Source organism: Intrasporangium sp. (assembly GCF_030452765.1).
Classification (GTDB): domain Bacteria; phylum Actinomycetota; class Actinomycetes; order Actinomycetales; family Dermatophilaceae; genus Intrasporangium_A.
Genome location: NZ_JAKDLO010000016.1, coordinates 1 through 40,814, shown reverse-complemented (window position 1 = coordinate 40,814; position 40,814 = coordinate 1). Strand labels below are relative to the sequence as shown.

The 40,814-nt window shown below is 70.8% G+C and carries 39 protein-coding genes and 2 pseudogenes; 17 read left to right on the top strand and 24 right to left on the bottom strand.

What is annotated here, in order from left to right; translation table 11 throughout:
- Window positions 1-137 precede the first annotated feature (137 nt).
- From L0H79_RS03760 to L0H79_RS03750, 3 genes and pseudogenes are all read right to left on the bottom strand, one after another.
- Window positions 138-2,300, bottom strand: a complete 2,163-nt coding sequence (locus tag L0H79_RS03760) for a beta-glucosidase (protein WP_301483209.1) — start codon at window positions 2,298-2,300, stop codon at window positions 138-140.
- A gap of 495 nt (window positions 2,301-2,795) precedes the next feature.
- Window positions 2,796-3,272 (bottom strand): DedA family protein, encoded by a 477-nt coding sequence (locus tag L0H79_RS03755; protein ID WP_301483208.1) that lies wholly within the window; start codon window positions 3,270-3,272, stop codon window positions 2,796-2,798.
- A 34-nt stretch (window positions 3,273-3,306) separates the two neighbouring features.
- Window positions 3,307-3,869, bottom strand: a pseudogene (locus L0H79_RS03750) (cysteine hydrolase family protein).
- Between the two features lie 119 nt (window positions 3,870-3,988).
- Here L0H79_RS03750 and L0H79_RS03745 point away from each other — a divergent pair.
- Window positions 3,989-4,825: an RNA methyltransferase gene (locus tag L0H79_RS03745; RefSeq protein ID WP_301483207.1), complete on the top strand. Its 837-nt coding sequence runs from the start codon at window positions 3,989-3,991 to the stop codon at window positions 4,823-4,825.
- Between the two features lie 109 nt (window positions 4,826-4,934).
- A complete protein-coding gene (locus tag L0H79_RS03740; protein ID WP_301483206.1) occupies window positions 4,935-5,564 on the top strand; it encodes a VOC family protein in 630 nt (209 codons plus the stop codon).
- Window positions 5,565-5,576: 12 nt separating this feature from the next.
- Here the strand turns inward: L0H79_RS03740 and L0H79_RS03735 are convergent, their stop codons facing one another.
- From L0H79_RS03735 to L0H79_RS03715, 5 genes are all read right to left on the bottom strand, one after another.
- A complete protein-coding gene (locus tag L0H79_RS03735) occupies window positions 5,577-7,958 on the bottom strand; it encodes a cation-translocating P-type ATPase (protein ID WP_301483205.1) in 2,382 nt (793 codons plus the stop codon).
- Window positions 7,959-8,075: 117 nt separating this feature from the next.
- Window positions 8,076-8,501, bottom strand: coding sequence for a type II toxin-antitoxin system VapC family toxin (locus L0H79_RS03730; protein ID WP_301483204.1), 426 nt, complete (start codon window positions 8,499-8,501; stop codon window positions 8,076-8,078).
- The gene (locus L0H79_RS03725; protein WP_301483203.1) at window positions 8,482-8,757 is read right to left on the bottom strand and encodes a type II toxin-antitoxin system Phd/YefM family antitoxin; all 276 of its coding nucleotides are present in this window, start codon (window positions 8,755-8,757) and stop codon (window positions 8,482-8,484) included. Before L0H79_RS03725 ends, L0H79_RS03730 begins: the two co-directional genes overlap by 20 nt.
- Window positions 8,758-8,815: 58 nt before the next feature.
- Complete coding sequence (gene purB, locus L0H79_RS03720) at window positions 8,816-10,225, bottom strand: adenylosuccinate lyase (protein ID WP_301483202.1); 1,410 nt, start codon at window positions 10,223-10,225, stop codon at window positions 8,816-8,818.
- 177 nt (window positions 10,226-10,402) lie between these two features.
- Complete coding sequence (locus tag L0H79_RS03715) at window positions 10,403-10,900, bottom strand: low molecular weight protein-tyrosine-phosphatase (RefSeq protein ID WP_301483201.1); 498 nt, start codon at window positions 10,898-10,900, stop codon at window positions 10,403-10,405.
- Between the two features lie 105 nt (window positions 10,901-11,005).
- Between L0H79_RS03715 and L0H79_RS03710 the strand changes: the two genes are divergently transcribed.
- Window positions 11,006-11,392 carry a nuclear transport factor 2 family protein gene (locus tag L0H79_RS03710; protein ID WP_301483200.1) on the top strand — a complete coding sequence of 129 codons (387 nt, stop codon included), beginning with the start codon at window positions 11,006-11,008 and terminating at the stop codon, window positions 11,390-11,392.
- A gap of 40 nt (window positions 11,393-11,432) precedes the next feature.
- Complete coding sequence (locus L0H79_RS03705; protein WP_301483199.1) at window positions 11,433-12,779, top strand: MFS transporter; 1,347 nt, start codon at window positions 11,433-11,435, stop codon at window positions 12,777-12,779.
- A gap of 133 nt (window positions 12,780-12,912) precedes the next feature.
- Here the strand turns inward: L0H79_RS03705 and galE are convergent, their stop codons facing one another.
- The 5 genes from galE to L0H79_RS03680 form a co-directional block, all read right to left on the bottom strand.
- Window positions 12,913-13,926 carry a UDP-glucose 4-epimerase GalE gene (gene galE, locus L0H79_RS03700; RefSeq protein WP_301483198.1) on the bottom strand — a complete coding sequence of 338 codons (1,014 nt, stop codon included), beginning with the start codon at window positions 13,924-13,926 and terminating at the stop codon, window positions 12,913-12,915.
- 416 nt (window positions 13,927-14,342) lie between these two features.
- The gene (locus L0H79_RS03695) at window positions 14,343-15,227 is read right to left on the bottom strand and encodes a M56 family metallopeptidase (RefSeq protein WP_301483197.1); all 885 of its coding nucleotides are present in this window, start codon (window positions 15,225-15,227) and stop codon (window positions 14,343-14,345) included.
- Between the two features lie 6 nt (window positions 15,228-15,233).
- Window positions 15,234-15,677 (bottom strand): BlaI/MecI/CopY family transcriptional regulator, encoded by a 444-nt coding sequence (locus L0H79_RS03690; RefSeq protein ID WP_301483196.1) that lies wholly within the window; start codon window positions 15,675-15,677, stop codon window positions 15,234-15,236.
- Window positions 15,678-15,692: 15 nt separating this feature from the next.
- Window positions 15,693-15,905 carry a hypothetical protein gene (locus L0H79_RS03685; protein WP_301483211.1) on the bottom strand — a complete coding sequence of 71 codons (213 nt, stop codon included), beginning with the start codon at window positions 15,903-15,905 and terminating at the stop codon, window positions 15,693-15,695.
- Window positions 15,906-16,231: 326 nt separating this feature from the next.
- The gene (locus tag L0H79_RS03680; protein ID WP_301483195.1) at window positions 16,232-16,882 is read right to left on the bottom strand and encodes a cytochrome ubiquinol oxidase subunit I; all 651 of its coding nucleotides are present in this window, start codon (window positions 16,880-16,882) and stop codon (window positions 16,232-16,234) included.
- 80 nt (window positions 16,883-16,962) lie between these two features.
- Between L0H79_RS03680 and L0H79_RS03675 the strand changes: the two genes are divergently transcribed.
- From L0H79_RS03675 to L0H79_RS03660, 4 genes are read left to right on the top strand one after another with little or no spacing between them, the layout of a single operon-like run.
- Entirely contained in the window at window positions 16,963-17,391 is a 429-nt protein-coding gene (locus L0H79_RS03675; protein ID WP_301483194.1) for a GntR family transcriptional regulator, read from the top strand.
- A gap of 38 nt (window positions 17,392-17,429) precedes the next feature.
- Window positions 17,430-17,654 (top strand): type II toxin-antitoxin system Phd/YefM family antitoxin, encoded by a 225-nt coding sequence (locus tag L0H79_RS03670; protein ID WP_301483193.1) that lies wholly within the window; start codon window positions 17,430-17,432, stop codon window positions 17,652-17,654.
- Window positions 17,645-18,052 (top strand): type II toxin-antitoxin system VapC family toxin, encoded by a 408-nt coding sequence (locus L0H79_RS03665; protein ID WP_301483192.1) that lies wholly within the window; start codon window positions 17,645-17,647, stop codon window positions 18,050-18,052. Before L0H79_RS03670 ends, L0H79_RS03665 begins: the two co-directional genes overlap by 10 nt.
- Window positions 18,053-18,093: 41 nt before the next feature.
- The gene (locus tag L0H79_RS03660) at window positions 18,094-19,155 is read left to right on the top strand and encodes a quinone-dependent dihydroorotate dehydrogenase (protein ID WP_301483191.1); all 1,062 of its coding nucleotides are present in this window, start codon (window positions 18,094-18,096) and stop codon (window positions 19,153-19,155) included.
- Here L0H79_RS03660 and L0H79_RS03655 read toward each other — a convergent pair.
- From L0H79_RS03655 to L0H79_RS03625, 7 genes are all read right to left on the bottom strand, one after another.
- Window positions 19,127-19,483 carry a hypothetical protein gene (locus L0H79_RS03655; protein ID WP_301483190.1) on the bottom strand — a complete coding sequence of 119 codons (357 nt, stop codon included), beginning with the start codon at window positions 19,481-19,483 and terminating at the stop codon, window positions 19,127-19,129. The genes L0H79_RS03660 and L0H79_RS03655 overlap by 29 nt on opposite strands.
- Window positions 19,484-19,746: 263 nt before the next feature.
- Window positions 19,747-21,081, bottom strand: coding sequence for a phenylacetate--CoA ligase PaaK (gene paaK / locus L0H79_RS03650; protein WP_301483189.1), 1,335 nt, complete (start codon window positions 21,079-21,081; stop codon window positions 19,747-19,749).
- A 24-nt stretch (window positions 21,082-21,105) separates the two neighbouring features.
- Complete coding sequence (locus L0H79_RS03645) at window positions 21,106-21,990, bottom strand: amino acid ABC transporter ATP-binding protein (protein ID WP_301483188.1); 885 nt, start codon at window positions 21,988-21,990, stop codon at window positions 21,106-21,108.
- The gene (locus L0H79_RS03640; RefSeq protein ID WP_301483187.1) at window positions 21,990-22,973 is read right to left on the bottom strand and encodes an amino acid ABC transporter permease; all 984 of its coding nucleotides are present in this window, start codon (window positions 22,971-22,973) and stop codon (window positions 21,990-21,992) included. The genes L0H79_RS03645 and L0H79_RS03640 overlap by 1 nt, the downstream gene beginning before the upstream one ends.
- Before the next feature lie 13 nt (window positions 22,974-22,986).
- Entirely contained in the window at window positions 22,987-23,901 is a 915-nt protein-coding gene (locus L0H79_RS03635) for an ABC transporter substrate-binding protein (protein WP_301483186.1), read from the bottom strand.
- 204 nt (window positions 23,902-24,105) lie between these two features.
- Window positions 24,106-24,534 carry a hydroxyphenylacetyl-CoA thioesterase PaaI gene (gene paaI / locus L0H79_RS03630; RefSeq protein WP_301483185.1) on the bottom strand — a complete coding sequence of 143 codons (429 nt, stop codon included), beginning with the start codon at window positions 24,532-24,534 and terminating at the stop codon, window positions 24,106-24,108.
- Complete coding sequence (locus L0H79_RS03625; RefSeq protein ID WP_301483184.1) at window positions 24,527-25,723, bottom strand: 3-hydroxyacyl-CoA dehydrogenase NAD-binding domain-containing protein; 1,197 nt, start codon at window positions 25,721-25,723, stop codon at window positions 24,527-24,529. The genes paaI and L0H79_RS03625 overlap by 8 nt, the downstream gene beginning before the upstream one ends.
- Window positions 25,724-25,789: 66 nt before the next feature.
- Here L0H79_RS03625 and paaN point away from each other — a divergent pair, with 66 nt between their 5' ends.
- The 4 genes from paaN (at window position 25,790) to L0H79_RS03605 (ending at window position 29,838) form a co-directional block, all read left to right on the top strand.
- A complete protein-coding gene (paaN, locus tag L0H79_RS03620) occupies window positions 25,790-27,502 on the top strand; it encodes a phenylacetic acid degradation protein PaaN (RefSeq protein ID WP_301483183.1) in 1,713 nt (570 codons plus the stop codon).
- Entirely contained in the window at window positions 27,499-28,944 is a 1,446-nt protein-coding gene (locus L0H79_RS03615) for an MFS transporter (RefSeq protein ID WP_301483182.1), read from the top strand. Before paaN ends, L0H79_RS03615 begins: the two co-directional genes overlap by 4 nt.
- A 277-nt stretch (window positions 28,945-29,221) precedes the next feature.
- Entirely contained in the window at window positions 29,222-29,449 is a 228-nt protein-coding gene (locus L0H79_RS03610) for an antitoxin (protein ID WP_301483181.1), read from the top strand.
- Entirely contained in the window at window positions 29,446-29,838 is a 393-nt protein-coding gene (locus L0H79_RS03605; RefSeq protein WP_301483180.1) for a type II toxin-antitoxin system VapC family toxin, read from the top strand. Before L0H79_RS03610 ends, L0H79_RS03605 begins: the two co-directional genes overlap by 4 nt.
- Before the next feature lie 34 nt (window positions 29,839-29,872).
- Here L0H79_RS03605 and L0H79_RS03600 read toward each other — a convergent pair whose 3' ends face one another.
- From L0H79_RS03600 to L0H79_RS03585, 4 genes are all read right to left on the bottom strand, one after another.
- Entirely contained in the window at window positions 29,873-32,866 is a 2,994-nt protein-coding gene (locus L0H79_RS03600) for an SMC family ATPase (protein WP_301483179.1), read from the bottom strand.
- 1 nt (window position 32,867) lies between these two features.
- Window positions 32,868-34,064 (bottom strand): exonuclease SbcCD subunit D, encoded by a 1,197-nt coding sequence (locus L0H79_RS03595; protein WP_301483178.1) that lies wholly within the window; start codon window positions 34,062-34,064, stop codon window positions 32,868-32,870.
- A 237-nt stretch (window positions 34,065-34,301) separates the two neighbouring features.
- Window positions 34,302-34,685, bottom strand: coding sequence for a phage holin family protein (locus L0H79_RS03590; protein WP_301483177.1), 384 nt, complete (start codon window positions 34,683-34,685; stop codon window positions 34,302-34,304).
- Window positions 34,686-34,695: 10 nt separating this feature from the next.
- Window positions 34,696-35,763 (bottom strand): 6-phosphofructokinase, encoded by a 1,068-nt coding sequence (locus tag L0H79_RS03585; RefSeq protein WP_301483176.1) that lies wholly within the window; start codon window positions 35,761-35,763, stop codon window positions 34,696-34,698.
- Between the two features lie 261 nt (window positions 35,764-36,024).
- Here L0H79_RS03585 and hisC point away from each other — a divergent pair, with 261 nt between their 5' ends.
- The 5 genes and pseudogenes from hisC to L0H79_RS03560 all read left to right on the top strand — a co-directional run.
- Entirely contained in the window at window positions 36,025-37,119 is a 1,095-nt protein-coding gene (gene hisC / locus L0H79_RS03580) for a histidinol-phosphate transaminase (RefSeq protein WP_301483175.1), read from the top strand.
- Between the two features lie 498 nt (window positions 37,120-37,617).
- Window positions 37,618-37,776: pseudogene (locus L0H79_RS03575) on the top strand (AAA family ATPase); the annotation flags it as partial.
- A gap of 486 nt (window positions 37,777-38,262) precedes the next feature.
- On the top strand, window positions 38,263-39,351 hold the full coding sequence (gene pdhA / locus L0H79_RS03570) for a pyruvate dehydrogenase (acetyl-transferring) E1 component subunit alpha (RefSeq protein WP_301483210.1): 1,089 nt from the start codon (window positions 38,263-38,265) through the stop codon (window positions 39,349-39,351).
- 1 nt (window position 39,352) lies between these two features.
- The gene (locus tag L0H79_RS03565; RefSeq protein ID WP_301483174.1) at window positions 39,353-40,363 is read left to right on the top strand and encodes an alpha-ketoacid dehydrogenase subunit beta; all 1,011 of its coding nucleotides are present in this window, start codon (window positions 39,353-39,355) and stop codon (window positions 40,361-40,363) included.
- 42 nt (window positions 40,364-40,405) lie between these two features.
- Window positions 40,406-40,814, top strand: a 409-nt coding sequence (locus L0H79_RS03560) for a biotin/lipoyl-containing protein (protein WP_301483173.1), incomplete at its 3' end; no start/stop codon positions are given.

The following is a 40,814-nucleotide window of genomic DNA, read 5'->3' as shown; positions in this document are numbered from 1 at the left end:
CCGTCGCCTTGAGCGTCTCGGGCCACATCGTGTCGTTGAAGCACGTCGCGAAGAGGGCGACGCGCCGGCGCGTCGGGGTGCTCACCTTCGTAGCATCCCTGCGCGGGCCGCGGTCCGCAACCCCGGCCGTATGACGCTCAGCCCGCGGTGATCGTCGCCGTGTGCGGGGTGTCGTCGGCGGAGGTGCCGACGAAGACCGTGTAGTCGCCGGCCACGGTCTGGAAGCTGCTCGTGGCGTAGTCCCAGACCGAGAACGGGTGGTTGCTGGCGGCCGGGTCGATGGTGACCGTGACCTGGCTGGTGGTATCCGGCTCGAGGGCGACCTTCTGGAAGCCGACGAGCCGCTTGGGCGGCTGGTTGGCCGCGGGCACCCCGAGGTAGACCTGCACGACCTCGGCGCCGGCACGCTCGCCGGTGTTGGTCACCGCGGCCGTCACGGTGACCGGCGAGCTAACCCCGCCCGGCGCGTCGACGGCGACGTCGGCCAGCTCGAAGCTCGTGTAGGACAGTCCGTGACCGAAGCCGAAGAGCGGCTCGATGCCCTGGCCATGGAACCAGCGGTAGCCCATCTGCAGGCCCTCGGAGTAGCGGATCACCGGGTAGCCGTCGCCCTCGTCGGTGCCGGGGTAGCGCTCGGGGTGTCCGGCGTAGAGGGTGTCGTCCTCGGACCGCGGGTAGCTGGTGGGCACCTTGCCGGACGGGTTGGCCACGCCGAGGAGCAGGTCGGCGACGACGTGCCCGTCCTCGGCGCCCTGGTTCCACACCTCGAGCACCGCTGGTGCGGCTTCGATCCACGGCATGAGGACGGGGTTGCTCCCCTTGAGCACGACGATGGTGGTCTCGCCCACGGCGAGCAGCTCGGCGAGCATGCGGTTCTGGTCGTTGAGCATGTTGGCGTGCGGCTGGTCGGCGCCCTCGGTGGCGATCAGGCCGGCCATGAGCACGACGACGTCGGCGTCGGCGGCGGCACGTCGTGCCTCGTCGAGGTTGGACAGGTCGTCGGCGACCGTAACCTTGGTCACCGTCGCGGACGAGCCGAGGTCGGCGAGCACGTCGCGTAGGCCGTCGAGCGGCGACACGGTGTACAGCGGGACGACCTTCGACGAGCCGCCCCCGCCGAGGCAGGCCTCGTCGACGAACGCGGACTGTCCGATGACGGCGATCGACCCGACGTGTGGGTCGAGGGGAAGCAGCGCGCCGTCGTTCTTGAGCAGTACCGCGATCTGGGTGCCGATGCTGCGGGCGATCGCGCCGTGCGCCTGCGCGTCGATCTCGCCTGGGGCGTATGGCCGCTCGAACTGGCCGAAGCGGAACATCTGGGTGTAACGGCGCACCAGTGCCCGGTCGACGGTCTCGATCTCGAGGCTCGTGTCGGACAGGGCTGCCCTGACGTTGGTCTCGCCCAGCCACTTCGCGTCCGGCATCTCGTGGTCCAGGCCGGCGTTGAGCGATCCGGCCGCCGAGCGGCACGACCAGAAGTCGGACTGGACGTAGCCCGTGAAGCCCCACTCGGTGCGCAGGATGTCGGTCAGGGTCGGGCGGCACTCGGTGGCGTAGACGCCCCGGATGCGGTTGTAGGCGCTCATCACCGCGGCGATCTCGGCGTCCTTGACGACCATCTCGAACGGCAGCAGGTACAGCTCGCGCAGCACGTGCTCGTCGAGCTCGATGTTGGTCCGGAACCGCTCGTACTCCTGGTCGTTGACGACGTAGTGCTTGGCCATCGCGATGACGTCGTGGTCCTGGATCGCCCTGGCCACGGCGACGCCCATCACCCCGGACAGGTAGGGGTCCTCGGAGAAGTACTCGAAGTTGCGCCCGGCGATCGTCGTGCGGTGCAGGCACAGCCCGGGTCCCTCGAGCACGTGCTGGCCGAGGGTGGCCGTCTCGGACCCGATGATGTCGCCGTAGGCGTGGGCCAGCTCGGGATCGAAGGAGGCCGCGAGCCCGATCGTCATCGGCAACGACGTCGCCGGGGGGCTCGGGGTCCCGTCGCCCATGCCGACGCCCACCGGACCGTTGGTGATCCGGAAGCGGGGGATCCCCAGCTCCTCGATGCCCGTCACGTGCCGCTCGACCGAGATCTGCGCGGCGAGCTGCTCCAGGTCCGCCCCCTCCTCGGCTGCCTTGGCCGAGAGGCCGTAGATGTCGATGGTCTCCATCGCACCGTGCAGCTGGGCGATCTTCTGTTCCAGGGTCATTGCCGCGACGAGCCGCTCGGCCCGCTCGCGTGGGGTCGCTGACGTGTCTTGCCAGTCGCTCGCCGTGGCGTTGTCGGCGGTCGCTCGCGTGTCGGTCATCCGGAAGGTCTAGCACGTCCCCGGGCGGACAACAACGACGCGGGCTGCCGGAGGGGTGGCTCGCGCCCCGGCATGACCGGGTGTACGGGTTGAGCGAGCGAGGTCTCGCTTGGTCAGCCTCGCACTTTCCGGCCGGGGCGGGATAGTGAGTGGCGCGGTCGGTGTTCGGCCTCGCACTTTCCGGCCGGGGCGGGATAGTGAGTGGCCCCGGGTCAGGCCAGCGGGTTGGCCACCTGCACGTCCGAGAACCTGCCGAAGTCCCGGTCTGCTGTCCACAACTGCCGGATGCCGTGGCCCACGCACAGCGCGGCGACCCGTGCATCGTGCACCATCGGCCCCCGCACTCGGGCGCGTGCCAAGGTGTCGCGAAGGGTGGGCCAGTGCCCAGGGCCCTCGGCGAGCAGCACCACCGACGGCGAGACGAGCCAGGCATCGAGCCGGCTGAGGGCCTGCTCCGGAGTGCTCGGTGGGTCGTAGATCCGCGGGTGCGTCGTGTCAGGGTTCGGCGGGGCGCGAACCGCCGCGGCGACGCCCGACCAGCCACGTCGCCACCCCCACCACCACGAGCGCGACGATCGCGGCCAGCCCGTACCACGACCCGGCCATCGCGGCGAGCCAGGCGTCGACCACTGCAAGCCCGATCGTCGCGTAGACCGCCGCCCAGGCCGCCGACCCGACGATCGCCGCCGGCAGGTAGGAGCCCATCGGCATGCGCAGCGCGCCCGCCGTCAGGTGGATCGTGGTCTGGATCCCGATCGTCAGGTACGACAGCGCGACGGCGACCGGCCCGAGCCGTCGGATCAGCTTCTCTGCCCGCAGCCGGCTGGTCTGGCTGGGCTTGTCGCGCAGCCGCTGCCAGCCGGCGATCGCGCCACGGCCCACCCAGTACGTCGCGTTGGAGCGCAGCATGACGATGCACCAGAGCGCGACGAACGCCTGCCAGAACGGCAGCCGGGTGAGCGCGTCCAGCATGCGACCACTGTAGGTGGGCCTGGCCGCAGCTCGGTCAGGTGGCGGCTCCGAAGTCCACCTCGGCCGCCGGGACGACGGCACCGGTGCGCCCCCGCGCGGCGGTCCACGTCCAGTAGGTGTTCGTATGGGCGATGACCTGCTCGGGGCTGACCGGGACACCCCACGGCCGGAGGTCCTCGGTGGTGTGGCCGTCCTGGACCAGCGTCACCTCATACCCACGGACGAACGCCCCGTGCAGCGTGCCACGCACGCACATATCTGTCTGCGCACCAACCACGACGAGCCGGCCCACCCCCCGCCCGGCGAGGACGCCCTCGAGCTCGCTGTCTTCGACGCATCCGGGTAGGATTTCGACACGAGCGGCTCACCCGCCAGCGGCACGAGCTCCGGGACGTAGCGCCAGCCGTCGGAGCCCTGCGGTAGCTCGTCATCGAAATGCTGGACCCAGACGACCGGCACGCCGGTGGCACGGGCCCGATCCACCAACCCCGCGATCGTGCTGATGACTGCATCACGGTTGTGAGCACCCGCGAGGGGTCGCTCCTGAACGTCGAGCACGAGAAGTGCGGTATCGGGTCGGTCCGCTATAGACGTCATGGGGGGCTCCCTCGGTCGACTCCCCGGGCCCGAGGAGGGGCTTCTCGAACTCTCGTAACGCTACGCGGCACCTCTGGCTCCCCCTGGCTCGGTCAGGACGATGGGATGCTGGGTGCGCCATGAGCGAGCCGACCATCACCTCCGCCGCCAACCCGCGCGTCAAGGCGTTGGTCGCGCTGCGCCGCCGCCGGGTCCGCGAGCAGACCGGACGGACGCTCGTCGAGGGCCACGAAGAGCTCGCGCTCGCCCTCGACGCGGGGGTCCGCCCCCACACCGTCTACGTCTGCGCGGAGCTCTTCAGGCCGGCCGGTCGCGCGGGGGTCCAGGACATCGGTCAGCAGGCCGACCTGCTCGACCGGGTCCGGGCCGACGGTGTCGAGATCGTGCACCTCTCGCGTCCCGCTTTCGAGAGGGTCGCCTACCGGGAGGGCGCCGACGGCCTGCTCGCGCTCGTGGACTCGGTTGGTATGCCGCTCAGCTCGCTGCCCGCCGCTCGCCCGGACCTGCTCGTCCTCCTCGCCCAGGGTGTCGAGAAGCCCGGCAACCTCGGGGCGATGCTGCGCACCGCAGACGCTGTCGGGATCGACGCGGTCGTCGCCGTCGACCCGGTCACCGACTGGGGCAACCCGAACGTCGTCCGGGCGAGCAAGGGAACCGTCTTCGCGGTGCCGGTCGCCGCGGCGACGACGGACGAGGTGCTCGGCTGGGCCCGGACCCACGACCTCCGGCTCGTCGTCACGACCCCCGAGGCCGACCGGCTCCACACCGAGGTCGACTACACCGGCCGGGTGGCCGTGGTGGTCGGCAGCGAGAAGCACGGCGTCGACGACCGGATGCTCGAGGCGGCCACCCACCGGGTACGAATTCCCATGCGCGGCAAGGCAAACAGCCTCAATGTCTCGGTCTCGGCGGCGGTCGTCCTCTACGAGGCGGTCCGTCAGCGCGCGACGCGCTGACCCTCGTCCGGCGATGCCGAAGCGGGCTGGGCGGCATACCTGATGGGCAGGTCCGCTCGAGCGGAGGGGGGTGGTCAAGAGCACCCCTGGGGGTGTGCCACGATGGGGTATGCGAGTTGACCACGTCTCCTACGCGGCGGAGCACGACGGTCTGCAGCCCACTGCGGAACGGCTGTCGAAGCTCATCGGTGTGGAGCCGGTCGACGGGGGGGTGCATCCTCGGTTCGGGACGCGCAACGTCATCCTGCCGTTGGCCAACCACAACTATCTCGAGGTTGTCGGGGTGCTCGACCACCCTGCGTCCGACAAGGCGCCGTTCGGCCAGGCGGTCCGCGCTCGCTCCGAGTGCGGCGGCGGTTGGATGGGCTGGGTCGTCGCCGTCGACGACATTCATCCGGCCGAGGCGCGTCTCGGCCGGCAGTCGGTGGAAGGCAACCGGCACCGTCCCGACGGGGTCGAGCTGCGGTGGCGCCAGCTCGGCGTCAAGGGTCTCATGGCCGACCCCCAGCTGCCGTTCTTCGTCCAGTGGGAGGACATGTCGCTCCACCCGTCCGACGGCGGCTCCAAGTCCTCGCTCAAGGTGCTCGAGATCGCCGGCGACCCCGACCGGGTCCGCGAGTGGCTCGGCCTGCCCACCGCCTTCCGCGATGAGGTCGACTTCAGCTTCGTCGCCCCGCGCGGGACACCTGGCCTGCTCTCGGTGACCTTCGCGACGCCGGACGGCGAGGTCACGATCTAGGCGGTGCGCGCCTCAGCGCTTGAATGCCCGCAGGCGCAGCGAGTTCGTCACGACGAGGACCGACGAGAGCGCCATCGCGGCCCCGGCGATCATCGGGCTGAGCAGGCCGAACGCCGCCACCGGGATGGCGAGCGTGTTGTAGCCGAACGCCCAGAACAGGTTCTGCTTGATGGTCCGCAGGGTCGCGCGGGACAGCTCGATCGCGTCAGCGACCGCGTCGAGATCGGGGCGCACCAAGACGATGTCGCCGGAGTCGATCGCGACGTCCGAGCCCGAGCCCATCGCGAGCCCGAGGTCGGCCTGGGCAAGCGCGGCCGCGTCGTTGACCCCGTCGCCGACCATCGCCACGACCTTGCCCTGCTGCTGCAGCTGCGTGACGACGGCGTGCTTGTCGGCCGGCAGCACGTCGGCGCGGACGTTGGCCGACTCGATGCCGACCTGGTCGGCGACACTGCGCGCGTTGGTCTCCGCGTCTCCGGTCAGCAGGTATGGCGTGAGGCCGAGCTCGCGCAGCCGCTCGACCGCAGCCCGGGACGAGTCGCGCACGGTGTCACCGACGGTGAAGGCCGCGTGGGCCGTGCCGTCCCATCCGACGAAGACGGTCGTGCCCGGGTTCGAGCGGGCGTGCTCGAGCAGACTGTCGTCGACCGTGTCGAACAGCGCCGCCTTGCCGACGGTGACCTCGGTTTCCCTGATCCGGGCCGAGGCACCCTCGCCGGGGTTCGCGGTGAAGTCGGTGATGCGGGGTAGGTCGAGGCGTGCCTGCTGGGCCCCGGCGACGATGGCCCGGGCGATCGGGTGCTCGCTGCCCTGCTCGACCGCCGCGGCTGCCTTGAGCGCCGCCTTCTTGTCGAGGCGGCCGACGACCGCGATCTTCGTCAGGCGCAGGTCTCCGGTCGTCACCGTGCCGGTCTTGTCGAGCACGACGGTGTCGGCTCGGCGGGTGTTCTCGAGGATCTGCGGGCCCTTGATGAGGGCGCCGAGCTGCGCGCCGCGCCCGGTTCCGACGAGCAGGGCGGTCGGCGTCGCGAGCCCGAGCGCGCACGGGCACGCGATGATGAGGACGGCCACGGCGACGGCGAGCGACCTGGCGAAGCCATGACCGGTCGCGAGCCAGGCCACGAGCGTGACGAGGGCGATCGCGAGGACCGCCGGGACGAAGACGGCCGAGACCCGGTCGGCGAGCCGCTGGATCGGCGCCTTGCCGGTCTGAGCCGCCTCGACGAGCCGCTGGATGCCGGCAAGCATCGTGTCGGCGCCGACCTTCCTCGCCTCGATGACGAGGCGCCCGGTCGTGTTGATGGTGCCGCCGGTCACCTCGTCGCCGGCCCGCACGTCGACCGGGGCGGACTCCCCCGTGACGAGGCTGGCGTCGAGGGCGCTCGAACCGTCCCGGACGATGCCGTCGGTGGCGACCTTCTCGCCGGGGCGCACGAGGAACTGGTCACCGACGACGAGCTGCTCGACGGGGACTCGGTGCTCGCCGGTGATCCGGGTGCGCGGGTCGACCCGCAGGAGCGACACCTCCTTGGCGCCGAGGTCGAGCAGGGAGCGCAGCGCCTCGCGTCCGGAGTCCTTGGCGCGGGCCTCGAGGAAGCGACCCACGAGCAGGAAGGTCGTCACGACCGCGGCGGTCTCGAAGTAGAGGTGGTCCGCCCCGGCGAGCAGGGCGACGACCGAGTACAGGTAGGCGGCGAGGACGCCGAGTGAGACGAGGGTGTCCATCGTCGAGGCGAGGTGGCGGGCGTTGACGGCCGCGGCCCGGTGGAACGGCCAGGCGCACCACGCGACGACGGGGGTGGTGAGGACGAGCTGGAGCCACGGGCTCGCCGGGAAGGCCGGGACGACCATGGCGAGCAGGAAGACCGGGACGGTCAGGGCCACCGCGACGACCAGCCGCGCCCTGGGCGTCGCGTCGCCGAGCGTCCGCAGCAGCGCCTCGCGCCAGCGCGCGACGAGCGCCGTGGGCCGGGAGGACGCACCTGCGGCCGCCCGGGGCGCAGCGCTCGCTCCTTCCCCAGCCGGAGCGGCAGGAGAGGCCGATGCGGGGGCGCGGTGGGCGGCATACCGGCTCGTCGTGCGGCTGGGCAGCGGGTCGCGACGCGGCCGTGGGGCGGGTTTTGCGGTCGCGCCGCCGGGGATGACGCCGTCGGGGATGACGCTGGCGCCGTAGCCGGTGCGCTGGATCTCGGAGAGGATCGCCTCGACGGTGACGGGCGCGGCGAAGACGACCTGGGCCTTCTCCGTCGCGAGGTTCACGGTGGCGGACCGGACGCCGTCGACCTTGCCGAGCTTGCGCTCGATCCGGGCCGAGCAGGACGCGCACGTCATGCCGCTGATGGCGAGGCGGACCTCGTGGGACTCCGGGGCGACCGTCGTCATGCCCTCCGTCATCAACCTCTCCTTCCGGCGGTGGCCGTCTCGATCGTAAGCCTCAGGTCGCTCAACGCTGCGGGGGCACGACGAGGAGCGACCGAATGCATCCCGTGGGCCACCGCTTTGGCCGGTGACTCAGGCCTGCGCCATGCCGGGACTCGCCGTCGCGAGGCCCACCAGGCCGGCCGCCGCGAGGAGCCGCTCGTCGTAGGCCACGACAGCCGTGACAGCCTCCCCGAGACTGCCGGCACTCGCGAGATGGAGCGCGTCGAGTGTGCGCAGGCCGGCCGGCTCGAGCAGGGCGGCCAGGTCCAGAACGACATGGTCGACGGGGACGAGAGCGACCTCGGTGAACAGGTGGAGGGCCAACGGGATCGCTTCGGGCCCACGCCGGCGCGCCGCCCGGATGAGCTCGACCCGGCCGATCGCCGACGTGCAGAGGACCTCGTCGGGCCGGTCGTCGAGCCACGTCGCCAGGCCTGCGGACTCGGGCTCGTCGACGACGAGCTTCACGAGGGCTGACGTGTCGAGGTAGAGCAGGTCAGGCGAGACGGTCGGCACGGCCCTCCTCGAGGATCGGCGAGAGGGGTGGACCGCTCAGCCTCGCTCGGGGGCCGAACGGCGTGCGTGCCCGAAGCGGGGCGATGAGACCGTGCCGAGCGACGAGCGCGCTCAGGTGTTGCTCCAGCGCGGACAGCGGCTCGAGCCGGGCCACCGGCGTGCCCCGATCCGAGATCAGCGTGGGGCGGCCCTCCTTGGCCGCCTGCACATAGCGGCTGGCGTGCTGTCGCAGCTCGCGGATGCCGATCGCGTCCATCACCAGATGGTAGCACTTCAGGTGCTACAACTCGGATCCCTGCGCTGGCTGGTGGATCTCACGGGAGGAGGTCGACCAGCCGACTCGCCAGCGCGGTGTAGGTCTGCGGGGTGAGGGTGAGGAACCTCGCCTCGACCTCGCTCGGCAGGCCCAGCCGGCGGACGAACTCGCGCAGGTCGTCTCCGTCGATGCGCCGTCCGCGGGTCAGCTCCTTGAGCCGCTCGTAGGGCTCCTCCATGCCCGGCACGCCCTGGGCGCCGAAGGCCCGCATCGCGGACTGGATCGGCTCGGCGAGCACCTCCCAGTTCGCCTCGAGGTCGGCCGCCATCGCGGCGGGCGCGGCATCGAGCCCGGCGAGCCCGCGCGAGACGTTGTCGAGCGCGAGCAGGCTGTGACCGAAGGCCGTGCCGATGTTGCGCTGCATGGACGAGTCGGTGAGGTCGCGCTGCAGCCGGCTCGTCACGAGGGTCGAGCCGAGCACGTCGAGCAGGGCGTTGCTCACCTCGAGGTTGGCCTCGGCGTTCTCGAACCGGATCGGGTTGACCTTGTGCGGCATCGTGCTGGACCCGACGGTGCCCTGCCCGCGGACCTGCGCGAAGTAGCCCATCGAGATGTAGGTCCACACATCGGTGCACAGGTTGTGCAGGATCCGGTTGAACCGTGCCATGTCGGCATAGAGCTCGGCCTGCCAGTCGTGGCTCTCGATCTGGGTCGTGAGCGGGTTCCAGGTCAGGCCGAGGTCCTCGACGAACTCGCGCGACACCGCGACCCAGTCGACGTCGGGCAGCGCGAGCAGGTGAGCGCCATACGTGCCGGTGGCGCCGTTGAACTTGCCGAGGTACTCCTGTGCCTCGATGCGGCGCACCTGACGAGTCAGGCGCCAGGCGAGCACTGCCAATTCCTTGCCCATCGTCGTCGGGGTCGCCGGCTGGCCGTGCGTGTGGGCAAGCAGTGGCGTGTCGCGAAGCTGCCGAGCCATCGCGCCGAGCTGGTCGAGCAGCACCCGGGCCTTGGGCAGCCACACCTGCGTGATCGCACCCTTGACCATCAGGGCGTACGAGAGGTTGTTGACGTCCTCGCTCGTGCAGCCGAAATGGACCAGCTCGGCCAGGCCACGGTCCTCCGGTGCCGGGACGACCTCGGCGAGGCGGCGCTTGAGGAAGTACTCGACCGCCTTCACGTCGTGGACCGTGACGCGCTCGATCTCGGCGAGCTCGGCGACCTCGTCGGGACCGAAGTCGGTGACGACGCGGCGCAGTGCGGCGTTCTCGTCGTCGGTCAGCTTTCGCACCCCGGGGACGACGCCGTGGCTCGTCTGCCAGACGAGCCACTCGACCTCGACGTGAACCCGCTGCCGGTTGAGCGCCGCTTCCGAGAGGTGGTCGACGAGCGGTGCCACCGCTGCGCGGTATCGGCCGTCGAGCGCGCCGAGGGCGATTGGCGGGGTGGCGTCAGCGAGCGAGGGCATGCGCGCATTCTCCCAGAGCGGCGGTATGCCGCCGACCCACCCGCCCTGATCGACAGTGCACAAATCCCGATCGACAGTGCAGCAATCCCGATCGACAGTGCACAAATCCCGAGCGAGCGCGCCCCCCGGGGACACGTGGGGATCGTCAGTGTGAGGTCGTGCCGCGGTGTCGAGCGGTCAAGCGAGCTGTTCCTCGAGGTGGGCCAGCAGGCCGCGGCAGGCTGCCTCGACCTCGTCGAAGCATCGCGCGAAGTCGGCGTCCCCTCCGAACCACGGATCATCGGTCTCGAGGGTGCCGGCGGCGACGGCGACTGGGTCGAACTCACGCACGAGGTGGATCTTGGCTCGATCCTCGTCGGTGCGAGCCGCCTGGAGCAGGACACGGACGTGGCCGCGGTCCGAGGCGAGGATGAGGTCGGCGTCGTCGAAGGTGCTCGCGGCGAACTGACATGCCCGATGGGTGCTCCCGTCGTAGCCGTGCCGGTCGAGCACGTCGATGGTGCGAGGGTCGGCCCGTTCGCCGATGTGCCAGTCTCCGGTGCCCCTCGAGGCAACCCTGACTCGATCGCCCAGTCCGGCGTCTTCGATGAGCCGAGTGAGGATGACATCGCCCATCGGGGACCTGCAGATATTGCCGCTGCACACGAAGATGACGTGAAGAGCTCCGGCGGACATGCACCCATTCAACACTGTGCTCGACGGCAGTTGGGGAGCGGCCCGCGGGATCGGGGATCGGCCCGCGGTAGCCCCCCTGTCGGTGGTCGGTGGCACGGTGTCGCCATGAGGATGGAAGAGGGGCCGGAGGAGCTGGCGGCGCGGTTCGCCACGTGCGTGGCAGCCGGTGACGTGGCGGGGATCGCGGGCCTGTATGCCGCTGACGCCGTCGTGAGCCTGCGTGACGGTCGCGAGGCGGTCGGGCCCACCGCGATCGGCGCGGCGTTCACGGCGGCACTCGAGCAAGGCCTCGACCTTGCCGTCGAGCCGGTGGGCAGGCCGATCATCCGCAACGGTGTGGCGTGCACGTCGACGCGGACCGCGGATGCGCGGGTGTGCACGCAGGTCGCCCGGCAGGAGCCGGACGGGACGTGGCGGTGGCTGCGCGACGGCTTCCGGCTGCGTGAGCTCGCCATCGAGGAGGTGATGCCTGTGGATCAGGATGTCGCCTGACGGTGCGCTGGGCGGCGAGCGAACCGCGTAGGTTTCCCCTGTGCCCGCCGTCGATCCCGCCGACCCTGTCGACGTGACGACGCACCGGTCGCACCTGATCGACCTGACTCCACTGCGGGTCAGTCCGCCGTTCGCGCGGCTCTGGGCGGGCAACACCCTCTCGGGCATCGGCGCGGTAATGACGAACATCGCCGTCGCACTGCACATCTACGACCTCACGCAGTCGACGTTCATGGTCTCGCTCGTTGCATGGTTCTCGCTCGTCCCGATGATCGCGGCGGGGCTCTACGGCGGGGCGATCGCCGACCGGTTCGACCGACGGGCGGTCGCGCTGATCGCCTCGGTCGTCGCGTGGCTCTCGACCGTGGCGCTCGCGACGGTCGCGTGGGGACGGTTCGAGGCGGTCTGGGTCTTCTACGTCATCACGACCGTCAATGCCGTCGCCGCCACGATCGCCTCGGCGACCCGGCAGGCCATCACCCCGCGGTTGCTCCCGGTCTCGCTGCTGCCCCAGGCCGCCGCCTTGAACGGGATCTCGATGGGGTTCATGGTGACCCTCGGCCCGGCCGTGGCCGGTCTGCTCGTGGCGCATGTCGGCTACCCCTGGACCTACACCACCGACGTCATCCTGTTCGTCTTCGGCTTCCTCGGGCTGTGGACCCTGCCGAGCATCCAGCCCGAGCGCGGCCCGGATGGTCACGTCGTCAGCGGTCTCGAGGCGGTGCGCCACGGCCTGCGCTACCTGCGCGATGCCCCGAACATCCGGATGAGCTTCGTCGTCGACATCATCGCGATGACGTTCGGTCAGCCCATCGTGCTCTTCCCGGCCGTCGGTGCGATGATCCTCGGCGGTGGCGCCATGACCGTCGGACTGCTCACGGCGGCCTATGCCGTCGGTGGCATCGCCTCGAGCCTCCTCTCAGGGCGGATCACCGGGATGCGATGGCAGGGCAAGGCGATCCGCGCGGCCATCGTGTCGTATGGCCTCGCGATCGCAGGGCTCGGCGCCGCTCTCGGTGCGACGACCGTCGGCGGCTGGTCGGTGCGGTCGTCAGACTTCGCGGACGTCAACGTCTGGGGGCTCGCCCCGTCGTGCGGATGTCTTGTGTGGGCCGGCGCCTCGGACAACGTCAGCGCCATCTTCCGCACGACGATCCTGCAGGCTGCCGTGCCCGACGAGATCCGCGGCCGGATCCAGGGCATCTTCACGGTGGTCGTGACCGGCGGGCCCCGGTTGGGCCAGATGTTCGCCGGCTCCCTCGCGGCGGTGACCGTGACCTGGCTGCCGCCCTTCGTCGGCGGCCTGCTCGTCGTCGTACTGGTCTGGGTCGCGGTCGCCCGGGTGCCCTCGTTCCGCGACTACGACGCCCTCGACCCCCGACCCTGACCTGACGTCTGGACGCCCGCCGTTCCCGCGCCCTGCCCGAACGGGCTCCTGGAGGTCGAAGGGTCGGTGCGCGCCCGCCTACCCGCCCGCTCACCCCGACAGTCCGTTCAGGGAAGGGGGAGGGGCTCAAGTGTCAGTCGGGAAAGCCGTGCGGGTTGGCCTGCTGCCAGCGCCACGTGTCGACGCACATGTCGTCGACGGTGCGGCTGGCGCGCCAGCCGAGCTCGGCGTTCGCCTTGCCCGGATCGGCATACGAGACGGCCACATCACCGACGCGACGGTCGACGATGCGGTGCGGCAGCTCGTGTCCGACGGCCCGCTCGAACGCGTGGAGCATCTCGAGCACCGACGTGCTCTGTCCGGTACCGAGGTTCCAGACACCGACCGGCTCGTCCATCGTGGTCAGGCGGGTCAGGGCCGCGAGATGCCCGGCGGCCAGATCGTCGACGTGGATGTAGTCGCGTTCGCCCGTGCCGTCCCTGGTCGGGTAGTCATCGCCGTAGACGGACAGGTACTCACGGCGGCCGACGGCGACCTGGGCGATGTAGGGCACGAGGTTGTTGGGGATGCCCTGCGGGTCCTCGCCGATCGTGCCGCTGGCGTGCGCGCCGACCGGGTTGAAGTAGCGCAGCAGCGCGAAGCGCATCGACGGGTTCGCAACCGCGATGTCGCGCAGGATCTGCTCCTGCATCACCTTGGTCCAGCCGTACGGGTTGGTGGCCGAGGTGGGGCGGTCCTCGGTGGCGGCCTCCTGGTCGAGGCCGTAGACGGTCGCCGACGAGGAGAAGACGAGCTTGTCGACCCCGTGGCGCTGCATCGCCCGCACGAGCGAGAACGTCGTGCCGAGGTTGTTCTCGTAGTACTCGAGCGGCAGCTCGACGCTCTCACCGACCGCCTTGAGCCCGGCGAAGTGGATGACCGCGTCGATGTGCTCCTGGGTGAAGAGATGCTCGGTCTTGTCGCGGTCGCGCAGGTCGAATGCGTGGACCGGCAGGTGCTCGCCCGTCAGCGCCTCGAGCCGGTTCACGACCGACGGCTTGCTGTTGGCGAAGTTGTCGACGATGACGACCTGGTGCCCGGCGGCGACGAGCTGGACGACGGTGTGCGAGCCGATGTAGCCGGCTCCTCCGCTGACGAGTACTCGCATGGTCGCCAAGCCTAACGAGACGGGTGGTATGCCGCTCACCTCGGGTGACCTGTTCCTCGGCCATCCGCTCCGGTGCCTTCGCAGGCCCGATCGACCGTGCAGAACTCAGCATCGAGAGTGCAGTAGTCCCGATCGACCGTGCAGAACTCAGCATCGAGAGTGCAGTAGTCCCGATCGACCGTGCAGGAGTGCCTGCCGGGGCGCTGAGCCGGCACCTGCGCAAACTCTCGAACGCGTGGCGGCGCAGCGGCATACCTCAAGGCGCGGGCAACTGCACTCTCGATCACGAGAACTGAACTCTCGATCACGTGAGGTGAACTCTCGATCACGAGAACTGAACTCTCGATCACGAGAACGGCACTCTCGATGGGGAGAACGGCACTCTCGATCGGGGAGGGGGGAGCGCTCGGCTCGGCTCAGGTGACGAGGAAGCCCGCGAACGCCATCGACAGCAGCATGATCGGCATCGCGACCAGCACTGCGGCAAAGACGTACATCAGGGCAGAGGCGGCAGACACGGGCAGGCCCCAGATCCGAGTCGGCTCGAGCAGCCCGATCCGCACCCTGGCCACTGACGCCGCTCCGCCCATCGCGATACTCCCGGCGGGGCTGGGCCCACCGGCCATACCGACGATGGCGCGCGCCGTCGGCACGATGCCGACCTCGCGGACGGCGGCCCGGTCCGCCAGCACCTCGATGAGCAGGTGCACCTCCCGCAGCGCAGCATCGGACCGGGCGAACGGCGGCACCGCCTCGTAGACGACGGAGAAGAACTCGAGGATCAGGTCGTGCCGGGCGGCCAGATGCGCCCTTTCGTGAGCGAGGACCGCCTCGAGCTCGTCGGCTGGGAGCCGGTCGATCGTGCCCTGGCTCAGGACGACCCGGCGACTCAGGCCGGGCAGGCAGTAGGCCGTCGGGGTCGGGTGCTCGATGACGCGCAGTTGCGGGTCGCCATGGGCCGCGAGGACGTCGACGAGCTCACGGTGCCGCTTGCGATGGATGCGCAGGTTGTGCCCGACCCGATGCGCGGCCACGAGCAACCGGGCCAGGACGAGTCCGCTGATCGCACCGGCGAGCGCGACGAGCCCGAGGTACTCGGTGATCCGGGACTGCTGCCGGACGATGAAGGGCACCGCGACCGGGGCGGTGAAGAGCGCGGCAAGCAGTGCTGCCATCGCGATCGACTGCCAGACGACAAGCGCTGCCCGCGCTGCCCGCCGGAAACTGGTGAATCCCGCCATGAGCCGCGGCACCGGCCACGACAGGGCCACGGCCAGCAGCGCCAGCGGCAGGATGTACACCGCGTATCAGGGCGCCTTCCGCCGGCCCCCACTCCCACCGCCTGCCGAGCCGGACGCCGCGCGGGCTTCGAGCTCGGCCAACGCGGCCTTGAGCTCGTCGAGCTCCTCGGGGGTGGACTCGTCGAGGAAGTGGAGCAGGACGCTGCGGCGCTCGGTGCCCGCGAGCTCGCCGAGGGCGTGGTGCATCGTCTCCGAGGTCAGCTCGTCACGGGTCGATGCGGCGGTGTAGCGCCAGGCCCGGCCGTCGCGTTCACGGGTGACGAGGCCCTTCTTGGCCATCCGGTCGAGGACGGTCATCAAGGTGGTGTAGGCCAGGTCGCGCTGGACCCCGACGACGTCGTGCACGTCGCGCACGGTGAGGCCCTCCGGACGGGACGGACCCTCGGCCCAGAGGTGTTCGAGGACGGCGCGCTCGAGGTCGCCGAGACGGTTGCGCGGAGAGGCAGGCATGGTGACTTCATTTTACTAGGCCGATCGATGCATCGTGACCACCTCGTCGAAGAGTTCCAGGCCCTCGGGTCGGTGGGTTGCCATGACGATGGTCGGGTGGGGACCGGGCAGCGACCTGTCGGCGGTCAGCAGGTCGGTGAGGACGGCGGTCGCCGTCGGCGGGTCGAGGTGGGCGACCGGCTCGTCGAGCAGGATGACGGGTCGTCGGCTGAGGATCGCGCGGGCCACTCGAGCAGGGTCGACTTGCCGACGCCCGAGGGCCCGGTCACCGCGGTGAGTCCGGGACGCAGCCGAAGCGAGAGCTCACGCAGTACGGGGCGAGCTCGGCGGCATACCGGTAGTCGAGCCCGATCGTGTTGAGCATGACGCGGCGCCGCTCTCGACCTCGGCGTCCGCGGGGGGTGGGTGGTGCGTCGACCGCCGACCGCCTGCGTCCGCCGAGGGGGCAGCAGGACGCCGAAGTCGAAGCCCTCGAGGACGATGTAGCCGGTCCAGAGGACCCCGATGATGACGAACCAGACGGTGCTGAGCTCCATGACGCTCTCCCCGGATCATTAGGCGAAGACGAGGGGGGCGTCCTCGTCGCGGTCGGACGAGTCCTCGTGCTCGTACGGTTCGGCCCCGCGGCGCACATAGGTCAGGAAGAGCTTGACCTCGACGACGGCGAGCGCGCCGTGGAGGAGGGTGTAGACGGCGAGCGAGGTGATGACGTAGCCGATCGAGACCCCTGGTGACACACCGGTGTTGGTCGTCATGAGTCCGAAGACGAGCCACGGTTGCCGGCCGACCTCGGTGAAGATCCATCCGAAGGAGTTGCCGAAGACCGGCAGCAGGGGAGCGGCGATGGCAGCCCAGTGCAGCCACCGATGGGTCGGGACACGTCCCTTGCGGGTCAGCCAGAGCATGACGGCCGCGATGCCGGCCGCGGCGAAACCGACTCCCATCATGAGCCGGAACGACCAGTAGGTCGTCGGGATGTTCGGCACGAAGCTGGTCGCGGCGTCCTGGGCCCGAGGGTTGCCCGAGGCGCCGAACGTGGAGACGTACTCCCCGTCGAACGACCCGGTCGCGAGCAAGCTCAGCAGGCCGAGGATCTCGATGATCGTCCGGGTGTGCTGGCCGTCGAGCGAGCCGACCGTCAGGACGGAGAAGGGCGCGCCCTCGCCCTCGGGGACGGAGTGGTAGAGCGCTTCCGCCGCGGCCATCTAGCCCGATCGACGGTGCACTACTCGTCATCGAGCGCTACTCAATACAGTGATGCGACGGTGCCGACGAGGGAGGCCTCATGACTGTTGGCGGACACGCTCCGCAGGAACGTCCCGGAGTCGGCTTCGTGAGCGGTGACCTCCGCATCGACGTCGACGTCAAGGCTGCCGAGCCGCCGTTCGAGCAGGTCCGGGCTCAGATCGCCGGACTCATCACCTCCGGCCGGCTCCTGCCTGGCGACCGACTGCCGACGGTCCGTGCGCTGGCCGCGGATCTCGGGCTCGCAGCCAACACCGTGGCGCGGTCCTACAAGGAGCTCGAGGCCACCGGGCTCGTGGAGACGGGGAGGCGGGCCGGCACCGTCGTCGCCTCCGGCGCACACACCGCCGACATCGTCGCCGCCACGCTCGCGACGAAGTTCGCCATCGCAGCACGGAGCGCCGGCCTCGATGACGGCGCCGCCATCGGCCTCGTTCGGGCGGCCCTGCGCGACCGGCCGAACACCTGACGCTGGTCTACCTGGCCTGGTCAACCAGACTGACCACTGTGACGGTCACCGTGAACGTGCAGGAGGCCAAGACGAGGCTCTCCGAGCTGTTGGCCCGGGTTGAGGCGGGCGAAGATGTCGTGATCGCCCGGGCAGGTCGGCCGGTCGCACGCCTGACCCCCGAGGTGCGGCCACCCGATCGGGTCTGGGGCCTGGTCCAGGTGACCCTTGGTGATGACTTCTTCGAGCCGTTGCCCGAGGAGGAGCTCGCGGCGTGGGAGTGACCGGAGGCCGGTTCCTCCTCGACATCCATGTCCTGCTCTGGCTGCTCGGGGATCCGGCGCGAGTGCCCGTCGAGACCCGCGATCAGCTGGCGGACCGAAGGACCGAGATCCTCGTCTCGGCCGCATCCGCCCTCGAGGTCGCGACCAAGGTCAGGATCGGCCGGCTCCACTCCGGCGCACATCTCGTCGACACCTGGGCGGACCGCCTCCGTGACATCGCGGCGACCGACTTGCCCATCACGTCGCATCACGCCTTGCTGGCCGGCTCTCTGGTGTGGGGGCATCGAGACCCGTTCGACCGTCTGCTCGTGGCGCAGGCCCTGGTGGAGAACCTGGCGCTGGTCACCACCGACACCGCGATGAAAGACGTGGTGGGCCTCCGGCTGCACTCCTGGTGAGCCGAGAGGGGAGGGGCGTGAGCGGCGGCAACGTGTCGACCGTGTCACGAGACATCCGCCGCGATGGCACGATGGGCGCCGTGATGTACGAGCGCGTCCTCCGGCAGACTCTGTTCAGGCTCGGCGACGGCGATCCCGAGGTCGCCCACGAGGAGACGCTCGACGCCCTGACCGTCCTGTCCAAGGTGCCCCCCGCGATCGCTGTGCTGCGCCGGCAGTTCGGCATCGACGCCCCGCGCACCATCTTCGGCGTGCGCTTCCCGAGCCCGGTGGGCCTCGCGGCGGGGCTCGACAAGAACGGCGTGGCCCTGCGGGCTTGGCCCGCAATGGGGTTCGGCTTCGTCGAGGTCGGCACGGTGACCCGCTACGCCCAGCCGGGCAATCCGAGGCCGCGACTCTTCAGGCTCCCGACGAGTCACGCGATCATCAACCGGATGGGCTTCAACAACGACGGGGCCGATGTCCTCGCTGCGCGCCTGCGAGCCCTCGGCCCGATCGGTGTGCCCCTCGGCGTGAGCATCGGCAAGTCCAAGGCCACCCCGGTCGCGGAGGCGGTCGAGGACTACCTCTACTCGATGCGCGTCCTCGGGCCGCATGCCGACTACTTCGCGGTCAACGTCAGCTCACCCAACACTCCGGATCTGCGCAGCCTGCAGGACCGGGGTGCACTCGACGGCCTGCTCAGGGCCCTCCGTGACGAAGCCGGTCCCACCCCGCTGCTCGTCAAGATCGCGCCCGACCTCACCGACTCGGCGATCGGCGAGGTGCTCGAGGTGTGTGCCGAGCGCCGGATCGACGGCCTCATCGCGACGAACACGACGATCGACCGCGACGGGGTCGCGCTGCGCGACGCGGTCACCGGCCGCGAGGTAGGGGGCCTCTCCGGGCGCCCCCTTACCGAGCGCGCCCGCGAGGTGGTCGGCTTCGTCCACCGCCAGGCACCGGACCTGCCGGTCATCGGGGTCGGCGGCATCACGAGCGTCGACGACGCCCTGCGGATGTTCGAGGCCGGAGCGTCCCTCATCCAGCTCTACACCGGGTTCATCTACCGCGGCCCGCCACTCGTGCGCGCGATCAACCGCGCGGTTGAACCGACTGAATAGCGGTTACGTCGTGATCCGGGTCGTCGGTGCGGATGAGCAGTCGTTCGAACTGCTGCCCGTCGAGCTCGACGAGCACGGCGGGTCGGCGACCGTAGACGGCACAGAAATCCTTGCCGAACGATCCTCGCGTGGTGCCGAGCATGATGACACCGGGCAGGCCCGTGCCCGGCGCGCGCATCCCGCGAAGCTCCATCCAGGGTTGCCTGCAAACCGACGCTGAGCGCACCGCCGAGATCGGCACGCGGACATCGCCGTGCAGCGCGCCCACCCTCTCCAGCGGGCCCAGTCGCACCACGATCTCGCCGTCCTCGATTGTCAGGGCTGCCATGCCTCGAGCGTATTCCTCGGTGACCAGGCTCCTGGAGGGCGGACCCGGACCCGGGCGCGTGCGGCGGCGACGCGTGATCCGAGATCCCGCGTCAGTCGCCTCCAACTTTCCCGCCACGGTCCGATCCACGGTGCCTCAGCGCCCGCCAGGCCACCAACCTTCCCGCCACGGCCCGATTGTCGGAGGACGGCCCCGGCGATCGGGCGGCGAGGCGCGTCGCTTCACTCAGCCGCCCAACGCCGAGCACGTGGGCGGCATACCACTCACTGCTTGGGGCGCTCGTCGACGATCCGGCGCGCCTTGCCCATCGACCGCTCGATCGTGCCGGGGTCACGCACCTCCACGCGTGCCGTCGTGCCGATCCGCGTCTTGATCGTGTGCTCGAGCCGGTGCGCGAGAGTCGCCGCCTCGGACGCCGCCATCCGCTCGTGCGGCTCGACGAGGACCGTGAGCTGGACCATCCGGCCGGGCTGGGTCAGCACGCACTGGAAGTACGGCGACAGCGCCGTCTCGGCCAGGACGTGCTCCTCGATCTGGGTCGGGAAGACGTTGACGCCGCGGATGATCATCAGGTCGTCGCTGCGCCCGGTGATCCGCTCCATGCGTCGCATCGAGGGCACCGCCGTACCGGGCGACAGCCGGGTCAGATCGCGGGTCCGGTACCGCAGCACCGGCATCGCCTCCTTGGTCAGCGACGTGAAGACGAGCTCGCCGACCTCGCCCTCGGCGACCGGCTCCTGCGTGTCCGGGTCGATGACCTCGGGGTAGAAGTGGTCCTCCCAGATGTGCAGCCCGTCCTTCGTCTCGCCGGACTCCTGCCCGACGCCCGGGCCCATCACCTCCGAGAGCCCGTAGATGTCGACGGCGTCGATCCCGGTGCGGCCCTCGATCTCGGCACGCATCTGCTCGGTCCAGGGCTCCGCCCCGAAGATCCCGACCCGCAACGAGGTCGAGTGCGGGTCGATGCCGCGCCGGTCCATCTCGTCGATGAGCGAGAGGAAGTACGACGGCGTCAGCATGATGACCTGCGGGCCGAAGTCTTGGATCAGCTGCACCTGCCGGTCGGTCATGCCGCCCGACACGGGCACGACCGTGCAGCCGAGCCGCTCCGCGCCGTAGTGCGCGCCCAGCCCACCGGTGAACAGGCCATAGCCGTACGCCACGTGCACGATGTCACCCGGCCGCCCGCCGGCGAACCGGATCGACCGCGCCACGAGGTCGGCCCACGTGTCGATGTCGCGCTTGGTGTAGCCGACGACGGTCGGCCGACCGGTCGTCCCGGAGCTCGCGTGGATCCGGACGACCTGCTCGCGCGGGACCGCGAACAACCCGAACGGGTAGTTCTCGCGCAGGTCCGCCTTGCCGGTCAAGGGCAGCTTCACGACGTCGTCGAGCGACCGGATGTCGTCCGGATGGATCCCCTTGTCCTCGAACGCCTTCCGGTAGTGCGGGATCTTGTCGTATGCCGCTCGCACCGTCGTGCGCAGCCGCTCGGTCTGCACGTGGCGCAGCTCGTCGAGTGACATCGTGGGGATCAGGGTGCCCTCGCCGAGGGAGGGTCGGGTGCTCTGGTCGGTGTCGTGGGACGTCGTGGTCATGAGCCCCATTCTGTCCCCTGGGGGTCACGCCGGGGGGAGGCCCACTCCCTCCAGGCCCGTGTCCGGCACGTCGTCGGCGGTGGCCGCGTCCCGTTCCTCGGCGTTGTGCATCCGGCGCAGGAAGCTCCGGGTGCGCTCGTTCTTCGGGTTGCCGAGCACCTCGTCCGGGGGCCCCTCCTCGCACACGACGCCGGCGTCCATGAATACGACGTGGTCTGCCACCTCGCGGGCGAACTCCATCTCGTGCGTGACGACGATCATCGTCATGCCGGTGTCGGCGAGCTGGCGCATGACCCGCAGCACCTCGCCGACGAGCTCGGGGTCGAGCGCGGAGGTCGGCTCGTCGAAGAGCATGAGCTTCGGGTCCATGGCAAGCGCCCGCGCGATGGCGACGCGCTGCTGCTGCCCACCGGAGAGCGCCCCGGGGTAGGCGGCCGGCTTGTCGGCCAGGCCCACCGAGGCGAGCAGCTCGACGGCCCGTTCCTTGGCCTTGGACTTCGAGATGCCCTTGACCTGGGTCGGTGCCTCGATGACGTTCTCGAGGGCGGTCTTGTGCGGGAAGAGGTTGAACCGCTGGAAGACCATGCCGATCTCGCGGCGCTGGGCCGCGATCTGCTTGTCCCCGAGCGTGTGCAGCTGTCCCTTCTCGTCCTCGCGGTAGCCCATCAGCTCGCCGTCGACCCAGATGCGGCCGCCGTCGATGGACTCGAGCAGGTTGATGCACCGCAGGAAGGTCGTCTTGCCCGACCCGGAGGGGCCGAGGAGGCAGACGACCTCGCCGCCGTGCACGGTCAGGTCGATGCCCTTGAGCACCTCGTTGCCGTGGAAGGCCTTGGTGATGTTGACCGCTCGGACGAGCACGTCGCCGGTGGCCCGGCTCGTCCGGGGCGCCCGGGCTGCCCGCGCCATCATGCGCCTCCCATCCCGGCCGGTCTCGCGGCCCGCTCCTGCTGCGCCTTCTTGGCGGCTCGCTTGGTCTCGCCGAAGCCGCGACCGAAGTAGCGCTCGAGGTAGAACTGGCCGACCATGAGGACCGAGCAGACGATGAGGTACCAGGCCACCACGGCGACATACGAGGCCATGATCTCGAGGGTGCGCGTGCCGATGATGCGTACCTGGTAGTAGAGCTCGGTGATGACCGGGATGGCGATGAGCAGGGAGGTGTCCTTGACCATCGCGATCGTCTCGTTGCCGGTCGGGGGCACGATGACCCGCATCGCCTGGGGCAGCACGATGCGGCGCATCGTCTTGCCGTTGCCCATCCCGAGCGCCTGGGCGGCCTCGGCCTGGCCCTTGTCGACGGAGATGATTCCGGCGCGGGCGATCTCGGCCATGTAGGCGGCCTCGGACAGCCCGAGGCCGAGGATGCCGGCGAGCAGGGTGCTCGAGAACTGCGTGAGGCTGAGGTGGAAGAACGTGAAGTCGGTCGACAGCCCGAGGGCGTGGCCGAACTGCTGGCCGAACGGCACCCCGAAGTCGAGCCCGTCGTAGAGGAACGGGATGCCGATCCCGATCATCCCGAGCAGGACGATGCGGGGGATGCCGCGGAAGAACCACGTGTAGACGGAGGCGACACGGCGCAGGACGGGGTTGGACGACAGGCGCATCACCGCCAGCAGGATGCCGCCGACGACGCCGATGACCATGGCGCCGATCGTGCCGACGATGGTGCCCTTGACCAGGCCGTCGAGGACGGGCTGCTGGATCATGATCTGCAGGGCGACGGGGAAGTTCCATCGCTCGTTCGTCACGAAGGAGCTGATCATCATCGCGACGAGGACCGCGATGACGGCCAGGGCGACCCAGCGCCACGGGTGGGAGACGGGCCGGGCGTGGATCACGCCCGGCCGGTCCTGCCCGGCCGCACGAACGACGTCCGTCTTGGTGCTCATCGGCCAGCGCCGACTACGAGACCGACGGGTTCAACGCGAAGTCGCTGATGGCACCCGACTCGACGCCCCACTCGGTCAGGACCGCCTTGTAGCTGCCGTCGGCCTCGGCCGCCTTGAGGGCGTCGACGAGGGCGTTGCCGAAGTCGTTCTCGGACTTGGGCAGCACGTAGCCGTAGGGCGCGGAGTCGTAGATGTCGCCGAGCTTCTCGAGCTTGCCGGCGAACTGCTTGACGGCGTAGAGGCCGATCGGCGAGTCGGCGAGCATCGCGTCGACCTTGCCGCTGACGACATCTGCCGTCACCTCGTCCTGCCCGTCGTGCGGCAGGATGTTGACTGCGGGCTTGCCGGCCGCGACGCACTTCTTGCTCCGCGCGGTGATGTCGTCGAGCTGGGTGGTGCCGGTCTGGACGCCGATGTTCTTGCCGCACGGGTCGTCGATGGAGACCTTGGCCGGGTTGCCCGGCTTGGTGACCCACTGGGTGCCGGCCTTGTAGTAGCTGACCATGTCGACCTTGGCCATCCGGTCCTTGGTGATCGAGAAGGACGACACCCCGACGTCGTACTTGCCGCTGTCGACGCCGAGGATGATGGCGTCGAACTTGCTCGGCGAGTACTCGGCCTTGACCCCGAACTTGGCGGCCACGACGTTGAACAGTGCCGGGTCCCAGCCGGTCACGGTCTTGCCGTCGGCCGCCATCATCTCGTTCGGCGCGTAGGTCGGGTCGATGCCGACGACGATCTTGCCGGCCGACTTGATCTTCGCCGGCAGCTTCGCTGCGAGCGCCGCATCCACGGTGCCGGTGGGCACGGGTGCGTGCGTGGTGCCCCCGCCTCCCGCGCCGGGCGAGAGCGAGTTCGAGCCACAGGCGGACAGGGTGAGCCCGAGGGCGACGGCGCCGGTGGCGGCGACGAGTTGGATACGACGCATGGTGAGGCCTTCCAGATCGACGGCGGGCACCGATAGCCCACCCCCTCGCCGATATTGCCACTCATCGCACGCCCTGACAGGCGTCATGGGTCACATTCGTCGCACACCTTCGCCGGCGGCACGGTCGTGCTCAGCGTTCCCGCCACCACAAAGGATGACGTATGCCGCATACGGGCCAGCGCCGGTACCTCGCCGCCGCGACGGTCAGAGCGCACGACGGGTCCGCGACCGGCCGCGGAACTCGGCGATGACCTGACCGTCCGACTCGCGCCTGACCGTCACGTCGGTGATCCCGCTGCGCCCGAAGGCAGCCCGGACCACGCCGTCCGCGACGAGCACATCGCCGAGCCGGCCCGGCGCGGTGAAGGTGACGTCGGCACCGGAGGCCACCGTCGTGGTCCCACAGGAGTTGCAGACCAGGGCGAAGCACGAGTCGGCGAGCAGGAAGATGAACCCGCCGTGGCAGATGTCGTGGCCGTTGACCATGTCGGGGCGGACCGGCATCCGGACGACGGCGTGGTCCTGTTCGAGCAGGTCGATGACCATGCCGAGCCCGCGGGAGGCCACGTCGTCGTCCCACATCCTCTGCGCGAACGCGACACCGTCGCCGGGCTTCTCCTGCGGCTCACTCATCGAGGCTCCCGTCGGTCAGGCCCGGGCTGGGCCGGTAGCGGCCACCCGGGAAGGCCCGGTCGAGGGCCGCGATCTGTTGCGCGACGACGTCGAACCCGATCGGTCGGCCCCACTCGATCGGCCCGCGCGGGTAGTTGACGCCGAGCCGCATCGCGGTGTCGACGTCCGCGGCGCTGGCCTCCTCGCGGCGGACGAGATCGACCGCCTCGTTGACGAGCATCGCGACGGTCCGGGCCAGCGGGTCTGTCTCGACGGGGCCGGTCACGAGCCGCTCGGCCAGCCCGAGATCCGGCTCGGGGCGGGCGGCGGGCGGCTGGGCGGCATACGAGAAGACCCCCTCGCCCGTCTTGCGGCCGAGCCGTCCCGACTCGACCAGGCCACGCTGGAACTGCGTTGGTGCATAACGGGGGTCGTGTCCGGTCTGCTCCCAGACCGAGGCGCCCACCGCGTAGTTGACGTCCTGCCCGATCAGGTCGGTCAGCTCGAACGGCCCCATCCGGAAGCCGCCCTTCTCGCGCAGGATCCAGTCGACCGTCGCCGGGTCGGCGATACCCTCCTCGACGACCCGCTGCCCCTCGCCGTAGAACGGCCGGGCGACCCGGTTGACGATGAAGCCCGGCGTCGAGGTGCACCGGACCGGCGTCTTGCCCCACGCCCGCATCAGCGCCGCAACATGGGCGAGGTAGGCCTCCGCCGTCGCCTCCCCGTGCACCACCTCGACGAGGCGCATGAGCGGGGGCGGGTTGAAGAAGTGCAGCCCGAGGACGCGCTCGGGGTCGGGGAGGGCCTCGGCGATCGCGGTGATGTCGAGGCTGGAGGTGTTCGTCGCCAGGATCGTCGTCGGCGGCTGGCTGGCGGCGACCCCAGCCAGGAGGCGCTGCTTGAGGGCGAGGTCCTCGGGCACCGCCTCGACGACGAGACCGACCTCGGGCAACCCGTCGACCAACACCGCAGGCTCGATCCGCCCGACGACGCCGGCGGCCTCGGCGTCGGTCATCCGACCCTTGGTGACCTGGCGGGTGAGGATCGCCCGGAGCCGCGTGAGGGCAGCGTCCGCCGCACCGGGGGCTGCGTCGACGAGGATGACCTCGTGTCCGGAGGCGGCGGCGACCTGCGCGATACCGGCCCCCATCGTGCCCGCCCCCACGACCGCAACCGGCGCCGGAGGGCTCGTCGTGTCATGGTCCATGGGCAGCATTGTGGCCCCCCGCCTTGCCCGCGGCGTGGACGCCGGTCGCGTGACTAGCATCGAGGGGTGACTGCTGCAGCGCCGACCACGACCCATCCCCTCCTCGACAAGCACGCCGGAGTCCTCGACGAGATCCGCCGGGCCCTGACGGCTCGTTCGTACTACTCCCGCTACCCGGAGTCGCCGAGCCCCCGGGTGTACGGCGAGACCGCCGCCGCCGACGGTGCGGCCGCCTACGAGGCACACCTGAACGCGCGGTATGCCGCCGAACTCGTCTCCGCGAGCGACGGCACCTGGGTGGGGGGCGAGGTCTCGCCCTACGGGCCGGTGCTCGGCGTGCAGTACCCGGGTCTCGACGTCGAGGCGGGGCTCGCGGCGGCCCGGGCCGGGCTGCCGACCTGGCGTGACGCCGGTGCGCAGGTGCGTGCCGCCGTCTGTGTCGAGATGGCCGACCGGTTGCACGAACGCAGCTTCGAGATCGGCACCGCCGTCATGCACACGTCCGGCCAGCCGTTCGTCATGGCCTTCCAGGCCGGCGCTCCGCAGGCCCAGGACAGGGCCCTCGAGTCGATCGCGGCGGGGCTCGTCGAGCAGGAGCGGGTGCCCGCGTCGGTCGTGTGGGAGCGCCCGGCCAAGGGGGAGCCGATCCGGATGCAGAAGGACTACCGCATCGTCGGGCGCGGGGTCGGTCTTGTCGTCGGGTGCAACACGTTCCCGACGTGGAACGCCTACCCGGGCATCTTCGCCGACCTCGTCACCGGCAACGCCGTGGTCATCAAGCCGCACCCGAAGGCGATCCTGCCGCTCGCGATCACCGTCGAGGTGGCGCGGGCCGTGCTCGCGGAGGCGGGCTTCGACCCGGCGCTCGTGCAGCTCGCCGCCGAGAACGACGGGCAGGGACTGGCCAAGGTGCTGGCGCAGCGGCCCGAGATCGCGATCATCGACTACACCGGCGGGCCCGGCTTCGGCGCCTGGCTCGAGCAGGCCGGCGCTGCCCGCGGAGCGCTGGTCTACACCGAGAAGGCCGGGCTGAACACGATCGTCGTCGACTCGACCGACGACCTGAAGGGCACGCTCGGCAACCTCGCCTTCTCGCTCTCGCTCTACTCCGGGCAGATGTGCACCGCGCCGCAGAACATCTACGTCGCCGACGGTGGTGTCGACACCGACGAGGGGCACCTGTCCTTCGACGAGTTCGGCGACCGGCTCGCCGGGGCGGTCCAGCGCCTCACCGGCGAGGACGCCAAGGCGGTCGAGATCCTGGGGGCGACGGTCAACGACACGGTCCGCGGCAACGCCGACTCGCTCGACTCGCTCGCAGCCGAGGCCGCGGGGCACGTCGTGCTCGAGTCGCGACGGGTGGCGCACCCGAAGTATGCGGACGCGATCGTGCGCGCGCCCGGGCTCGTCGCGCTCGATGTGTCCCACGAGGACGTCTACACGCAGGAGTGCTTCGGCCCGGTCGGGTTTCTCATCCGCACCGCCTCGACGCGGCAGTCCCTGGCCCAGCTCGCCGACACCGTGCAGGAGCATGGCGGGATGACCGCGTCGGTCTACTCGACCGACGAGTCGGTGCTCGACGCGGCCCGGGAGGCGGCTGCCGCAGGCGGGGTTGCGCTGTCGGAGAACCTGACCGGCCAGGTCTTCGTCAACCAGACGGCGGCCTTCTCCGACCTGCACGGCACCGGCGCGAACCCGGCCGCCAACGCGGCCTACGCCGATGCCGCCTTCGTCGCTAACCGGTTCCGCGTCATCACCTCGCGCCGGCACGTGCCGTGACCGAGCCGGTCCAGCCCGCCGACCCCGTGAGCGGCTCGGCCTCCGAGCCGGGTACAGCGGCGCCGGGACGGGAGGCGGCGGTGGCCCGGCCCGCGGGTTCGCTCGGCGCGCTCGACCGGGCCGCCGTCCAGCGCTCGACGATCAAGGCCCTCGTCGCCTCGCAGGTGCTCGGCGGAGTCGGCATGGCCAGCGGGATCGCCGTCGGCGCGCTGCTCGCAGAACAGCTGTCCGGCTCGGAGACGCTTGCCGGGTTCGGCACGACGACGCAGGTCCTCGGTGGTGCCCTCATCGCGATCCCGGTGGCCCGGCTCATGGCGGCGCGGGGTCGCCGCCCCGGGCTCGTCCTCGGCTACGCCCTTGCCCTGCTCGGCGCCGCCACGGTCGTCACGTCGGCCGTCGCCGGGTCCTTCCCGCTCATGCTCGTCGGGATGTTCCTCTTCGGCGGCGGGACGACGGCCAACGGCCAGGCGCGGTATGCCGCTGCCGACCTCGCGCTGCCGCAGCACCGTGGGCGCGACCTGTCGATCGTCGTGTGGTCGACGACGATCGGGTCGGTCCTCGGCCCCAACCTCGTCGGCCCCGGCCAGGCCCTCGCCGAGGCGGTCGGTGTCCCCGGGCTCGCGGGTGCCTTCCTCTTCTCGCTGGCCGGGTTCGTCCTGGCGTTGCTCGTCGTCGGGCGGCTGCTGCGACCCGACCCGCTGCTGACCGCCCGCGTCCTCGAGCGGGCGGAACAAGAGCCGGCGGGACGAGAGCCGGCGGGACGAGAGCAGGCGGATGTGGGGCGCGCAGGCTCGGCGCAGCGGCATACGACGAGATCGGCGGCCGAGCACGACGGGTCGATGCGGCGCGCCTACGCGACGATCCGCAGCAACGCCCTCGCCTTCGAGGCTGTGCTCGTCATCGCGCTCGGTCACCTCGTGATGGTGTCGGTCATGGTGATGACGCCGTTGCACATGGCGCACGGGGACGCCGGGCTCGAGGTGATCGGCTTCGTCATCTCGGTGCACATCCTCGGGATGTACGCGTTCTCGCCGGTCGTCGGGCTGGCGGTGGACCGGTGGGGGAGCCGGCGCGTCGCGATGCTCGGCGGCGCGGTCCTCGCGGCGGCCGCGTTCCTGGCCTCGCGCTCCGAGACCGGCTGGTCGGGCCTGCTGCTCGGCGCGCTCTTCCTGCTCGGGGTCGGCTGGTCGTGCACCCTCGTGTCGGGCTCGACCCTGCTGACCAACGCCGTGACGACGGCCGAACGGCCTGGCGTGCAGGGCCTGTCCGACGTGCTCATGGGGCTGGCCGGGGCAGGCGGCGGCGCGGTTGCCGGGGTCGTCGTCGGAGGGCCCGGGTATGCGTGGCTCGCCGGCGGGTCTGCCGTCGTCGGGCTCGTCATCATCGGCATCGCGCTCGCGGCGACGGTCCGTCACGCCTCCGGTGCGCACGCATCTGCCTGACGGGGTCGCCTGTGCCGGTGCGCCGGCTCGGCATCCTCCTGTGGTCCGAGGCGCCGGGGCATCTGGCGTGCTCCGTGGGACGACCACAATCCCGGGCACGTCCGATGAGGCGCGCTTGTCGTGCGTGATGACGCGAATAGTGGTCGTCCGGCGGTACAGCGTGCCGTGCCCATGACCCTGGCCCGCCAGGCCCTGGCCCGCCCCGCCCCGGACCGGGGCGGGCCGGACCGGGGCGGATCATATAGCCGGGCGCTTGCAGGGTGCTAGCATCGTTCCTGTGACAACGCTCTACATTCGCGATGTTCCCGATGTGGTCGCAGCAACGCTCAAGGAACGGGCGGCGGCCGAGGGCAAGTCCTTGTCCGCGTATGTCGCCGCTGAGCTGGCCACGATCGCGGCACGGCCGACGAATGCCGAGATCGTCGCCAGGCTCAAGGCTCGGGACCGGTCGGCTGGCCCGACGACCGACGAGATCGTCGCAGCGGTCCGCGCCGGACGCCCATGATCGTCATCGACGCCTCCGCCATGGTCGAGGCACTGATCGGGCGCGGAGGCGATCCTGAGCTGCTCGACGCACTCGCCGGCGACGTGCACGCCCCACACGTGCTCGACGTCGAAGTGCTCTCGGCGCTGCGAGGACTCCTGCTCGGCGGCGACCTCGAGGCGCGCGCGGCCGAGGACGCCCGACAGGAGCACTTCGCGTTCACGATTGCGCGTCACGAGACGCACCCGCTGGCCGATCGCGTCTGGTCGCTGCGCCGGCAGTACACGAGCTACGACGCCAGCTACCTGGCCTTGGCGGAGGCGCTCGGCTCCCCGCTGTTCACCTGTGACGCAAAGCTGAGTGGCCCGGGCCACGAGGCGGACGTGCGGGTCATCCCGAGAACGCGCTGACCCCCGGCAACCGGCTCAGCCCGCGATCCGCATCTCAGGCCGTGACCTTCAACGTCGAGGTGCGATCGGGCTTGACGACGACCTCGATCCGGTCGGCCACCCGCGACTTCAGCTCGGTCACGTGGCTGACGATGCCGACGGTCCGCCCGCCCTCGCGCAGTCCCTCGAGGGTGTGCATGACGTCGTCGAGCACCTCGGGATCCAGCGTGCCGAAGCCCTCGTCGACGAAGAGGGTGCCCAGGTCGACGCCGCCGGACTCGGCGCGCACGACCTCGGCCAGGGCCAGGGCCAGGGACAAGGAGACGTAGAAGGTCTCGCCGCCGGAGAGGGTGCCGACCTCGCGGACCTGGTTCGTGTGCATGTCGTGCACCCGGATGCCGAGCCCCGACTTGGCGTTGCCCTGTTTGGCGTCGGTGTGCTCGAGCGAGTAGCGGCCACCCGAGAACTTCGCCAGCTCCGTGTTGGCGGCCGACAGCACCTCGGCGAAGCGCCGGATGAGGACGTACTTCGCGAGGTCGAGGTTGAGCTGGTTGTCGCCGCCACCGGCCACGAGCTGGCCGACCCGGACCGCGTCGGCCGTCTCGGCGATCACCGCCGCGTTCCGCTCGATGGCCGCCTCGACCTCGCTGCGCCGCTGCTTGGCCCGGCGAGCCTGGTCTCGCAGGCTGCCGTGCTCGGTCGTCGCCTGCTCCATCTCCTGCTTCGCGGCGCGCTCGAGCTCGACCAGCGCGTCGATGTCGTCGAAGAGCGCGTCGAGCTGGACGTCGGCGAGCTCGGGACCGGTGAGTCCGGCCCTGACCTCGGTGCACGCGCGCTCGAAGTCGGCGATCGCCGTCCTGGTCGTGGTGATCCATTCCATCGGCCGGTCTGCCTCGAGCCAGTCCTCGACCGAGCCGAAGCCGGCCGCCACCAGGTCGGCGTCTCGCGCGGCCGTCGCCTCTACGGCCGCCACCTGGGCCGTGTCTCGGGAGGCGATGGCATCGACAAGTGTCTCGACCCGGCCGGCCGAGGTCTCGATTGCGTTGCGTCGTGCCGACACCGTGGGGTGGCCGTCTCGGGCCCGCGCGACCTCGTCGGCCTCCCGCGCGAGTCGGGCCGCCCAGTCGGCGCGGCTCTGGCCCAGTCGGGCCAGCTCAGCCGTGAGCCTCGTGGCCCGTTCGCCGAGCTCCTGCTCTCGCCCGCGCAGCTGCTCGAGCCGTTCCGTGCCGGTCCGCGCGGCCGCCCCGGCCCGGATCGACTCGGACAGCTCCTCGCCGGCCAGCTCGGCGCCAGCACGCGCGGCAGCAACGGTCAGCCCGTCGCAGCGTGCGGCGAGCTCACCGGCCTTGGCGCGCAGGGCGCCGAGCTCGTCGGTGCGGGTGGTGGCGGTGGACCTGAGCTGCTCGACCCGCCGCTCGGCGGAGCCCACCTGCTCCGGGGTGACCGCGGCCGGGCTGGGCCGGGCGGGCGAGGGGTGCTCTGTGGCGCCGCACACCGGGCACGCGTCCCCGTCGACGAGCGTGAGACCGAGCTCCCCGGCGATGCCGTCGATGCGGGCCTGCCGGAGCCGTCCCAGCTCGCCCTCGGCGTCGCGCACCACGGCCAACGCTGCCCTGACGGCACCCTCCAGCTCGGGCAGGCGCGCGAGCGCGGTCTCGTGGGCCATCGCGGCCTCGAGACGGTCCTTGGCCCGTCGGGTGGCGAGGGTCCGACTCTCGTGCAGGGCATGCAGCCGCCTGGCCTCGGCGAGGGCCTCGTCCTGCTCACGGACCAGCTGCGGCAGCCCGGCCAGCTCGGTCGTCACGTCCGCGAGTGCCGCCCGATGCCGCTCGGCGGCACGGGCAACACCGTATGCCTGCTCCTGCCGGCTCTCGAGCGTCGACTCCAGCTCCACGGCGCTCGTGAGTGACCCGATGGCTTCCCGGAGGGTCGCTGCCTCTCCGCGCAACGCCGCGACGCCGCGATCCTGCAGGCGTGGCTCGACGCGCCCTCGGGCAGCCGTGAATGCCGCCTCGGCCCGTTTGAGCGCTGCCTCGGCCTGCGCGAGCGTCCGCACGGCGCCGGCGACCGGACGAGCCTGCTCCGCCCGCGCCAGCTGCTCACCCAGCCGCCGGAAGTCGACGGCGCGTCGCCCGAGGTCCTCGTTGCGCCGCTGCAGCTGCCTGAGCCGCTCCCGTCGCTGCATCCGCAGCCGCGCGTCGCTGACCATGCCTGCCATCTGCCGGTGCCGTTCGATCGCCTCACGGCTCACCTTGCGGGCGTGCCGCTCGCGCGTCCGCAGCTCGTCGACGGCCTCGGCCAGCTCGGCGAGCAGGTCGCCGGGTCGGCTGCGGCTCAGCTCGACGAGGGCATCGCGCCGCTCGCTGCCGAGCGCTGCCGAGACGGCGAAGGCGTGCACCGCATCGCGGATCTCGTCGAGACCGTGCTGTCGCCGTGCCTGCGCCTCCCGGCCGGCCTCGACCAGCTGGTCCTGCACCCGCCGGAAGAAGGCGGTGCCGAAGACCTTCTCGAGCAGCTTGCCCTTCTCCTCGGACCGGGCCCGCAGGAACGTCGCGAACTCGCCCTGGGGCAGGATCACGGTCTGCACGAACTGGTCCCGGGTCAGCCCCACGGCCCGGGTGATCTCGTCGTCGCAGTCGCCGATGTTGCTCGAGAGCAGCTCACCCGACTCGAGGTCGTCGATCGAGGCGAGGCGCCATAGCTTGACGCTGGGCTGCTGCACCGTCGTGCCGGTGCCGCGCGTCTTGGGCCGCTCGAACCGCGGCGTACGGCGCACCCGGTAGAGACCGGACTGGGTCTCGAAGACGACCGTGACGACAGGGACCGTGCCGGGGGCGGCATGGTGGGAGTGGATGCGCTCGAGGTCGGCACCGGCCTGCGCGACCTTGCCGTATAGCCCGAACGTGATGGCGTCGATGATCGTCGACTTGCCCGATCCGGTCGGACCCTCGAGCAGGAACAGCCCCGCCTTGCCGACCGCGGCGAAGTCGACGCGCTCCGTGCCGGCATACGGGCCGATCGCCGTCATCTCGAGCAGGTGCAGCTGCACGTCACGCCACCTCCTGGGCCTCGGCGAGCCGCTGCGCCGTGACGGCCGCCTCGTAGCCGGCGACGAAGACGCCGAGCTCGCCCTCGCTCGCCTCGGTCTTGGTCACGTGCGCGATGAAGTCGGACCCCAGCTCGCGCGGGTCGCGCTCGCTGACCGCGGTCGTGCCACCGCGCCGCCGCGCCGCCGCCCCGTCCGGCTCGTGGAAGACCTGCAGCACGAAGGGGAATCGCGACTTCAGCCGGTCCATCAACGAGTCCGGCCGGACCCGGTCGGTCACCGTGACCCGCACCCACGACCCCTCGTGGGCCGCGAGGGACTGCTCTGACAGCAGGTGCTCGAGCCGCCCGCGCAACGTCGCCATCGGGCGGGGCTGCTCGATCTCGACCGGGGTCACGGCCACGCGCCCCTCGGCCGGCAGGTCGACGAGCAGGACGACCTTGCTCTGGTGCTCCTCGGAGAACGAGTAGCGCAGCGGCGACCCCGAGTAGCGCACCAGGCTGCCCTCGGGACCCTCCGGCGACTGCGGCCCGTGCAGGTGCCCGAGTGCCGCGTAGTCGATGCCGGCGAAGACCGTTCCGGCCACCCGGTCGACCCCACCGACCGCGATCGAGCGCTCCGAGTCGCTCGGCTCGGCACCGGCGACGAAGGCGTGCGCCATGACCACGCTGCGCACCTCGTCGCGCCCTGCGATATCGGCGCGGATCCGCTCGCACGCCGCCGCGAGCACCGCCTGGTGAGAGCGAGGCAGCGGGTCGCCGCCACCGGCGAGCAGGCCCCGGGCCTGGTCGACGTCGAGGTAGGGGATGCCGTAGACGGCCGCGCGCACCCCGTCCGAACCCTCGACCATGACCGGGACCTCGAGCCGCCTCGGATCGGTCATCACCCGGATGCGGTCACGGAACAGGCCTGCCCCGTAGCCGAGCCGGACCGCCGAGTCGTGGTTGCCGGAGATGACGACGACCGTGGTGACCTCGGACAACCGCGCGAGGGTCGCCTCGAACAGCATGACCGACTCCACCGGCGGCACCCCTCGGTCGTAGACGTCTCCCGCGAGCAGCACCGCGTCGACCGGCACGCCGTCGACCGGGTCCTCGACGAGCCGGCAGATCCGCTCGAGCGCCGCCGACTGCGCCTCGTGCAGGTTCACGCCGTGCAACGTGCGCCCGAGGTGCCAGTCAGAGGTGTGCAGCAACCGCATGCCCAGACCGTATGACCGACCTGCGACACAGCTCTCGCCGACACGCGCCCTGCGACGAGTCCCGACCGACGAACGACCATTGGTCAGCGAACGTCGATCATCGTGGTGGCGGCCGTGCGGAGACCAGCGGCTCGGCACGACCAACGGTCGTCGGCCCGCACAGTCCCCCCAGCACCAGCCCGACCACGCACACGAGCCAGCCACCGGCGGTAGCCCACACAGCGGCATACCAGCGGGTCAGTCCCTGGGGTTGAACGAGCTGAGGACCATCGACACGAAGGTGATCACGAGCGAGCCGAGGATCGCATCCCAGAAGAACTCGTCGACGTGGAACGGCAGGCTGAACTGCTCAGCGACCCACGAGGTCAGCTCGAGCATCAGCGCGTTGACGACGAAGACGAACAGCCCCAGCGTCAGGATGATGAGCGGCAGCGAGAGGATCTTTGCGACGGGCCGCACGAAGGCGTTGATGAGCCCGAAGATCAACGCCACGACCACGACCGTGCGCACGACGACCCAGGTGTCGGGGCTCGACCCGAAGGCGATGCCGGGGACGAGCCATGCTGCGATCCACAGCGCGATCCCGTTGATGACGGTCTTGATCGCGAAGTCGACGAGCACCTGCTCATCCTTACACGCGTGGCAGCCCCGGGTGGTCGTCTCCGGGCAGGCGCGGCTGGAACATCGTGTTGAGACGGAGCAGGTCCGGCTCGACCGTCTTGAGCGAGCCGATGGCGTCCTTGACCGGCACCCGGGTGATCTGTCCGTTCTGCAGGGCCACCATCTCGCCCCATCCGCCGTCGAGGGCCGCCTCGATCGCGGCGACCCCGAAGCGGGTGCCGAGCATCCGGTCGAAGGCGACCGGGGAGCCGCCGCGCTGGACGTGCCCCAGGACCGTCGTGCGGGTCTCGATGCCGGTGCGGCCGTGGATCTCCCGCTCGAGGATGTGGGCGATGCCGCCGAGGACCTTGTGGCCGTAGCTGTCGATCTCGGGCTCCGGGATCTCGAAGGTTCCCTCCTTCGGCAGGGCACCCTCGGCGACGACGAGGATCGTCGCGTAGCGACCCTTGCGGTGCCGCCCGACGATCCGCTCGCAGACCTCCTCGATGTCGAACGGCTCCTCGGGAGTCAGCGTCATCGCGGCTCCGCCGGCGAGCCCCGACCAGATGGCGATGTGCCCGACGTGCCGACCCATGACCTCCACGACGAGGACGCGGTGGTGCGACTCGGCGGTCGTGTGCAGCCGGTCGATCGCGTCCGTGCAGATCTGCACGGCGGTCTGGAAGCCGAAGGTCATCTCGGTCAGCTGGATGTCGTTGTCGATCGTCTTGGGGACGCCGACGACCGGGAAGCCGTTCTGGTGCAGCTCGTTCGCGACCGCCATCGAGCCCTCGCCGCCGACGGCGATGATGGCGTCGAGCCCGTGCCGGTCGTAGGCCTTGCGCACGAGCCTCAGCCCGTCCTCGCGCGCGAACGGTTGGTCGCGGGAGGTGCCGAGGATCGTGCCGCCGCGCGGCAGGATGCCGCGGCACACCTCGACGTCGAGCGGCTCGTAGTCGTCGTCCATGACCCCGCGCCAGGCGTTGCGGAAGCCGATGACAGTGCTGTCGTAGGTGACCTCCGCGGCGCGGACCGCGCCTCGGATGACGGCGTTGAGGCCGGGGCAGTCCCCGCCTCCGGTGAGGATCCCGATGCGCATGGGCTCGTCTTTCGTGAGTGGTGCGTGGAGCGGGTGGGTCGGGGCTGCGTCGAGGCGACAGGGTGAGCCTAGCCACAAGCGTCCGTATGCCGCTCGCTCCCGCAGCGTGTCCGGCTGCCCACCGCCGCGACCGCCAGTGTCCCGCGGAACGGACCGGTCGAGGTAGAGCGGGTCGGTGGCCCAGATCGCTGGTCAGCCCGCCTGGGTGGCCCGGGCCGGCGGTCCGGGTGCCTGCAGTGGTGGTGTGTCTATTGTGGCGGGATGAGCGACGACGCCGTGTCCCAGAGCCACGTTCGCCTGCGTGACGTGCTTGCGCAGCTGCCGGACTACAAGCCGGGCAAGCCCGCCGCGGCGCCGCCCGGGATGACCGCCTACAAGCTGTCGTCGAACGAGAACCCCTACGGCCCGCTTCCCTCGGTCCTCAAGGCGGTCGAGGAGGCCGCGGCGACGCTCAACCGCTACCCCGACATGGCGGTGGCCGCGCTGACGCAGCGGCTCGCCCAGGCGCTCGACGTGCCGGCCGAGTGCGTCGCGACGGGGACCGGCTCGGTGGCAGTGCTCGGGCAGATCGTCGAGGCCGCCTGCGACGCCGGAGACGAGGTGGTCTTCGCGTGGCGGTCCTTCGAGGCCTATCCGATCGTGACGCAGCTCGTCGGCGCCCAGCCGGTCACGGTCGGGCTGGCCGCCGACGGCCGACACCGGCTCGACGCGATGGCCGCAGCGGTCACCGACCGGACCCGGGTGGTCCTGGTCTGCACCCCGAACAACCCCACCGGCCCGGCGGTGCACACGGACGAGCTGGAGCGCTTCATCGCCGCGGTGCCCGACGACGTCGTGGTCGTCGTCGACGAGGCCTACGTCGAGTTCGTCCGTGACCATGATGCCGTCCGCGGCCTCGAGGTCTGGCGCAACCACTCCAATGTCGTGGTGCTCCGGACCTTCTCGAAGGCGTACGGGCTCGCGGGGCTGCGGGTCGGTTTCGCCGTGGCGCACCCCCCGGTCGCGGCCGCGATCCGCCGGACCGCGACGCCGTTCGGGGTCAACTCGCTGGCCCAGGCCGCCGCGATCGCCTCGCTCGACGCGGTCGACGAGCTGACCGAGCGGGTCGAGTCGATCGTGGCCGAGCGCGACCGGGTCGTGCAGGGCCTGGTCGACCAGGGCTGGCAGCTCCCGCAGACCGAAGCCAACTTCGTCTGGTTCCCGCTCGGCGAGGAGTCGACGGCGTTCTCGCAGGCATGCGAGGCGGCGGGTCTGGTGGTGCGTCAGTACGGCGACGACGGGGTGCGCGTCACCATCGGCGAGCCCGAGGCCAACAGCCGGGTCCTCGAGGTCGCCGAGCAGTTCGGCGCCCGCTGAGGCACGCCGACTGCAAACCGCGCCTCGGGCACCCCTAGCGGCTACTGGGCAGTAGGACACAACAAGTCCCGGTCGCGGTCCGCTCCCGTGCGGGTTGGGGCCCTGGGACGCGGACTTGTTGTGTCCTTCGGTACGGCACCTCGGTACAGCCTGGGCCGGGCCGGTGATGCGGCCCGGCTCGGTGCTGGTCCGGCGCCGCTGGTCGGTCGTCGAGACTCGGCGGACCGACGACGAGCCGGGTCGGGAGGACGAGCGAGACCTCGATGACTGGGAGTCCGACCCGGAGCCGGTCGGCCGGGGGTCGAGTCGGACGGGTCGCGGAAGCCGCAGCTGGACCGAGCTGGCCCGGTCCCTGCGCCCCTGGGAGTCGATGCTGACCGAGCTCGCCGACCCGGCCCGCGCTCCTGAGCTGCTCCGGTGGGCGACGCCTTCGACGGCGCGATCCTGCGGGTCGCCGTCACTGATGGCCGGTTCGAGGTCGAGCTGCACCAGCCCGGCATGCTCCGCCCACTTCGGGGCGCGGAGCTGTCCGACGGCACCCTGCGCTACCTGTGCCTCGTCGCGGCCCTCCTCACGGTCGACCCGCCGCCGTTGCTCGTGCTCAACGAGCCGGAGACCTCGCTGCACCCGGAGCTGCTCGGTCCGCTCGCCCGGCTCGTCACCGCCGCGGGGGAGCAGAGCCAGGTCATGGTCGTGACCCACTCCGAGCAGCTGATCCGCGCGATGGGCGTCGTGGCACCCGGCGATGAGCACAGCGACGAGCGTGACGAGCACGGCGAGGACCACGGGACGGGGCTCGGGTCGCCGCCCCGCCGGGTCACCCTGGTCAAGGACCTCGGCGAGACGTTCGTGCAGGGGGCAGGGCCTGTTGACGACCCCGGCCTGGAGCTGGAGCGCTCGCCGCTGACCCTCAGTCGTCCGTCCCGCAATGTGAGATTTCCAGAAGGCTCCGGTAAGTTGCGAACCAGCACCACGCATGCCGCCGCCGTCACCCTCGGTCGGCCCCATGTGCACCACCCACTGCCGGGCCGATCCCCGCCGGTGGACCCAGCGGATAGCCGGCCAGCGCAGGCCGGCGGAGGAGCCCACGTGACCGACATCGACGTCGTCCAACGCCCAACGGCTGCCGAAGGCGGCCCGGACATGATCCAGCTGCTGACCCCGGAGGGGCAGCGCGTGTCACACCCCGACTACGACGCGTACGTCGCCGACCTGAAGGCCGACGACCTGCGCGGCTTCTATCGCGACCTCGTCCTGATCCGGCGCTTGGACGCCGAGGGCTACGCGCTGCAGCGGCAGGGTGAGCTCGGGCTGTGGCCGAGCCTGCTCGGCCAGGAGGCGGCCCAGGTCGGGTCGGGCCGGGCGCTCAAGCCGCACGACTTCTGCTTCCCGACCTACCGCGAGCACGGCGTCGGCTTCGTGCGCGGCATGGACCCGCAGAGCTCGTTGCAGCTCTTCCGCGGGGTGAGCCAGGGCGGCTGGGACCCCAAGGAGCACAACTTCCATCTCTACACGATCGTCATCGGCGCCCAGACGCTGCACGCGACCGGCTACGCGATGGGTGTCAAGATGGACGGCCACGTCGGCACGGGCGACCCCGACCGCGACATGGCAGTCATCTGCTACTTCGGCGACGGAGCGACCGCCCAGGGCGACGTCAACGAGTCGTTCGTCTACGCGGCGAGCTTCGATGCCCCGGTCGTGTTCTTCTGCCAGAACAACCAGTGGGCCATCTCCGAGCCGGTCTCGAAGCAGACCCGGATCCCGCTCTACCAGCGGGCCCGCGGCTTCGGCTTCCCCGGCATCCGCGTCGACGGCAACGACATTCTCGCCACGTACGCGGTGACGCGGCACTGCCTCGACGAGGCCCGCAACGGCAACGGGCCGCTGCTGATCGAGGCGTTCACCTACCGGATGGGCGCCCACACGACGGCCGACGACCCGACGAAGTACCGCGTCTCCGCCGAGGTCGAGCAGTGGAAGCTGCGCGACCCGATCCTGCGCCTGAAGACCTACCTCGCCCACGAGGGCATGGCCGAGGAGTCGTACTTCCACTCGATCGACGAGGAGGCCGACCAGTTCGCGCACGAGCTGCGTGACGGTTGCCTCAGCCTGCAGGCGCCGCCCGGCGAGACGATGTGGGAGCACGTCTACGCCGGGGACCACCCGGTGATGGAGGCGGAGCGGGCCGCCTATCTCGAGTACCAGGCGAGCTTCGAGGGGGAGCACTGACATGACGACCACCACCCAGACCTCGGAGCACCTCCAGAAGCTGGGGCTCGGGCGCAGCCTCACCAACGGCATGCGCCGGGCCATGGAACGCGACCCCAAGGTTGTGCTCATCGGGGAGGACATCGGCAAGCTCGGTGGCGTGTTCCGCATCACCGAGGGGCTGCAGAAGGACTTCGGCGAGGAGCGCGTCATCGACTCGCCGCTCGCCGAGTCCGGCATCGTCGGCACCGCCGTCGGGATGGCGATGCGCGGTTACCGTCCCGTCTGTGAGATCCAGTTCGACGGTTTCGTCTACCCGGCCTTCGACCAGATCGTCTGCCAGGTCGCCAAGATGCATGCCCGCTCGCTCGGGGCCCTGAAGATGCCGATCGTCATCCGGCTCCCGTTCGGCGGCGGCATCGGCAGCCCCGAGCACCACTCGGAGAGCCCCGAGGCCTACTTCGCCCACACCGCGGGTCTGCGCGTCGTGTCCTGTTCCAACCCGGAGGACGCGTTCTGGATGATCCAGCAGGCCATCGAGTGTGACGACCCGGTCATCTTCATGGAGCCCAAGCGCCGCTATCACGACCGCGCCGAGTACGACCCGACGGCCACGGAGGCACCGCGCGGTCTCTTCGAGGCCGCCGTGGTGCGCGAAGGCACCGACGTGACCCTGCTCGGCTACGGCCCGGTCGTCAAGACGATGATCGAGTCGGCCAATGCTGCCGCGCAGGACGGCACGAGCATCGAGGTCATCGACCTGCGCTCGCTCTCGCCCCTGCCGATCGACACGATCTCGGAGTCGGTCCGCAAGACCGGCCGGCTCGTCGTGGTGCACGAGGCGAGCACGTTCCTGGCCATGGGCGCCGAGATCGCCGCCCAGGTGACCGAGCAGTGCTTCTACCACCTCGAGGCGCCCGTCGTCCGGGTGGGCGGCGCCAACATCCCGTATCCGCCGAGCCGGGTCGAGGAGGAGTTCCTCCCCGACCTCGACCGGATCCTCGACGGCGTCGACCGCGCCCTCGCCTACTGAACAACCCCGCGCAACCGAGAACCCAGGGAAGGCTTCCTGCACATGGCGATTCAGACGTTCAACCTGCCCGACCCCGGTGAGGGGCTCGTCGAGGCCGAGATCGTCGAGTGGCGGGTCGGTGTCGGCGACAGCGTCAAGGTCAACGACATGGTCCTCGAGGTCGAGACGGCCAAGTCCCTCGTCGAGCTGCCGATCCCGTGGGCGGGCACCGTCACCGAGATGCTCGTCGAGGTCGGCCAGACCGTCGAGGTCGGCACGCCCCTGATCCGGATCGACGACGGCAAGGGCGGCGCGGCCCCCGCCGTGGCGCAGGGTGCCACGGAGGAAGGCTCGGAGAAGCAGGGCGCGAACCTCGTCGGGTACGGCGCGAAGGCGGGCGCGACCGCCCGCCGCCCGCGCAAGGGCGCTGCACCGAGCGGTGGTATGCCGCCCAGCCCGGCCCCACCGCCAG

Bases quoted from the DNA above. Each gene is read 5' to 3' on its own strand.
- L0H79_RS03760 (WP_301483209.1), bottom strand. From the start codon at position 2,300: ATGACCGACACGCGAGCGACCGCCGACAACGCCACGGCGAGCGACTGG.
- L0H79_RS03755 (WP_301483208.1), bottom strand. From the start codon at position 3,272: ATGCTGGACGCGCTCACCCGGCTGCCGTTCTGGCAGGCGTTCGTCGCG.
- L0H79_RS03745 (WP_301483207.1), top strand. From the start codon at position 3,989: ATGAGCGAGCCGACCATCACCTCCGCCGCCAACCCGCGCGTCAAGGCG.
- L0H79_RS03740 (WP_301483206.1), top strand. From the start codon at position 4,935: ATGCGAGTTGACCACGTCTCCTACGCGGCGGAGCACGACGGTCTGCAG.
- L0H79_RS03735 (WP_301483205.1), bottom strand. From the start codon at position 7,958: ATGACGGAGGGCATGACGACGGTCGCCCCGGAGTCCCACGAGGTCCGC.
- L0H79_RS03725 (WP_301483203.1), bottom strand. From the start codon at position 8,757: ATGGACGCGATCGGCATCCGCGAGCTGCGACAGCACGCCAGCCGCTAT.
- purB (WP_301483202.1), bottom strand. From the start codon at position 10,225: ATGCCCTCGCTCGCTGACGCCACCCCGCCAATCGCCCTCGGCGCGCTC.
- L0H79_RS03715 (WP_301483201.1), bottom strand. From the start codon at position 10,900: ATGTCCGCCGGAGCTCTTCACGTCATCTTCGTGTGCAGCGGCAATATC.
- L0H79_RS03710 (WP_301483200.1), top strand. From the start codon at position 11,006: ATGAGGATGGAAGAGGGGCCGGAGGAGCTGGCGGCGCGGTTCGCCACG.
- galE (WP_301483198.1), bottom strand. From the start codon at position 13,926: ATGCGAGTACTCGTCAGCGGAGGAGCCGGCTACATCGGCTCGCACACC.
- L0H79_RS03690 (WP_301483196.1), bottom strand. From the start codon at position 15,677: ATGCCTGCCTCTCCGCGCAACCGTCTCGGCGACCTCGAGCGCGCCGTC.
- L0H79_RS03680 (WP_301483195.1), bottom strand. From the start codon at position 16,882: ATGGCCGCGGCGGAAGCGCTCTACCACTCCGTCCCCGAGGGCGAGGGC.
- L0H79_RS03675 (WP_301483194.1), top strand. From the start codon at position 16,963: ATGACTGTTGGCGGACACGCTCCGCAGGAACGTCCCGGAGTCGGCTTC.
- L0H79_RS03655 (WP_301483190.1), bottom strand. From the start codon at position 19,483: ATGGCAGCCCTGACAATCGAGGACGGCGAGATCGTGGTGCGACTGGGC.
- paaK (WP_301483189.1), bottom strand. From the start codon at position 21,081: ATGACCACGACGTCCCACGACACCGACCAGAGCACCCGACCCTCCCTC.
- L0H79_RS03645 (WP_301483188.1), bottom strand. From the start codon at position 21,990: ATGGCGCGGGCAGCCCGGGCGCCCCGGACGAGCCGGGCCACCGGCGAC.
- L0H79_RS03640 (WP_301483187.1), bottom strand. From the start codon at position 22,973: ATGAGCACCAAGACGGACGTCGTTCGTGCGGCCGGGCAGGACCGGCCG.
- L0H79_RS03635 (WP_301483186.1), bottom strand. From the start codon at position 23,901: ATGCGTCGTATCCAACTCGTCGCCGCCACCGGCGCCGTCGCCCTCGGG.
- paaI (WP_301483185.1), bottom strand. From the start codon at position 24,534: ATGAGTGAGCCGCAGGAGAAGCCCGGCGACGGTGTCGCGTTCGCGCAG.
- L0H79_RS03625 (WP_301483184.1), bottom strand. From the start codon at position 25,723: ATGGACCATGACACGACGAGCCCTCCGGCGCCGGTTGCGGTCGTGGGG.
- L0H79_RS03605 (WP_301483180.1), top strand. From the start codon at position 29,446: ATGATCGTCATCGACGCCTCCGCCATGGTCGAGGCACTGATCGGGCGC.
- L0H79_RS03595 (WP_301483178.1), bottom strand. From the start codon at position 34,064: ATGCGGTTGCTGCACACCTCTGACTGGCACCTCGGGCGCACGTTGCAC.
- L0H79_RS03585 (WP_301483176.1), bottom strand. From the start codon at position 35,763: ATGCGCATCGGGATCCTCACCGGAGGCGGGGACTGCCCCGGCCTCAAC.
- hisC (WP_301483175.1), top strand. From the start codon at position 36,025: ATGAGCGACGACGCCGTGTCCCAGAGCCACGTTCGCCTGCGTGACGTG.
- pdhA (WP_301483210.1), top strand. From the start codon at position 38,263: ATGATCCAGCTGCTGACCCCGGAGGGGCAGCGCGTGTCACACCCCGAC.
- L0H79_RS03565 (WP_301483174.1), top strand. From the start codon at position 39,353: ATGACGACCACCACCCAGACCTCGGAGCACCTCCAGAAGCTGGGGCTC.